The organism is Arenibacter aquaticus, assembly GCF_003957295.1.
Taxonomy (GTDB): domain Bacteria; phylum Bacteroidota; class Bacteroidia; order Flavobacteriales; family Flavobacteriaceae; genus Arenibacter; species Arenibacter aquaticus.
Map to the genome: position 1 here is coordinate 609,821 of NZ_RQPJ01000003.1, position 57,671 is coordinate 667,491.

Here is a 57,671-nt window from a genome sequence, read left to right on the forward strand (position 1 = left end):
AACTTATGTCCAACAAACCCAGTACCGCATGCTGGTATGCTGGGGCCATTAGGACAATCACCAAATTCAACAAGGGAAAAGACCTACGATTAAACCAGATAACCGTGACCTTTTTGACCAATTTCCAGATTTATCAGGAGGCGAAGGGCAACTCAAAAAACGGGGTAAGTTGCTATTTGAGAGCCATAAGGGCAGTATATAACAGCGCTATTAGAGAAGACCAATTTTACACGAAAAAAAACCCTTTTGACCATTTTAAAATACCTACCTCCAGACGAACCAAAAAAAAGGCCGTCGAAAAAGTCGATTTTATAAAAATCAGGGATGTACATTATGCCAAGGGCAGTCCCATATGGCATGCCAAAAATTATGCCCTGGTCATGTTCAACTGCAGGGGATGAATTTTGTTGATCTGGTAAAACTAAAGTTAAGTGACATATACCAAGACCGTATATTCTATGGTCGCAGTAAGACCGGTGACCAGTTATCCGTGCGGATAACCGAAGAGCTTTCGGAAATATTGGGCCATTATACCACGGGCAAAACAAAGGACGACTATTTGTTCCCTGCAAATTATGATGGAAGCACAAAGCATTATGAAAAATACAGGAGCCTTAGACGAAGGATGAACGGACATCTCAAGACCATTGCCAAAGATGCCGGTATAGAAGAGCACTTTACAACCTATACCATACGCCATTCCTGGGCCACCATTGCCAAATATATAGGAATACCTACGGAGGTCATCAGCGAAGGACTTGGCCACAATTCCCTTAAAACGACCCAGATCTATTTACGGAGTTTCACCAACGACGTTTTGGATGAGGCCAATGAGATGGTGGTTTGTTGAATTAACTAATTTAAAAGGACACTATCCCATAAAGTGTGTAAATTAAAAAACCGAGGGTTTGACTTTTTTAAAGCTGGACCCTTTTTCTAAATATAATAAGAAACCAGTTTAAAATTATTCCCTATTCCTTGATAGTTAAATGGCATGGTATAGACTTTTTTTTCTTATCTAATTCCTCATGCCAACTAAAATAATTATATTCCTCTTTTTCCCTAACTTATATAAAGCACCTACTTTAGTCCAAATTATTTATGGTTATTTAAATACTTCTGAACTTCCATATGCGCCTTGTCGGCTTCTTCCCTAGTTCTAGTAAGTGGACTTTTGTCCCCAGCTACCACTGGTATTTCCAATTCTTCCCATGGCAAAACATTTGATTTTAGTGCCCAAGTTTCATAAATTCTTTCCATTCTTTTTACTTTTTCTGGGTAGGTTTGAGCCAGATCGTTTGTTTCTGTTCTATCCTCTTTTAAGTTATAAAGTTCCCATTCACCTTTTTCCCAAATAGAGACCAGCTTCCAGTCACCCAATCGGATCGCTTTGTTACCTTGATGCTCCCAAAATAATGTATCCCTTATCTTCTCATCTTTATAGATAATCGGCAGTAAACTTTTACCATCCAATGGTCTAATTTTGTTATTATTGAACGATGTCGGATAGTTTGTTTCAGCCAATTCTAAACTTGTTGCCATGATATCAATAATATGTGCTGGCTGTTTTCTTAATTCGTTTTTACCAAGGATTCCTTTTGGCCAATGTACTATTAACGGTGTGGCTATACCTCCTTCATGCATGTAGGTTTTGAATTTTTTAAAAGGAGTATTACTTAGGTTAGCCCACTTTAAACCATATCCTCCATATGTATTTTCAGGCCCCAAGGCTACGCCGGGATAATCCCCAGACATAATAATTTCACCTCCCTCAGTATAAAGAGGAACATAATTCATTATACTCCATGGCTTGCCGGAGTTCCCTATCATCCCATTGATATGTTCCGTTTTATCACCTCCATTATCTGAAAGGAAAAATATAATAGTATTATCCAATTTATCTAGGTTTTTAAGTGCAGCTACCAAGGCCCCTACACCTTGATCCAAATGCTCGATAGTACCAGCATATGCCTCCATTCTTGATTGCTCCCAAAGTTTATGCTCCGCTTTTTCCCAAGCCACATTTTGTTCATCAATCTCTGGAAGTTTACATAAAGGATCGATTATTCCTTTGCTGATTAAATTTCTATATCGATCCTCTCTTAGTTTTTCCCAGCCCTTTTCAAATTTACCTTTATGCTTTGCAATAGCCTCCTTTCGAGCATGTAACGGCCAATGTGGCGCTGTATAGGCCATGTAAAGAAAAAAAGGCTTATCAGCATCATTAGAACTTATATATTCTATTGATTTTTTAGTTATGGCTTCAGTATAATAAAAATCATCATAGGGCTCAACATAGGAATTGTCTTCCACCAAAGTTAAAGGGTCCCAATAGCTACCTGCGGCAATAAGTGTCCCATAAAATTGATCAAACCCCCTTTGCAGAGGCCAGTTATGCTTGGATTCATTTGGTTTAAAGTTATGATTAAGATGCCATTTGCCAGCCATATAAGTTTTATATCCCGACTGTCTCAATACTTCTGCGATTGTTACACATTCGTTATTAAGATCGGCACGGTAGCCAGGTTTGCCATAATCTTGGGCTGTCATATAACCAAGCCCAGTTTTATGTGCATACAGCCCTGTCAGCAAACTGGCCCTACTTGGCACACATCTGCCGGCATTATAGAATTGCGTAAACCTTAATCCGTTGTTTGCCAAGTCATCAATATTCGGAGTGTCAATTTCTCCTCCATAAGAACTTAAATCGGAAAAACCCATATCATCCGCCATGATGACTATAATATTGGGCCTAACCTCTTTTTTAGCCTCAATTTTATCTTTACAAGCACTAAGCACTAGTGAAAGTGCAACAAGGGTCATGAATTTATTGATCATAGCTTTAATGTATTATGTTAAACATATAAAACTAGTTAAAAATTCCTGTATTGCAAATAAATTTTATTTTACAATACCCCAACACCATCCACCTGGGAATTATAATCGAGATGCAAAAAAAAATCAATGACCTAATTATATTTTCTTTCCAATATTTAGCGTCATGTCCTCCTTTAAACTCCTCATAATTATGGTTTATACCATATTCCCCCAAACTATTATGCAACTTTCTATTATGATGTATTAATGAATCATCAACACCACAGTCAAAGCGAAAAGAAGTCAGTTTATCCTTATATTTCAATAGGTAGTCAATTACAGCTTCATCCCTATTATTTTTATAATAAGGATTCACATCATCTATATATAATTTAAATCCTTCAAAATTTGTAATAGAGGAATGGCCAGAAAAGGCACTAAAAACATTAGAATACTTTGCGCCAATACGTAAGGCTCCATAGCCTCCCATCGATAGTCCTGAGATATACCATTTAGAATTGTCCCCGATTTGGGTTATTACTCGACTTACCGCTTCTATGACGTCCTCGGCTATCCATTTTTCAAAATCAAAACCAGAATGAGCAAGATAACCGCTCCCGTCCCCCCATAATCCATCTGAAGGCATTACAAGAACCATTGGAGGCAATTCTCCTTTCTCTATAAGATCAAGAGCAATATTATGGACATTCATATGTCTAGTCCATGCCCAATGGCTAGCATATACACCATGCAGCAATATTGCCACTGGCAAATCCGAAATTTGCTTATTTCCTGGCGGAACAAAGACAGTGATATCTGCCCTCCCTTTTAGATAAGAACTTTGAACCGTTAAATACCTTAAGTTCTCAACCTCGTGTTTAGGATCGGAAACACTTATTTCTCTAATAATCATATAGTATATTTTTCATTAAAATAAAATTACACCCTTGGCATTTTTATCTGAAAGCATATCACTAAAAGCATTTTCTAAATTATTAGGAGTATAGGTTTGTGTTATCATTTTATCCAGCAACAACGATCCCTTTTCATAATAATCCAAAAGCATAGGAAAATCTCTATTAGGTCTGCATTTACCATATAACGGATTAATATAGATTTTATCCCACTCAAACAAGTTCATATCAAATTTAATTTCCTCTTCGATCCCACTTACCTGTACAGCCATGCCTCCATTTCGAATCATAGCCAATGGTGCAGTACCCAAAGACGACACACCAGTACATTCAAAGGAATAGTCCGCTCCCCTATTTTCAGTTAGCTTCTTCACCTGAATGGCCGAATTCAACAATCCAACATCCATTTTTTCGGCTATAATAGTATGAGTGGCACCGTAAGCTTTACTCATTTTCAACCGCTCCTCATTAATATCAATTGCAATAATCTTCGCCGCTCCAGATATTCTTGCTCCTTGAATTACATATAAGCCTACACCCCCAGTTCCCAAGACCGCAACAGTTGAACCCTTTGTGACTTTGGCTACATTTATGACAGAACCAACACCGGTCATCACACCACAGCCCATTATACTAGCTACCTCAAAAGGGATTATATTAGGTGTTGGAAACACGGCCGCCTCTTTAACAATGGTGTGGGTGGACATTGTACCTAAGTTAAAAGAACTCTGAACTCCCTTGTTTTTATAAAGGGTACTTTCTAAAGACACGTGCCCCATATTAGGTTTACCTTGTCCTATAACTGGAGACTGTAACTCGCAAATACTTTCACTTCCATTCTTACATTGAAAACAACTCCCACAAGGAATCGCCCAATTTAAAATCACCTGATCTCCAGGTTTGGTGGTTTTTACATTATTTTCAACAGCCAAAACAACTCCGGCACCTTCGTGTCCCATGATCATTTGTTGTCCCCAATTGGTATAAGAATCGTAATCAGTATGGCATACTCCTGCAGCTTTTATCTCCACAAGGACTTCATCATTTTTCGGCAGTCTAACTTCAATATCCTCCAAGGAAAATGTTCCTTTGCCGTTAGCAATTATAGCTTTAGCTTTTATCATTGTCATGTTCTATTTTTTCTAATGTTTTCCAGCATTCAAATAGAGACCTAGGCAAGTGGTAGCAACCTTTAAAACTCCCTTTTAAGTCCAATAACACCTCACCCCTCCTATTTAAATAACCATACCATTCCCCAAATTCTGGATCCGGAAAATATTTCCAAGTGTAAGTATGTACTTTTTCAAACCAGAACCACACATCGGCTCTTTTTGTGTGGTGAAACGCTTTCAATAAAGCAATAAGGGCTTCGTTATGGACCCACCACAATTTTTGGTCCCAATCCAATTTCCATTGCATAGGCTTGTTTTTCCAGTCCATAAAATAGTAGATACCTCCAAATCGATCATCCCAGCTGTAGGATAGCATTTTAATGGTAATATCTGTAGCTTTTTCAATGGTATTAATATCATTTGTTTGAGCTGCCAAATCTATGACCATCCACATGGATTCGACAGCATGACCTGGTACGATCAATCTTCCATCTACTGTATCCGGATGACTCCCATCTGGTGCCACATTTTCAAAAAATAACTCTAATGTTTCATCATAATGATGCGTTAGCAAATTATGGATACTATTGCTTTTTAAACTGACGATCTTTTCATCATCCAAAACACCTTCCATTTCCAGTGCCATATTAGCGTCCAGCATAAGTTTCCCCATACAATTCATTGGACGGAAACCTGTTTCCTTATTAAAAACATGTTTTGGGTTACTCCATCTTTTTTCAATCCGGTCATAAACCTCTCTAGCCAAAGTTTTATACTTGGCATTTCTTGATGCTTTGTAATATTGAGAAAAACCCAAAGCGGCAAAACAATCCGAATAGATGTTAGATGGTTTTTTCAAGGCGTTCCCTTTTTGATCAAAGGAAAAATAAAATTTTCTATCCTCGTCCATGCCATTTTCTACTAAAAACTCAGCTCCAGACATGGCAATTTCCAACCACTCAGGTTTTTTTTCAACTTCGTTGTAGAGCTTGCTGTAAGTCCAGACTTGCCTTCCAATAGGCCAGGCATATTTATCAGTATCAAATACATTTCCTTTGCGATCTAATGATGTTAAATAGCCCCCATGAACTTTGTCTAACGAATATCTGGACCAGAACGGAATAACATCCTCGAGCAATCCGTTTTTATACTGGTTTATTAACTCTTTCATATGCTGTCATTTAAATTTTCAATTTCAAGGCCCCTTTGGGTTTACAACTACAGGGCAAGCATGTACCAGGGTCTGGCTGAATCATGGTTGCATGATTATAACTTACCTCCCCTGCTACAATTTCGGTTAAACATGTACCACAATCCCCGAAGAGACAACCAACGTCGATATCAATATCATGGGCCTCGGCCAACTCTTCAAGCGAATTATATTCAGGGCCCCATTCAACAGTTCTCCCAGAGACTGTAAATGTTACGACTATCGGCTTCTCTTTAGAGCCTTCATCCGATAAAGCCGAATATGAAACACTGGCGGGACCAAATGATTCTGTTTTAATACTATCATCAGATATCCCTTCTAATTGCAATGATGCGGTAATATAATCCATCATCATAGGCGGCCCACAAACGTAAAAATCAAAGGAAGTATGTCTAAGTTTGCTTTTTATAAAATCTATATCGACAAAACCAAAATAATCATAATCCAACCCCAATTGATCTGAGGGCAAGGGATTAGAATAACAAACAAAGATCTGAATATTACTGTTTTCTTTATTTAGGCTTTCTAAGTGGAACTTAAAGATATGATCGCTACTATTAGTGATGCCAAAAAAAAATATAACATTCTGCTTACTTTTAGATTCCACTATTGCATTGACCATACTGAGCAATGGGGTAATCCCAATACCACCAGCAATAAGTACAATTGGCTTTTGTTCATTGGAGTTCAAGAAAAAATCGCCCATTGGACCTTTTGCCTCCAAAATATCCCCTTCCCGAATGACCTCATGAAGTAATGTTGAAGCCTTACCTGAAGGTATCTTTTCCCTAGTATCGAGAGCCAATTCTTTTTTTACGGATATTCTATAGTAATCCTTTCCAGGCGCTTCAGAAAAGCTATAAAACCGTTGAATATAGTGTCTTTGACCCTCTGGTTTAATTTTAAACAAGAGATGTTGCCCGGGTTTAAAAGGGGCAAGGGGTTCATTCTTTTCCAAACGCAAGTACAACGAGGAGACAAGTTCGCTCTCATGAACCTTTTTAAATACTTTATATCTTTTTTGCATTGAACCTAATTGTTTTTAACCTTTTTTTGATCTGCACGGGCATCTTCATAACTCACATTGTATGCTAAAACTTTTGGATCGGGTACAACCCCCATTCTCTCACAGGTATCCGAGTATACTTTTGGCCACCAATTTTGGTGATCCGTCAGTCCCTCCTCTTTCCATTTCTCCCAATCTTCATAAGCCTTGTCCCAAGCTTGACTTCCAAATTCCATAGTCTGATTTTGCCCCCCGATTTCTGGAACTATCCAATCACGGCCTATTTTGGTGTGCAGTACTTCATCAGCCCAGTCATAATCCTGAATCAATTTTGCTAGATTACTTTCCGTTGCCAAAGCTACTTCCCATTCATACTGCTTACCGGTCTTGGCAGGCATTAATCCTTGTTCTATATAGAATAATATAGCATGTCTTTCTATGGGGCTGCACTTTGTATTTAGTTGATATGACCAATTCCAAGTGATAGGAATTTTAGTCCAATCGATTCCCATGGATATAAAACCAAGTTCCCCCATCATGGCATGTCTGGTCTCATCCCACAATTGACGAATCATATCTTTGTAATAATCCCATGGTTTATCCTTTGTTTCTTCTATAATACTCGCCATCATTTCTGGAACGTCTATCTCCCGCAGTCTCTTGAAATATAACATTATCAGTTTAGGAAAGGGTGGTTGTTCCTTATCCAACAAGAACGCTTCTGCGTTGACCCTCATGTTGTATCTATCCAAAAAGCGTTCATCACGTTGCGGAATTGGGTCGTATTTATATGGTATTTTAGAAAAATGAGGTATTATTTTTTGGCTCGATTGAGTTTTTGTCCCATCCAAGTCTCCACAATTTTCCAAACATTGATCTAAGAGTGTCATCCAAGTTGATAATTCATTTCGATGGATTTCGTTGACCAAACAACCTATTGCTTTTCTTCCGTAATGTTGAATATCCTTCATTTCTAAGAGAGCAAACCTTAAAACTCGATAAGTTGGATGTTCAAAAAGCGTGTTGATTTGTTCAAGACTGTTTTCTAGGCCTCTAACCAAGGCTGGTATTGCCTTCTCATATAACCCTACAATTAAAGATTCGGTTGATGGTGCACATTGAATTTCATCCAGAAATAAATCTAGATTTTCATCTGGTGCTATATCCAGTCCAAAAGGTGGCTCTCTCATTTCACGAACCCTCCCATGAATTGAATTAACGTGTTCAGCACATAAATGAGCGTGAAGACCAAATGCCATTTTTAACTCATAAACTGGCATTGCTGTAATTCTATTGGTGAATATAAGGGACAATCTTTTTAAGGTCCAATGATATCTTTTTAATTGATTAACACTTTTTTCCGCGGTTTGGCCTTTAACCATGGCATCGTCAACACTTAGCATATTAACAAAAGGAGGCAGACCTTTATACCCCACATAGGAATTAATGTCAGATTTATTCATAACTGTAAATTATAAAGATTATAGGGCCAAAGTTCTTTAATGGAAATCGGTTTTAGGTTTCCTATATTGGGTAATAATTCCACTATATTTCTAAAAATATAGCTTCATTCCAAAAACTTAGATATATTTGATGACTTTATGCGCTGTCTTAGCATAATCAAACTTTGAAAAATCATTAGTTTTTGGACGTTTCAAGCTTTAGCTTATATTATAATTTTCTTATACTATGAAGCCAGTATTTCAGAAATTGACCCCATCCCATGAGGTACCTTTTTTATTAAACAAATTAGAATTACCACGATTTGATTCATCATACCATTTCCACCCAGAGATTGAGCTCACCTATATTTTGGAGAGCAAGGGCAGACGTATGGTTGGCAACAGTATTAGCAGCTACAAAGCGGGAGATTTGATTTTATTGGGCAAAAACACACCTCACTCATGGTTCGATTCTCCAGAAAGCAAAGGAAAGAGAAGTGCAATTGTAATACAGTTCGACGAGAATTTTCTTGGCCCAACATTTTTCAATAGAACTGGGTTTACACATTTACTTACAATGATGAACGATGCGCAAAGAGGTATCGTTCTAAAGGGAGGCTCACGAAAACATATTGCCAAAAAGATAGAAGAACTTTTTGAGTTAAATTCCTTTGGAAGAGTACTCTCTCTACTTACCATTTTAGACCACATTGAAAGAACCAAAGAAAAAGAATTTCTAAATAAAGAAGGATATAAAGCTAATTTCAACAAAAAAGATTGCAACAGAATCAGTGCAATTTGCCAATTTGTGGCCCAGAACTATTCTAAAGAAATTAAACTAGAATATATAGCAAAAGAAATTGGAAAACTTACGGTTTCGGCATTTTGTAATTATTTTAAATCCAAAATGAACCGAACTTTTACCGAGTTTGTAAATGAAATAAGGATTGAAGAAGCGAAAAAAATGATTATTGAATCAAATAATGATATTTCTGAAATAGCTTATAGTTGTGGCTATCAGAGTAAATCTAATTTTTACAAACAATTTCTTAAATTTAACGGGATTTCACCACTCCACTACCGTAAAAAAATGAGATTAGACTAAAACCAAAAATCTCAATTTACTTACCATGAATCATATCCTTGTTACCTTATAATACTTTACACAGATTTATCCACAACGGATAACATTATATTACATATTTACGAGCCACATAATCTGTAGAAATAGAATATATATTTCCCAGCTACCTATCGATTACAATAAAGATTTGCGAAAAAACATGCTTTCATCCGAATTTTTATATATATTCGCATTATGTAATACATAATACTGTAATTTATATGAAAGGACTTATAGCAGCAACCTATGCTCCAATGCACCTAGATGGTTCGCTAAATTTGAAGATTATTCCCCAATATGCAAAATTCCTAATTACCAATAAGGTTAAAGGTGCATTTATTAATGGTTCCACAGGAGACTTTGCCTCCTTGTCGGTAGCCGAAAGAAAAAAGATTACAAGTGTTTGGGGTGAAAATAAATCCTCGGATTTTTTTGTAATTGATCATGTAGGACATACTAGCCTTAACGAGGCCAAGGAATTGGCCAGATTTGCAGCGGATAAGGTGGACGGAATTGCTGTCTTGGCCCCTTACTACTTCAGGCTGAACAATATTGATAAATTGGTAGAATACTGCAAGCAAGTAGCAGCATGCGCTCCAAATACGCCATTTTATTATTACCACATTCCTATACTTACAGGTGCCAATTTCAATATGGTAGAATTTCTTGAGCTAGCGACCGGACAAATTCCAAATTTAGCCGGAATAAAGTTTACCAATAACAATTTAATTGATTATAAGTATTCTAAGGAGTTTAATAATGGTTCTGCAAATATACTTTTCGGATTCGATGAAATTTTTCTAGCCAGTTTGCCATTTGGGGCAGATGGTTGGGTTGGAAGCACATACAATCATTTGGCTCCATTATATTCATCAATTATTAATGCATTTAACAACAATGAACACAAGCTGGCTGCAGAACTTCAGCAAAAATCCATGGAATTTGTGGATATCCTAAACAACAAAGGTGGATTTAACGGCACAGCAAAATCATTTATGAAGGTGTTGGGGTTAGATCTAGGTCCAAGTAGATTTCCTCACACTACACTAACAGATGCTCAAATAGAGGAGGCCAAAACCGAAATGAATGCATTGGGGATTACTTCTTATTTGAGCAAAATATAAAAAATTTAAGATTACCATAAATATGACATTCATTAGCCTCTAGAAGATAAAATATTTTAAATAGAATATGAGCAAAATAATTTATTTACTATCTCTTTTCTTTACTTTTTCTATTCAAGGACAAAGTATAAAAGTTGCCTGTGTAGGGAATAGTGTCACCTACGGTTCTCAGGTAAAGGAAAGGGAGTCCAACTCATATCCCGCTCAATTGCAAGAAATGTTGGGCAATGAGTATGAGGTAATTAATTTTGGATATCCAGGAGCAACAGTACTAAAAAACGGACATAAACCATATTGGAACAATTCTATATTCAAGAGATCCAAATCTTTTGAACCAAATCTAGTCATTATTCACCTAGGACTTAATGATCAAGGGAATAATAATTGGCCGGAGCATAAAGAAGACTTTATTTCGGATTATTTAGACTTGATTGAAAAGTATAGAAGCCTTTCCTCTTTGCCTGAAATAATTATCTGTAAATTATCACCTTCCTTTTCTGGTCATCATTGGTTTGAAGAGGGGATGCGGGAAAACTACAAAGAAATCCAAGCCAAAATTGATACAATAGGAGTGCTAGCAGGTGTTGATATCATTGATTTACAAAATCCCTTATACCATTTCCCAGAATTTTATGCAGATGACCTTCATCCCGCCAAGGAAGGCGCCACTGTTATCGCCAATAAAATATATCAATTTATAAGCGGAAATTATGGAGGCCTAAAGCTTCCCATGTTATATGGGGAGAACATGGTATTCCAAAGAAATGTACCCTTGATTATAAATGGCACAGCTAACGCTCTAGACGAAATAACAGTACGTTTTAATGGGGAGACCATACGAACAAAAGTATCAAAGCACGGGCAATGGAAGGTAACATATCCTGCGAAGGGGGCTGGCGGACCTTATAAACTTTCGATAAGGTCCACATACTCTGGAGACGTCAATATTACCAACGTCTATATAGGTGAGGTATGGCTTGCTTCCGGACAGTCCAATATGGACTTTAAGTTAAGTAAGTCACTTCATGGACGGTCAGTTATAAAAGACTCCTTAAACTCCAATATCTTTTTATTTTCAATGGATGGAAAAGCCCACCCGTCTAACCATGTGTTTTCTTTAGAAGACTTGACGAACTGTAATGCTTCGAATTATTTTCAACCTTCAGGATGGAGTAATAAGCCTGATGCAGTAATGAAAAACTTTTCAGCTATAGCATATTCTTTTGCTTATAATCTTCAGAAAGAATTAAAGGTCCCTGTTGGAATCGTATGTAATGCTGTAGGTGGATCTACTACCCAGAGTTGGATAAGTAGAGAAGCCATGGAAACAACACATCAAACTATAAGTCTACTAAATGACACGCATCTAAACCCCCTGGTACATCCCTGGGTTTCCAATCGAAAAGCTATAAATTTATCTAAAATGAGGGATTTTGGTGTAAAGGCCAGGCATCCATTTGATCCTACCATGTTGTTTGACGCAGGCATTGCTCCCATTAAAGACTTTCCTATAAAGGGAGTAATCTGGTATCAAGGAGAATCAAATGCGGAGAGGCATGAATTGCATTCAAAATTATTTAAAATGATGGTAACTGATTGGCGAGATAAATGGAATACCCCTCACCTGTCTTTCAACTATGTACAATTAAGCAGTATAAATAGACCAAATTGGGGCAAATTTAGAGATTCGCAACGGAAATTGTTATCCATTCCCAATACCGGAATGGCTGTATCTTTAGATGTGGGGCATCCTACTGATGTACATCCAAAAAAAAAGTGGATAGTAGGTAAACGTTTGTCCAGAATCGCCTTGGCAAAAGATTATGGTTTAAACACCCCCTATTCTGGACCTATGTTGGACTTTGTGAATGTGAGAAATAGCGTTTTGGAAATTCATTTTACCCACGCAAACGGTTTAACGACCAATGATGGAAAGGCTGTTCGAGATATAGAAATTGCTGGTGCCGACAAAGTGTTTGTAAAGGCTGAAAACCAAATTAACAATGATATTATAGAGGTGTGGAATAAGGTCGTTGAGAAACCAAGGTATGTTAGGTATGGCTATAGTTCCTATACTGATGGAAATTTGGTCAATAAAGATGGGTTCCCTGCGTCCACTTTCTCCAATTTGGTAGATTAGTAAAACGTATATAAAGGAGAATTGTAAAATCTCACTTTTACCAAAATGAGATATCAGATAAACAAATTTAAAGATAGCAAAATTGAATCTTAGGGCATTAATAATTTTTGGATTTTTATTTTTTTCATTTTCGGCCAATTGTCAAGAGTTTTCTGAGCATTATTATATACGCAAAGCAGAATTTGAAGCAGAACCCGATACACAAGAAGAAATAATCCTTCTTGGAAACAGTATTACCGAAGGTGGCAATTGGCGGACACTATTCCCTAATAAAAATATGGTAAACAGGGGGATCAGTGGCGATACCACAGCAGGAATCTTAAATAGACTATCCGAAATAACCTCCTCCCAACCACGAAAAATATTCCTTCTAGTTGGCACCAATGATCTTGCTAAAGGGAAAACTGAATCGTATGTACTGGATCACGTGGAAACCATATTGCGAAAAATAAAAAATGAATCGAGCAATACCAAATTGTACCTACAAAGTATTCTTCCTGTTAATCCTTATGTAGGAAACAAATTTTCAAAGCACAAGAAAAATCAAAAATTAATTGTCACCGTGAATCGAAAATTAAAGGAGCTTTCTGCAAAAATGAAGGTAAACTTTATAGATCTACATAAAAAGTTCAAAAACCATGAAGGGGTGTTAAACAAGAAATATACTTACGATGGTTTGCATTTGAATCAGAAGGGATATCACAAGTGGAAAAAAGAACTAAACCCATTCATCAGGAAAAAAACGTAACGTAACAAACTTATTAACAAAAAAATTAAACATAAATAACTTTATACACATGAAAAAACAAGTTAGTTTATTTACCGCCTATTGTATTATAGCAATAGTTTTATTGTCGTGTGCAGAAAAAAAAGACTCACAACAGGTTAATATTTCCTATGAGGCTAATCAACCCGTAAGACCTGTACTTACCCTAAAGGATAAGAACAAAGTTGTTCAAATTAAATTGAACGTTCCAAATGAAGCTTCAAACCTAACGGTAACCTCTATGGACTTTAGTTTAGAAGGAACAACTAACCTGAAAGATATTACAGATATAGAAATATTCTCTTCGTTTATGGAGCCTCGATTTGAGACAGGAACCAAATTTGGAACAAGTAAACAAATCTCATACAAGATTAAGATAGATGGACATCAACCATTACAAACCGGGGACAATTATTTCTGGTTGTCAATGGCATTACAGGATAGTGTTAATTTATCCAATAAAATTAGTGCAAAAAGCATATCTATTACTTTGGCCAACGGGCAAGTACTCAAACCTAATAAAGATAGACAACAAACTGCACAAAGAATAGGTGTCGCATTAAGACAACACAATCAGGATAACGTGGATACGTATCGAATTCCGGGCTTGGTAACTACTAACAAAGGAACTTTGATTGCAGTTTATGACAACCGATATAACGGAAGTGTTGACTTGCAGGCAGACGTAGACGTAGGTATGAGCCGCAGTACAGACGGAGGTACTACATGGGAACCAATGCAAGTAATTATGGATATGGGTGAATATGGGGGTAAACCGCAAGATGAAAATGGAATTGGTGATCCATCCATTCTTGTAGATAGAAATACCGGAACTATATGGGTGGCAGCAGTATGGGCCCATGGACATCCAGGAAAACGAAATTGGCATGCATCAAAACCAGGCATGACTCCAGAAGAAACCAGTCAATTTGTTTTGGTGAAAAGCGAAGATGACGGCCTTACATGGTCCCCCCCTATTAATATCACATCACAGATAAAAAAGCCAGAATGGCAACTATTATTGCAGGGGCCCGGTAAAGGAATAACTATGAAGGACGGGACCTTGGTATTTCCTGCTCAGTTTAAAGATAAAGATAGGATGCCACACTCTACAATAATCTATAGCAAAGACGCTGGTCGTTCATGGAAAATTGGCACAGGCGCAAGGTCCAATACTACAGAAGCTCAGGTGGTACAACTGGATGACGAAAGCTTAATGATAAATATGCGCGATAACCGTGGAGGATCCAGAGCTGTGGCTATAACAAAGGATTTAGGAAAAACCTGGGAAGACCATATTTCCTCTAGAAGTGCTCTTATTGAACCAGTATGCATGGCAAGCTTAATCAGTTTTAATCATTCTGATAAAGGAAAATTACTTTTCTTTTTCAATCCCAATAATAAGAGGTACAGAAAGAATATGACCTTAAAAACAAGTTTCGACCAGGGCATTACCTGGCCAGTGAACAATCAATTGGAACTATTTGAAGACTCTTGTTATGGATATTCCTGTATGACGGTAATTGACGATAATCACATCGGAATTTTATACGAAGGAAAAAAGGAATTATACTTTGAAAAGGTAAATTTAAACGAATTGTTTTAATATGCAGGTTCCACCAATTATTTCCATCATATTCATCCTATTATTAGTGTTGAATTCTTGTAACACCGATTCGGAAAATAATTCTAAACAAAAAAACGAGTCACCAAATATTATATTGATAATGGCGGATGATTTGGGTTGGGGAGATGTGGCATATAATGGCAACAAAATAGTAAAAACCCCTCATTTAGATCAAATGGCCTCGGAAGGATTAAAACTTAATAGGTTTTATGCGGCTGCTCCAGTATGTTCCCCTACACGGGCCAGTGCTCTTACAGGAAGGCATCCATACAGGGTAAAGATACCGTGGGCCGGAGATGGATTTATTCATCCAAATGAATTAACCATAGCAGAAATGCTTAAAACCAAAGGCTATGCCACAGGTCATTTTGGTAAATGGCATGTTGGAGGAATGAGCCAGAGTTTTAAACAAAGTTATTTCCCTGGCCCCTTAACAACCTACTCCCCTCCTTGGGAGAATGGTTTTGAAGTATCGTTTTCCACAGAATCTATGATGCCTACCTATAACCCCTATTACCATGTTGGTGGAGATTATGGCGCAGATGAATATAGAATGATTCAAACTGAAGCTGTAACTCATGGTCAAAATACCGGAGGACATAGGTGGAGGGATGTTTACTGGACAGGTCCAGGTCAATTTTTAGATAGCAATCCCGGCGGTGATGATGCCGAATTGGTAATGGACAAGGCGCTGGAATTCATTGAAGAAAAAACAGAATTAGATAAGCAATTCCTAGCTGTAATTTGGTTTCATAACGTTCATACTCCTGTAGTTTCAGGTAAAAAGCATCGAGAACTCTATAAAGGTTTGACCACAAAAGAACAACATTGGTATGGAGCAATATCAGCCATGGACGATCAAATAGGCAGGTTGAGGGCTGAATTGAAAAATATGAATATTAGCGAAAATACAATCGTATGGTTCTGTAGTGATAATGGCCCTTCCTATATTCACAATCTAAACTCTGCAGGACCTTATAGAGGCAAAAAAGCGGAACTACTTGAAGGCGGAATAATAGTTCCTTCTATTATAGAGTGGCCTGCAAAATTTACAGCTCCAGCCATTATAAATACTCCGATGGTTACTAGTGACTTCTTCCCAACTTTGTTAGAAATAAGTGGTGTTAAATGGCAAGGTCAAGTGCCAATTGACGGAGAAAATGTTTTTCCAATTTTAACGGGGGATACAATACACCGAAAACAACCCATTGGATTTAGGTCACCGTTGCCGGTTCGACTTAACCTAGAAAAAACACAAAATGCAGAACAATGGGCCTACATAGATCATCAATACAAACTTATTTCTATGGATAATGGTAAAACCTATCAATTATACGATCTATCCGCGGATGTACGGGAAAGTGTTGATCTTTCTGAACAATTACCGGATATCAAACAAAAGTTATTAGAGGGATTGTTAACGTGGTCTCGTTCGATTGACACCGAATTAGAGATGCAAAATAATACCTATGAAAAATAAGATAAGACCTTACATTTTAGCAGAAAACAATTGGAAATCGGTAAAGAAAACAAAGTACACCGTGGCGGTATTACCTTGGGGAGCTACTGAAGCGCACAACTACCATTTACCTTACGCTACAGACAACATTTTGTCTGAGAATGCAGCAATAGAAAGTGCAAAATTAGCTTGGGAAAACGGAGCAAAGGTTGTGGTGCTGCCCACTATTCCATTCGGCGTAAACACAGGGCAAATGGATGTAAAACTATGCATAAACATGAATCCGAGTACCCAATACGCTATTTTAAAGGATACCATTCAGGTATTGGACACGCACGGAATAAACAAATTAGTTATTGTAAATGGCCATGGGGGAAACGATTTTAAACAGATCATTAGAGAGTTAAGTTTAGAGTTCCCTAAGGTGTTTGTATGTGCACTAAATTGGTGGAGCAGTCTGGACTCCAAAGCTTTTTTTAGAGAACCAGGAGATCATGCTGGCGAATTAGAAACCTCAGCAATGATGCACTTGAACCCTGAATTGGTTTTACCACTATCTGAGGCGGGACTAGGATCAGCCAAATCCTTTAAAATAAATGGACTAAAACAAGGTTGGGTCAAGGCACAACGAAAATGGACCAAAGTAACCGAGGATACCGGAGTTGGCAACCCTAAACTCGCCGACAAAGAAAAGGGAAAGATGTTTTTTGAACAATCCGTAAAAAACATAGGTAGTTTTTTGGAAGATCTTCATCAAACTGATATAGATGATATTTATGAATAACAAAAAATTTGGAAATTAATCAATTAAATTTTAAAACATGAAAAAAACTATTATTGGACTATTATTAATTACAGGGTCTTTCGCAATGGCTCAAAAAAAGGTACATCAAATTGCCGAAGGCGTTAAGGTGCATCAAGACCTATTCAATTCAACAATGGCGGAAGGGGTCGCCTGCTACAGGATACCAGCAATTGTAACAGCCCCTAATGGAGATGTCATTGCGGCCATAGATGAAAGGGTTCCTTCTTGTGGTGATCTTAAATATAGTAAAGATATTAATATCGTGATCAGAAGAAGTAGTGATAACGGAAAAACATGGACGCCAATTGAAACAGTGGTGGATCTCCCATTCGGTAAATCGGTATCTGATCCTTCAATTATTGTAGACGAAGATACTAAAGAAATATTCATGTTTTACAATTATATGGATTTGGAAAACGAACGCGATATCTATTACTTCCATATGGTAAAAAGTTCTGACAACGGTAAGACTTGGAGCCAACCACAAGACATTACAAAACAGATTGCTAAAGAAGAATGGAAAAATGATTTTAAATTTATAACCTCTGGACGAGGAATTCAAACTAGCTCAGGAAAATTATTACATACTATGGTAAATCTAAATAATGGATTACATCTCTTTGCAAGTGATGACCATGGAAAATCATGGTATTTAATAGATACTCCAATTAAACCGGCAAATGAATCCAAAGTAGTGGAATTAGCCGATGGAAGATGGATGATCAACTCTAGAGTGAACAAAAGCGGGATGCGATATACCCATATCTCCAATGACGAAGGAAAAACATGGACAACTTCTCCAGAACCAGAACTAATAGATCCTGGCTGTAATGGCAGTATAATAAGGTACACCTCCATTGAGCAAGGGTTTAAAAAAAATAGATTACTCTTTTCAAATGCAAAAATGGAAAAAGGAAGAAAGAACATGACCGTTCGAATTAGCTATGATGAAGGTACAACTTGGTCAAAAGGTAAAACTATTTATACCGGGGGTTCGGCTTATTCTTCTTTGACCGTTTTAGAGAATGGGGATATCGGATTGTTCTTTGAAAAAGATGGCTATAAAGAGAATCCATTTGTAAGTTTCTCTTTAAAATGGCTGACCGATGGTGATGATAAATGGAGAAAACCCTCATCAAAACAAAAAGGACATTAGTAAAGTCTATCCTAATAAAATATTAAGAATATTAATTGGGCTTGTATGATGGCTAACAACCTGTACAAGCCTTTGAACTATTTCAATCAATCTAATCTTTTTAAGTACTCTCTTGGGCTACAGCCAATCACTAACTTAAACTGTTTATTAAAATTTGAGATACTCTGGAAACCACTCATGAAACCGACTTCGGCAATATTAAACTGCCCCTCACCCAAAAGCCTACAGGCATACCCTGTACGGTACTCGTTTAAATAAGCAAAGAATGTTCTTCTTGTAATTTTTTTAAAATATCTACAAAAGCCCTGATTGGTCATATTAACAAGGCTAGCCACTTCCGTCAACGATATAACTTTGTTAAAATTTAAATGAACGTAATTATAGATCAAATTTATTTTACGATAATCATTTTCCTTGTAGGCAGGTATGTAAGCAGGGCTTGTTATGTATTCATATGTTGGTTTTCTCCCCAAAATCTCAAATATAGATAATATATCAATAACGTTTTGCATAGGATTAGTACCCCTATACACTCTAAACATTTTGTCAGCAATGACTGAAATATCATTGCCGGTAAACTTCAACCCTCGTGAGGACTTATTAAAAAGTAATCGCAATTGATCGAGCTCCTGTCCTTCTAACCACTCCCCCTTCCATAATCCACTGTTCAATTGTATTACCAAGGATTGAGAATACTTATTAATAGCATAAGTACTTTCCCATGAATGAGGAAGATTAGGCCCTAATAAGAAAAGGTCTCCACTATTAAATGTAACTATTCGGTCACCAACAAAGCTTCTTCCACTTCCATTTTTTATATAGGTAAGCTCGTATTCCGGATGAAAATGAAACAATCCGTCAAATCGAGGAACTTCATTATTCTTTACAACAAAAAGACGTTCCTTATCTATTTCTATTTTTTGGTATAAAGGCTTCATTGTACTACAAAAATAACACAAGGAAATACTTAAACCTATTAGAAAAGTGAATATAGTAGCACAATACTATCATATTGATGTAGTATTATGTCTATAAACAGGCCAATTTTGTAGTTATAACTTCAAATAAAACTTTATGAAACACGTAGATGATTTAATGGACAAGACCTTTTGTAATAAGCTTAGACAAGATTTTTTAAAGGACGGATATATTTTATTCCCAAAATTTATTCAGAAGAATGAAATTGAGAAGATTAATCAGAGATTAGTGGAATTAATTAATACTAAAATAAACGACATGCCTGCTAAAGATGTGTATTACGAAGACATCAATAATAAGGACACATTAAAGCAATTACAGCGACTATTTGAGTACGATCCACTCTTTTACAATATGATGTTTGGTAGTAGGTTTCAGAAATTGGCATCCATACTTTTAGATGACAATGTGATAGGAAAAAACATTCAATACTTTAATAAACCTCCAAGAATAGGAAAACCCACTCCTCCGCATCAAGACGGTTATTATTTTATGTTAACACCAAATGAAGCCGTTACCATGTGGATGGCATTGGAGGATGTTAACAGTGAAAATGGATGCGTAAGGTATGTAAAAGGATCTCACAAATATGGAATACGTAGTCATGGAAGAACGGAAACCTTAGGCTTTTCCCAAGGAATAACAGATTATGGTTGCCCTAATGATCTTGAAAATGAGGTCTTTCATCCTACCCAGGCTGGTGATTTATTAGTACATCATTCATTAACCATACATAGGGCAGATGGAAATAAAAGTAATCGTTCTAGAAAAGCCATGGGGTTCATTTACTACGCTGAGAAGGCACAAGTGGACAAGACAGCTCATGAAGAATATGCAAAAAATTTAGCATCTGAATTATCCAAACAGAAGAAAATTTAAAAACCATTAAACTTTAATTTGATAAATATATGCAGTTTAGAACATTCGGTAGAACTGATTGGAAAGTAAGTGAAATAGGTTTTGGTGGTTGGCAATTGGGAGGCACTTGGGGCAAAGTAGACGATCAAAACTCCATAGAAACTCTTTTATATGCGTTCGAAAACGGGATTAACTTTGTAGATACGGCCTTTGCCTACGGAAATGGTCATAGTGAAAAGGTGATCGGAAGAGCACTGGACCAATGGAATTCTGGAAAGATATATGTAGCTACCAAAATTACCCCTATATTAAATATAAGAAAATCTTTAAGTATTGAAGATTTCCCTTCTATTGAAGACTGTTATCCAAATTGGCATATCCGAGAAATTGTTGATGGCAGTTTGCAAAGGTTAAGAACAGAACGGCTGGATTTAATTCAGCTTCACCTATGGCTTGAAGATGGCATTACAAACCTTGAATGGCTAGATACGCTAAAAACACTTAAAAAGGAAGGTAAAATAGATAAGATAGGGGTATCCCTAGCTGACATTAGGCCGGAACAAGGTTTGGAATTAGCTAAAAGTGGTTTAGTAGACAGCATACAAGTTCTATTTAATATGTTTGAACAAGAACCTGCTGACTCCCTGTTTCCCGAAAGCTCTAAAACGGGCACGGCTATCATCACTAGAGTACCATTAGATTCTGGTGCATTATCAGGATCTTGGACTGAAAAAACAATTTTGCAATGGTCAAAAAACGATAAACGTCATTCAATGTATAAAGGCAATAGATTTAAAGAAACTTTGAACAGAGTAGAAAAATTAAAACAAATATGCTCGCCTTATTATTCTACACTTGCCGAAGCCGCCTTAAGATACTCATTATACCCAAAAGAAGTATCAGTGGTTATTCCTGGTATGCGCAATAAACACGAAGTGGATCTTAATATAACCATTTCCGATGGAAATAAATTTAATGAAAAACTTGTTGAATTGTTGAAGCCTTATAGATGGAAACATGAATTTTATAATTAATAACTAATGACAGTAAAACCCCTAGAACATTTACAATTTGAACGATTAAACCCCCTTGAAATCGACCAAGTCTTACAGCAAAATTCCCTGGTTTACATACCGTTAGGGGCTTTTGAATGGCATGGCCTACATTTACCTGTTGGCCTGGATAGTCTAACATCACATGGAATTTGTTTACGTGCAGCGGACAAAACTGGAGGACTGGTCATGCCTCCTTTTTACTATGGCATGTCTGGCAGTATTTGGCATCACCCACATACTATACTTATCGAGGACGAAGAAATTTTCTTAAAAATTTTAAAAACCACCTTAACCCGGTTAGAAACAATCGGAATAAAAAAAGTTGTCATTTTTACCGGTCATTTTTCTTTAAAGCAGTTAGAAGCACTAATCACCTTAAAGAAAGACTGGCTCAGTATTCAAAACTCTCTGGAGTTGTCAATATTTTCTATTAGCGATTGTCCGACAGTAAAAATAGAAGCCGATCATGGAGCTATATTTGAGACCTCAGTCCTGGCTGAAATAGATCCTAATCTAGTAAAATTGGAAAATTTACCCCCAATAGACACTTACCCTGCTAATGATCCAGATGGCAATAGTAAAGGAGATCATAGGCGGGATCCGAATAATATTTTATTTGGCATTTTTGGGGATGACCCTAGACATTACGATAAATTAACCGGTAAAGTGATAGTGAATAAGATTGTAGATTGGTTAATCCAATCAATTTGAAATATTATATCTTTTTTTTATAAATTCTATCAAAATGTGGTTCAAGGTGCCTCCTCATAGCTGTTCGAAAAGTATCAGGTGTGCCCACTTTTAAATTATCCATCAGCATTCTATGCGTAACAAATTGCCCACTTGAATATTCATATTCTTCTAAAAGAAGATCGGAATGATTAACGTAAACATACTCAAAAACTGGAAGAAGTAAATCTTGAAACTTTTTCAAAGTATCATTATTGGACATTTCATATAGTTTGCCGTGAAAAGCGACTTCTTTGTCCAATGCAAAAACAGACGTTTTAGAAGAGCTTTCTTCTTCCAATTCAACAATTTTTTCCAACTCTAACATGTCTTTCTCTGTTTTATGCTCGAATAAGAAATCAGCCATGCCCATTTCCATTATAAGTCTGAGCTCAAATAAATTTTTAAGGGTATCAGACCCAAGAAGTGTAGGATCGAGGATACGTTGAAAGTTATTCATTATATCAGGATTGGTCAAAACCATCCCCCTATGCTTTTTGGACTCTATTATACCGAGTGTACGTAACCTTAATAGCGCCTCTCTGACAACGGTCCTACTAACACCAAATGATTTTGCAAAATCCAATTCTTTAGGAATGGCATCACCAGCTTTAAGCCTATTTTCTTTAATATATTCAAGCAAACCTAATTCCACCTTATCAACTAATGAAGAGGTCTCAATAGGCTTAATTTTCGATAGTTTTTTCATCTAATTCTCTATAGTTTGTTTATGACTAGAAAAAGTAATTCTACAAAATTACTATAGTTATCCATTATGTCACACATTTTTTTTTAATGAATAAGTTAATTATATAAAATTATCCTAATATAATAAAAATTTACTAAATTTGAATTATGTATAACATAATAATATGCGAATGGTTTATTCTGAGATATATAAAAATGCATTATTTAACGATATAATCCCGTTCTGGGAAAAGCATTCACTAGATAATAACAATGGAGGTTACTTCACATGTTTGGACCGCAATGGCGACGTTTACGATACAGATAAGTTTGTTTGGCTGCAAGGTAGGCAAGCCTGGACTTTTTCTATGCTCTACAACAATGTAGACAGAAAAGACAATTGGTTGAAAACTGCAAAATTGGGAATCGATTTTATCAGGAAATATGGTATGGACAAAGACGGAAATTTCTATTTTTCGCTCACAAAATCGGGTAAGCCACTAGTTCAACCCTATAATATATTTTCAGACTGCTTTGCTGCTATGGCCTTTAGCCAATATGCCAAAGCTACCGGAGACCAAGAAATAAAATCCTTAGCAAAACAAACCTATTTTAACATAATAAATAAAAAAGAAAACCCTAAAGGCGTATATGAAAAAAGTACCGACTATCGCCCCCTCAAAGGCTTTGCCTTGCCCATGATACTCTCAAATTTAGTTTTAGAATTAGAAGATGTTTTGGATTCAAAAGAAGTGGAGAAAACCATCAACTACAGTGTGAAGGAAGTAATGGAAGTGTTCTATCAAAAAGACTCAGGAATTATTTATGAATTTGTTACACCTGATGGAACTATTGAGGACAGTTTTAATGGTCGACTATTGAATCCAGGACATGGAATTGAAGCAATGTGGTTTATGATAGATATCGGGGTAAGAAGCAAAAATGAAGACTTGATAAAAAAAGCTACAAAGGTTATTCTCAACATATTGGAATACAGCTGGGATGAGCAATATGCTGGCATATTCTATTTTATGGATGCAAAGGGCAAACCTATGCAACAACTAGAATGGGATCAGAAGTTATGGTGGGTACATTTAGAAACATTGGTAGCCTTGTTAAAAGCCTATGAACATACCCAAAACGAAGAAGTATGGAAATGGTTTCTAAAGGTTCACCGATACTCCTGGAGCCACTTCCCTGATCCTGAAAATGGGGAATGGTTTGGGTACTTGAATAGGCAAGGGAAACCTTTGAATAGCCTGAAAGGTGGCAAATGGAAAGGATGTTTTCATGTGCCAAGGGCAATGTATCAGTGTTGGAAAAGCCTAGAACAAATTGAGTGTATCCAAAGTAGCAAGAAAGTCAAATAAGATTTCTGTAATGTCCATAAATTATATAAGTAAATTGAATTCATTCTCATATTATAATTCAGTTGCTTATTAATTAAGACAAATTGACATTTCCTAAAATTTACAATATGACACTTGTATATGTTAAAAGATAATATTTAGCACATAATTTATTCAATTACATTGTATTTATTAAAATCCAATTAAAAAACATTTCATGAAGGTATATAGATCAATTTTTTGCTCATTTTTCCTTTTACTCCTTTCCTCATTGCTGTTCTCGCAAAACTCCACAAGCATAGACCTTACTTACGAGCCCGCGCTACCTCCATTGGCCAATGACAATGTATCCTTGGGATACGCCGGTATGATGGGTGGTGTTCAGGATAACATTGTGATTGCGGCGGGTGGGGCCAATTTCCCAGCCGGGAAACCCTGGGAAGGGGGTACTAAAGAATGGTATGACTCTATATATTACCTTGAGAATGGAACTTGGACTCTATCAAAAAAAACTTTACCAATACCATTGGCATATGGGGCATCTGTTTCTGTCCCTGGAGGAATACTATTTATTGGTGGCAACAACAAAAACCACATCAGCAACGAGGTGTTTCAGGTCTCATTTAACAAAAGCAAAAAAGAAATAGAACTGGAATACTATCCTAATTTGCCCGAACCCTTGGCCTATACCAACGCAGTCTATACAGATGGTTATGTATATGTTGCTGGGGGAATGAATGAGGAGACAAGTTCAAATTCCTTCTATCGGATTAACCTAGAAAATAAAGATCACTGGGAAAAGCTTCAAGATTTTCCAGGAGAACCCCGGGCCGTGCATTCCATGGCGGTACAGGAAACTTCCACCTCCAAGAGCATTTTCTTAATAGGTGGAAGGAATCAAAAAAAAGACGAAGTATCTACCCATCTGACCAATTTTCTTTCCTATGATATCAAGAAAAGGCAATGGAAGAATGAAGGAGATTTGGTACTGAACGGCTCAAAAAAAGTAATCATGGGTGCCTCTGCAGAACCATCAGGATCCATGCATATCCTGGTCTATGGAGGGTCAGATAAAGTGTTGTTCGAGCAATTGGAATCATTGGCAATAGAGATTGAAACAGCAAAAAATGACAGTATTGCACAGTATTTAACAAAGAAAAAAAATCAAATTCTCATAAATCACCCAGGTTTTAGTAATGAAGTATTGGCTTATAATACTATGACTAACAAATGGTTTATTTTTGATACCTTAGACGTTAAACTTCCTGTTACCTCCCTAGGCATAAAAAAAGAGGACAGTTTCTTACTAGTTTCAGGAGAGGTCTCCCCGGGAATACGGACTCCGAAAATCTTTAAATTTCAAGATACCGAGGCAACCCACGTTTTTGGAGTTCTTAATTATGTAGTGTTAATTTTATACCTACTAATTTCCTTATTCATTGGGGTTTATTTCGCACGTAAACAAAAATCAACCGATGATTATTTTGTTGGCGGTGGTAGAATTCCATGGTGGGCTTCGGGATTAAGTGTCTTTGGCACACTTTTAAGCGCAATAACTTTTATGGCCATACCAGCGAAATCATTCACAACGGATTGGTCTTTCTTTATGCTGAATATTGCAGCTATTGCAATAACACCAATTATTGCCTTCATTTTTATTCCATTTTTTAATCAGTTACATATAGCAACGGCATACGAATATTTGGAGAAAAGATTCAACTATTTTGCCCGGGCATTTGGCAGTATTTCATTTATCATTTTCCAATTGGGAAGAATAGGAATAGTGCTTTTGTTACCTTCATTGGCCATCTCTATAGTTACAGGTATCTCCGTAGAAACCTGTATTTTATTAATGGGGATATTATGTGTTCTTTACACCACTTTTGGTGGTATAGAAGCAGTAATTTGGACCGATGTATTGCAAGTAATTGTACTTTTGGGTGGTAGTATTGTCGCTATAATCTGGATTCTAATGCATACAGATTCCTCCATAACTGAAATAATAGCCTATGCCTCCGAAAAGGAAAAGTTCAATATATTGAATTTCGACATCAATTTTACCGAATCCACATTTTGGGTAGTCTTTATAGGAGGATTAGCTTCTGCAATGGTCACACAAGGAACCGATCAAACTGTAGTTCAACGATTTTTAACCAGCAACAATATCAAGGACTCACAGAAGACATTATACACTAATGCATTTCTTACACTTCCCGCGACCATCATATTTTTTGGAATAGGCACATTATTATATATTTTTTACTCTGAAATGCCTGAGAAACTTTCTCCTGCAATTTCCAATAATGATTCGCTATTTCCTTGGTATATAGTAAAGGAGCTGCCTAAGGGCGTTTCGGGCTTACTAATTGCAGGTATCTTTTCGGCGGCAATGTCCAGTATCAGCAGCAGTTTAAATTCAGTTTCCACAGCATTTTGCAACGATTTGTTCAAACGGTACAATCCTAATATACCGGATATAAAACTACTTAAGGTCGCTAGGATCATAACCGTTATTATAGGAATATTAGGAGTTATATTGGCCTTATGGATGGCAAATTCGAATATTAAATCCTTATGGGACCAGTTTTATAGATTTCTAGGATTGTTTACTGGAGGATTGGGAGGTATGTTCTTATTAGGAATGCTTACCAAACGTGCCAATTCCACAGGTACAATAATAGGCTTGGTACTAAGTGCCTTATTATTATGGTATGTGAGTGTCTACACCCCAATAAATTTTCTTTTATACTCTTTAATAGGGGTCGGTTCTTGCTTTATTTTTGGCTATATTTTTAGTCTAATCTTTAAAGATAAGACAAGTAGATCAACCCGCACCTAAGAAAAGACATAAGCTCTGCACAGTATGAAATTCGAAAATAGAACCGAATCAGGTCCCAATAGAAAGCTACGACACTTATAAAATTTAATTATTGTGTCATAAAATGCAGTAAACAAAGGAATTGACAGTTACCATAATGGCAACAAAAATAATATTATATCGATTGCAATTGCAGCCAATTTTTTCCATTAAGAACCTTTGTAAGAAAGGTATTAAATAAAAAAATACTATAAAATAATCCCAAATAAAGAAAATTTAAACCAACATACAATTAGGATGAACACCTAAATAACCTCACAACCACCTGAACCCCTATCCAATATAGCCTCTATTTCAAATATAAACTAATACCGAAAATATCGTGAGTATCCAACATAGGACGTAAAGAACTAGAAATAGACACAAAAACAGGATGTTCTCAATACTGCATCTTTCTGTACTAGTGGTTTGATCGCTACCAACGGCGAAGTATCCAAATTAGGACACAATAACTAAAAATTTTGGAAATACGGTGAAAAAAAACAGCCCTTGGCGCTGGAAGCTGAATTTTGAGCAAAAAATAAAATGGATACAGTTCTTTAACCACATACTGAATTTGAACTTAACATACATATCTAAAGGAGAGGATATTTCTCGTGTAAGCGCTACTTACAGTACAAGAGTTCTTTAACTATTTTGTTGACCCGCTTGGATCAAAATGGCTGCGTAACGGGAAAAACTCTCATATCACTAATACCTTCTGGGAATTTCATTTTTATTTCAAATGGAAATAAGCCCTAGTCTAAACATGCAGTAAATTCAGAATTATCTGAAAATAATCATTATTAGTAGAAACAAAATAATAGAATAACAATTAAAGAATGTGACCCAACTGTTTGTTAGTGCTTGATCTCATGTTAAAGACAATTACTTTTTTCGTGGGAGACAAACCTCAATTTACCTCCTTCCCTTGAATTAGACAGCAATACAAGACTATATAATTGGCCTTTGGCCTGGAAACCAAATCCCATCATACAAATTAGAATATTCTCATAAATGTTCAATATCAATCAAATAACACAAACATCAAAATTTGCTCCTAGCTCAATTAGAATTGAAATACCCGGGATAGCGCCATTTGAAGTTTTTGTTACGACTATAGGAATGGTTTGGAAAATGCTTATTTATAGAGTCAATTTCCTTGTTAAACCTCTTAAATTTTAAAGGATCAGCCAAAGGATCCTTGGTTTCCTGCTGCCAGGTTTCTAAGGCGGACTTCATCCTGTATAAGATATCTTGAAACTCACTATCACCTGCTAGATTATAAAATTCGTAAGGATCACTTTGTAGATCGTATAATTCATATTTAGGTGGATTTCTCCATGTTCTATAGGCATTGATTACCTCTGGTGATGCACTCTTAATTTCCGCTACTTCCGTTCCTGCATCAAAATGCCCATTTATATGTGTCTCATAAAAGGCATAATGAGGATTTTCCTTTCCATGCAACATGTTCAATATCAACTTAAATCTGTCATCCCTTACGCTTCTTCTCGGATAATATAATAAACTTGTGGATCCGTTACCCCCTGCAAATATATACTTCCTGTTATTCTTCACATGAGCTCCTTTCAATAAAGGCAATATCGACATACCTGGAAGATTTTTCGGGAAATCCGCTTCTGCAATATCAAGGAAGGTCGGTAATAGATCGATCGTATTAACTAATTCCATTTGACGAACGTTCTTCGCCTCTAGGTTCGGATCTTTTATGATTAGTGGGACACGTAAACCCGCCTCATAGTTACTACATTTTCCTCTAGAGAATTGTGCTCCATGATCTCCCAAATATATAATAATAGTATTTTCCGCTTTCCCCGAAGCTTTGAGCTTTTGTAGGAGCATCCCTACGGATTCGTCCAATCTGTTGATGCTATTATAATAGTTAGCCGTATATTCCCTTAAGCGTTCACTATCAGCACCTATAAAGGGCAAGGAAGCATTCAAATCACTCCCATCCAAAGGATCTTTGGGCATCCCCTCAACTTGTTTTTGTAACGGGAAATGGGCATCGGGATAATTCACCATTAAAAAGAAGGGATTATCCGATCCCACAATGAAATCATATGCTTCCTCTGCATATTCTTTCAGATCCTTCTTTCCAAAATTACTACCGGGGATTGCACTAAAATCGAAAGGAATTTCCTTTTCTGGGTTTACATGAAGCTTTCCTATAATACCAGTGGAATATCCCGCTTCATTCAAATATTTTGGTAGAGTTTTTATGTTATCGTACATTTTAAACTTATGGGTAGCCAACCCTATCTGTCCATTTTGATGTGGATATAACCCTGTAAAAATCACCGCCCGGGAAGGACTACACACACTATAAGGAACGAATGCCCGTTCGAACAACACTCCTTCCTTAGCCAAACCATCCAAATTGGGCGTGCTTACCTCCTTAACACCATAACAACCAAGGTCTGGACCGTTGTCCTCGGACACAATCAATAAAATATTAGGTCTTTGCCTATTTATTTCCTCGGCTGATTTACAACCAGATATAAATAATGAAAAAAAGGATAAAATCAAAATAGTCATTACTGATGTATTCATAGGTCTATGTTTATTGTATTTTTATATAAGGAGCTTCTTCCATAACCTCCTTGTGATAAGAAATCAATGCTTTTTTTAATTTTTTAAATATCCTTGGTTCAGATTTTGAAATATCCATCACTTGATATTGATCATGTTTGATATTGTACAATCTAAAATCTGTAAGTCCTGTACTTTTAATAACACTTACCTCTTTTGGGTGGAACCTCCCACCTTTATGAAAGTCACCCGCATCCCATTGTGCCCCTATAACAAAATCACCTTCCCTTAATAAAGATTGTGGTCCTCCCCATGGATCATAGAAATGCCAATGCAAAGACTTATTTCTTTTTAATTTCTCATTATAAAAAATTGGACTTATATCCGTACCATCCAGAACGAGCTCTTTAGGCATTTCAATTCCTGCCAATTTGGAAAGTGTTGGAAAAATGTCAGTGTTAGAGATTGGTGTTGCGTTGATTTGTCCTGGCGCAATCTTCCCCTTCCACCTAAATATTCCTGGCACTCTTAGACCTCCCTCAAACATATGGCGCTTATAGCCCTTGAAAGGACCTGCAGAGCCATGAGACTTATTAAAATAGCCATCGGGAGTATATTGCGCTGGACCATTATCCGAAGTAAATATAATCAAGGTGCTTTCTGACAACCCCAATTCATCCAATTTGTTTAATATTCTTCCAACCGCTCTATCCAAGTTAGCCACATTCGCATAATACTCAGCTTTCTTCCCCTGATCCAAATATTGTTCTACAAGATCTACCGGAGACATTATTGGTTCGTGTGGCTCAAGAAAAGCTATATACTGAAAAAAAGGGCGATCTGGGTCCCTTTTTTGTTCCAGCCAGCCTATTGCTTCATTTGCAACAATATCGGCTGCATAGCCCATAGTTGTAACTGCTTTCCCATTTCTAAAGAATCCTTCTGGGTCAAGGTGCCCTAGACTATACTGGCAACCAAACCAGTAATCAAAACCATGATCATTCGGTTGTGGTTGATTAGGGACATTGAACTTCCCATTTAAATGCCACTTACCAATACTTGCTGTCTGGTATCCCTTTGTTTTCAAAATTGAAGCAATGGTCATTTCCTTTTTTGGCAAACACATAGTTGAGTCCGGGGCTATCCAATCATATACTCCGGTCCTATAAGGCACCCTTCCTGTTAGCAATCCTGCCCTAGAAGGAGAACACATTGGAGATGAGGCATAGCAGTCCGTGAATTTTATACCTTCTTCAGCCAATTTATCTAGATGGGGTGTCTTTATCATTGGGTGCCCGTAAATCCCAAGATCTCCGTACCCTAAATCATCAGCTAAAATAATCACAAAGTTTGGCAAATTGGGAGTTTGAGCTTGCACCATGAGACTAGACAAACAATATCCAAGAATACAGAATACTATTTTAGATCTTTTCATAAGTTACACAGAATTATAATTTTATATATCATAAAAGAGGAAGGCCAGAAGCCCTCCCCTTAAAACTAACTAACAACTAAACCAACTCAATATTTTCAACTAACTTCCTAATAGCCTGGATTTTGTTCAATTAATCCATTTAAATTGATCGTTCCCTGCGATATAGGGAACAACTTCTTGTGTTCCGACTCACCTACCAAGGTAGGCACCAATTCAAATGCTTTTTCGAATCTTAAAAGATCATACCATCTTTTTCCCTCAAAAGACAATTCAAATAAACGCTCTTGTAATATGGCATCATCATTCTCTTCCATTGTTCCATTAATGAATTCATGTCCAGGATAATTTGCCCCATAGGCCCTTTGCCTAATAAGATTCATTTCATCTGTCGGGTCTTGGTTCAAAGCATTTTTTGCTTCAGCAATCATCAATAAAACATCTGCATATCGGTACAGGATAACATCATCCATATACTTTCTAGTTCCGGCATCTACAAATCCTCTATACTTCAATACGGCAGAAGCATAGAATTGATCATAAACTCCGGCATTATCCGGGTTTTCAGTATTCATCAGAACAAAAGTTGCATTTTTCCGAGTATCATCATCAGCCCACTGATTTCTAAACAATTCCGATGGAGCCCACCTATTCAATCCTCCCCCTTCACCCAATAAAGCCTTGGCTGCAGGATCGCCATTGGCAGGGATTTGATCTCCTCGAATATACATGCCATCGTTAAAATTATTCCCAGATTCTAGGTCTTCGTAATGAATGGCCATTAAAATCTCCCTATTGCCTTTATTGCTATATCTAAATATCTCGTCGTAATTACTTAATAGCTCCACATCAGCAGAATGAACACTTTCTAAGGCAGTCAGGGCGGTAGTAATGTCTGATGTACCACCTCCCATTAGTTTTCCTGTCCATAAATAAACTTCACCCTTTAGGGCATTCACGGAAGGTTTAGACCATTGAGATCTCCCGTTGGAAAATGTATTATCAGGAAACAGCCCTAGTGCGGCATCAACATCTGATTTAACCAAATTCATAACCTCGGATACATTGTCACGTGCCTTAAAACTGTTTACTGGATCAAAACCTTCTGTTGGCTCAGTGTTCACAGGAGCATCACCCCATACCTTCGCTATGATGAAATAACAATAAGCCCTCATGGCATGTGCCTGAGCCAAAGCTATATTTTTATTTGCTTCCGAATCAAAATCGATAGAAGGAGCATATTTAATTATTAAATTTGCATCATGAATTACCGTATATAGATTCTTCCAGTCCGGGCCAGCTGCATCCCGATCTAACGTATTCTCAAAATACCGCTCCCTTCCCTCAGAGGCTTGTAGTCCATAACTCAGCACTTCTGATCGTGCTTCTCCCCAAAAAAACAGATTGTCATTCGCATCTGATCGCAAGCGCACATACATTCCATTGACATAAGATTCAACATCTCCTTGATTCTTCCAATAAGAATTAGCTCCAATAACACTTTCAGGAGTCAAGTTTAAATCTTTTTCACAAGAGGCAACCAACAAAAAGAGTGGCAGCATACTCATCATTATAATTTTATATGTTTTCATATTATCTGAATTTATATTTTTTTGGTTTCTTATTACAATGAAACATTTAAGCCTAGTAAAAAGGTTTGTGGGTTTGGATATCTACCGCTGTCAATTCCTCCATCCTCAGGTAACAATCCTCTATAATTAGTTAAATATCCCAAGTTGCTTCCCGTCGCATATAAACGGAGATTTGTAATCCCTATTTTTTTAACCCCTGAAGTAATTGGCAGGCTATAGCTAAGGGTTATTTCTCTTAAGGCCAAATAATCACCTTTCTCATAAAAATCCGAATTCATGGCTTTACTTTGCCCCCCGCCTGTCCGGAAGTTATTATTTTGAGCCAATTGATCCGCCCAATAGTATCTCGGAATATCGGTAACATCACCCTCATTTTCCCAAGACCTTAGTACTTCCTTAGTAATTCCTATATCACCTTGCCATTGCCCTAGATAAACCCCATGCATTTCATTTTTAATAGTATGCCCTACCGAAAAATCGGTGCGTATCGTAAGACTAAGGTTTTTATAATTGAATGTGTTTGTAAAACCACCAGTCCAGTCAGGATATTCGTTACCTACATATACCCTATCTAAAGTATTTATAACACCATCATTGTTGACATCTTTAAATATGACATCACCACCCTGCTTACTTTTATCTGACCCTGCAACCAACTCATCTATCGGCCCTGCCTGAGCTTCAGCTGTTGTAGAGTACACACCCAAAACCTCATAGGTATACAGATCTCCCATGGTATAACCTTCCTGCAAGCCAGCCACCCACCTGGTCCCTCCGTTTTCAGGATCCGCCACCTCATAGCCTCCTATTCTATTATTTTCATTTCCATTTTCAGGCAATTTTGTTATGGTATTTTTATTATGAGAAAGGTTTAAGGCGGAGGACCATCCAAAATTCTCATTTTCAATAACACTTGCTCTTAACTCAAACTCAACTCCTTCATTATTAAGATCCCCTAAATTGGTTAGGATACTTGAAAACCCAGTAACTTTCGGCAAAGTAAAACTGGTAATTAAATTATGAGTATCTCGATTATAATAATCAAATAACAAGGACACCCTTTTATTAAACAATCCTAAGTCAAATCCTATACCAACAGCTTCGGTTTGTTCCCACTGAAGAGCATCGTTGGACAGTGAGGAATTCAATACCGCAGCCTTTCCGTTATATTTACTTCCAACGCCATAAACCCCTTGATATTTATAATCTGATAGCTGACCGATGTTCCCTGTCACACCATAACTAGCTCTAAATTTTAAAGAACTAAAAGTAGTGGAGTTTTCATTCCAAAAATTTTCTCTATGAACATTCCAACCTGCGGAAATTCCTGGGAATGTCCCCCATTTATGATCCGCCCCCAAATTTGATGCACCGTCATGTCGAATACTAGCAGTCAAAAGATACTTTCTTTTGTAATCATAATTAACTCTTCCAAAGAACCCTATGATGTTCCTTGTAGAAAATGAACTTGTCACATTCGTAGGTTCCGCGGAAGCATTTAAAGTTGAAATTAGATCAGAAGATGCCCCACGACCGTCCGCTCCTAAAATATATGCCTCTCTTGCTACTCGTGAAAACCCAGCCTTGGCATTTATGGAATGATCATCCTTTAGATTTTTAGCGTATGTAAAAACACCTTCTATTTGAGTAGTTACATCCTGTGCAAAATCTGCGCTGGCGTTTCTCGAATCATTAAATGATGTCGCGGTATTGAAATACGATTTCTGAAAGGCATTATCCAAATCTTGTTCTTGAGAGTAAGAAAAAAATGGAGAAAATGTTAAATCCGAAAATATTTGGTAATCGGCACCTATAGAAAGTGCCAACCTATAATCTCTTCGTTCCTTATCAAACCTACCTAAATGATAAACTGGATTGCCTATACTCCTATTTTGACCGGGAGCCAGGGTGCCATCCTCAAACCTAAATTTGGCCGTTGGAGGCAATCCTAAAGACCTTTGAAATATTTGATTGGAGCTATATACTTGATTATTGTTTGAAGTACTGTAATTGACACGGCCCCAAACTTTGAAATTATCCCTAATATTAAATCCACCGTACATTTTGGCTGTATATCGCTCATAATCAGTTCTAAGAGCAACCCCTTCACTATTAAAATAACCAACACTAACATCATACTCAGCACCCTCGGTGCTACCCGAAAAAGAAAGATGATGGTTTGTAGTTATTCCCGTATTAAATAATTTTTCCTGCCAATCGGTGTCCTTAAAAATTATAGTCTTAGTTGGATCCAACGGATCGGGCATACTCTCCCACCCTTCATTCAACTTATGGTCATTTACTCCAGGTTGTAAGTATTGTGTTGTAAAACTGGTATTATTCGTTAAATCATTACCAATTCCAGCTCCTACAGGCAAATCCAATCTTGAAAGGCGCTCCGGATGCTTTTCCCCTGTCGCTGCCAACCCTAGTCTACCATAATAAATATAATCACGAGCTGAAACCAAATCATATGTTTTACCAATTTGAGACATACCCGTGGTCATACTATAATTTATTTTTGGCTTACCTTTTCCTGTTTTGGTAGTCACTATAATAACGCCATTAGATGCTCGAGACCCGTAAATAGAAGCAGCAGCAGCATCCTTCAAAACTTGAACAGATTCGATATCCGCCGGGTTCAAATCATCCATATTATTCCTAATGAGACCATCTATAATATAAAGTGGCCCAGCACCATCAGGGTTATTGATTGAAGTCCCTCCACGAATTATTATACGAGTACCTGCACCGGGCTGACCTGATGTCTGTTGTGCCCTGATACCAGAAACAGTACCTTGAAGAGCCTGTGTTGCATTAGCAAAGGGCACATTTTCCAAGACTTTAGTATCTACTTTTGAAATAGACGAAGTTAATGTTTCCCTGGATTGAGATCCATATCCCACAACCACAACTTCGTCCAGTTCAGATGCATCCTCAACCAGAGTAACATTAATTACAGATTGATTACCAACAAGGACTTCTTGTTGTGTAAAACCAAGGTAACTGAAGACCAATACATCCCCCAAGGCAGCGTTTATAGAATAATTCCCATCAAAATCACTCTGAACCCCGTTTGTGGTATTTTTCACAAGGACATTAGCACCGGGCAAAGGCTGCCCCGAATCATCTGAAATGGTTCCAGTTACAGTTTTTTCTTGCGCGTAAGCCCCCGTAATCAATAGAAGGGCCATAAAGGCGAGCAAAGAACTTAAAAATTTGTTTTTTCGTATCATACCAGTTAGTTATTATGTATTACATAAGTCAATATTATAAATAAAAATTCATTAAACCAAATAATGAGAGTAGTTTACAATTAAACTATTCAACCAAATTACTCCTCGATACTAATAGCTCTTATGGCCAAAAGATCAAGAAAATAATTCAATTTACTTTCAACACCAACAATATCAAAAACAGGGCAACGTCAACCCAAATAACTAATTAACAGCATTTTATAGGGATTTAGCGTTGTTACAAAGGTATGCAACAGCCATCTAAAAAATTCAAAAATGGAAATAACATCAACTCCAACTATTCAACTTTATCAGCAATAAATGGTATTTCAGATTTTTTTTGGAAATAACGATTCATTAGTGTAAAATTGCATTATGTATAACATTTTAAGTTGACAATATGCTATCATCCCTGAACATACATAAAGGAGACCTTAAAATGATCTGCTATGAATCGTAAAAAAAATAATATGAAAATTGCGATCTCACATATCGCCTACTTCTATGGTTCATAATATTAATTAAGAATGAATAATTAAAAATGTTTAAAGCAGTTTTGTATATATTTCTATTCCTTGTTTTTGGGGAATTAATAGTTTACTTACTACATATTCCAATAGCAGGTAATCTTGTTGGTATGATAACTATTTTCATCGCCCTAAAGTTGAAAGTCATAAAGTTGAAAGATGTTAAACCCGCATCTGATCAATTTATAAAATATATGGTCTTATTTTTCGTGCCCTATGGAGTGGGCTTGATGACCTTACATGATATTCTGAAGATTCATTGGCTAGCAATTGTTGTGAGTACAATTATAAGTACAGTTCTAACCTTATATATAACAGGTCTAATTCTACAAAAATTCAGAAAGGATGCGTGAGATCTATCAACAACCCCTATTTGGTATATTTATGACGCTGGTAGTTTTTTACTTGGCACAAATAATTAGTCGCAAATGGAAATTTGTACTATGTAATCCAGTTTTACTTTCGGTTGTTAGTATAATTTGCTTTTTAGTAGTTTTTAAAATTGATTTTGAAGATTATAATATTGGCGGCCAATATCTAGGTTTTTTATTAGGGCCTGTCGTCGTGTCCCTAGGGGTACTGTTCTATGAAAAATATGAACAGATAAAAGAAAACATAATACCCTTTACATCTGCCGTTTTTATCGGAGGGACTATGAGTATTCTTTCTGTTTGCAGTATAGCAGTAGTTTTAAATGCTTCGGAACCAGTTATAAGATCATTGGCACCCAAATCGGTCACCACCCCAATAGCACTGGAAATTGCCATATCCATTAACGGGATACCTTATATAGCTGCCGGTATGGTAATAGCCGTTGGAATATTTGGTAACGCCTTCGGACCAACCATTTTACGCAATCTAGGAATAAGGGACAAAAAAGCCATTGGTGCGGCCCTTGGAACCGCCGCTCATGGTATAGGCACGGCAAGAGCTCTTGAAGAAGGAAAGTTACCTGGGGCCTATGGAGGATTGGCAATGTGCATAAACGGGTTATTGACAGCCATTATTACACCCTACATAATAAAATTATTCTTTTAGTACACCAATTAATTTATATAAACATGAAAAATTACATTTTAAAAGGGGTTATTCTCTTTTTTTATATCACCACCACACATTTCTGGGGACAACAAAACACATCGGCAAAACAATCCCCGGTTTTTGGAATCAGTACGGTATTTGATCCACAGACCGATAATATGGGCTATCATAATTATCGTATCCCTTCCCTTTTGGTTACAAAAAAAGAGTCGGTCTTAGCTATTATGGAAGGCCGTAAAGATATGAACCACGATCATGCCAAGAACGATTTGGTTTTAAAACGAAGTATTGATAATGGAAAAACGTGGTCGTCTCCCAAAATAATTGTTTCAGCCGGGAACAATGTGGTAATGAATCCCGTCATGGTGCAATCGGATACGGGTACCATTATTTTAACCTACATCTATTTTCCTGAGAAAAGACATAGCAGCAACCGATCACATGGTGTAAAACAAGTGGAACCGGGATTGAAAGGCGACAACATAGAAAAAGTCTATATGACTAGAAGTGAGGATGATGGGGTAAGCTGGTCAACCCCAGAAGAAATTACACATATTGCAAAATCTAACAAATACAGTTTACACGCTATTAGTGGTCCTGGTGTGGGACTTTCTCTAAAAAATGGGAAGTTCAAAAGTCGAATTATAATACCAATGTCCGAAACATTTTTACGAAAAGGAGTGAAAACTTCAAATAACTACGCCCTTTATTCCGATGATAATGGAAATAGTTGGAAACACAGTAAATCGATACCAGCCTCCCTAAATGGAAAAACTGGGGGCAACGAAATACAAATGGTAGAGCTGGAAGATGGAGTGGTCATGGCTTCTATTAGAGATAAAGGTCATCGGCTGATATCCAAGAGTTATGATGGAGGAAAAACATGGAGTAGACTATCAGCACATCCTGACCTGATCGATACCGGCTGTATGTCACCCCTATTGCGATATCGATTTAAAAATGGTAACATTCCAGGAGTATTGATCCATGTAGGAGTTACAGGTCGGTTAGATGGCAATAAAAGAGGAAAATCTATAATTGCCTTGAGCTATGATGACGGAGAGACTTGGCCTGTTCAAAAGACACTGTACACAGGGAAATTTGACTATTCTTCCTTAGCCATTTTACCTGACGGAAAAATTGGTATGCTGGCAGAATATGATTTTGACGGGGATAGAGCCAAAATTAAATTGGCAAAATTCAATTTGGAATGGATCAAAGATCCTAATGCAATCACCCTGTCCTTAGAAAAAAAAATAATAAAACCTGATATCTATTTCAAAACGCATCCTGATCATGTGATTCCCGCAGCAATGGTAATTCAAAAGTTTCAAGTACAAATGGAAACTAAGAGCCATGGCTCGCAGGACGACCTTAGTTACCAATTCGAACTGATAGATGCCCAAGGCAATGCAAAATTAACAAACCATAAAAATTTAAATACATTCTCCTCTTCCAATAAGAATTTTTTTGTTGCAGATTGGTATGGTCCCAATGTGATAAAGGTGGCAGCAAAAAACAATAAAGGTGTGACGGTAGCTTCCATTTTGGATACGATTTTCGTTCATTTTTCACATAACCAGATGGCCGGGGGCGATATTAAAAAACTAAGCAAAAAGTACCAGGGCAAAGAATATATATCTGGAAAAATTATTAACGACTCCTTAGTTTATACGGGAATGCGCTTTTTCCCTTCTGACATTTCTAAGGGAGACCCTAGTTATGAAGGAACTAAATTTGGAGCCTACCAGACCAAAGAACCACGTGTACTCGCACTAGACAATGGAGTTTTGGTAGCTTCTTATCATTATCAAGTTAAGGGAGTCAATGATGCCCCTCCGGGCCTTACCCTAGTAATAACAAGAAGTTTGGACGGTGGCAAAACATGGATAGACGATCAGATCCTGATGCAAAATACTAATGGGGTAGTTGCCTATAGCTCCATGGTTCAATGGGGCAATGAAGTACATTGCTATTTTGCTGGCGGCCATAGTTCACATCCCCATGCAAATAAATACAAGGGCGTATATAGAACGGTAAGTAAAGATCAGGGCAAAACTTGGTCACAACCAGAAGCAATGAAGAAAATGACTAAATTACTTACCTCCAAAATAGATACTATAGCCCCAAACCAATCACCTACTACCAATGCGCTATCTATTCCTGATATGGAATGGAAGGGCAAAAAAGGAGATGCTTACATTGTTCCTTTTTATGTTGATCCGGTAAAATTTTTAATCACCTTAGACGGAGGGAAATCTTGGGATGTATTCTATGATGTATTAAATTACCCGGAATATGAGGGGGAGCTCAATGAAATTTCCTGGGTACTACTGGAAGATAGAACCATATATGTTGTTTCTAGGCGACAAAGCAAAACCGGCTATAAGAACGAAATGCTATTTGACCTCGAAGGTAATCCTACATTTATAGGTCAAACCCGCAAAAACCACAAAGCTAGAAGATGCCATCAAGGAGCCGTAAAAGTGCCAGAAGGACCGTTTAAAGGAAGGGTTGCCGTTGCCAGTAATTTTAGTGATGACCGAGAAGAAGCTACCATTGCAATTTCAGATACAGATATGGCTCAAAAATTCACAACCAAATTCCTTACTACCAACGCCGCTTGGGGATACTGCCATATCGACTGGAACCCAAAACTAAAAGGTTTTGTTCTAGTAGGAGAATCGGAGCCATTCGACAAAAATGAACAAGTAGTAAATATGGATGATGGACCAGATAGAAATGAACGATTTTCTTTAGAGTTTTTCGCTTTTAGTCCGGAGTTTTACGACACTTTAATTGAGGCTGATATTCATACAAATTACTAGCCTGCTATTCGTATTCAATTGAATTTAAACTAGTTTTATAAAACTAAAAGAAACTACTTTTAAAAAAATTAAAAAATATCGAGGGCGGACCCTCGATATTTTTTAATTTACACACTTAGTGAGATAGTCCCTATTAAACACTTTATAAGATTGTCCCTAGTTATCAACGACCTCTTTACGATTAACATACAACATAAAATATTCATAATTTTCATCCTATGGTATTTAGTTAATTTTTAAATCCAAAGTCAGCTCCATCAGTAAGCCAACCTAATGTAAACCGTCTAAACATAAGAGCGCTATTATTAAATCCACTGCTATTTGTACCCTCATAAATACAACCTAGAGAACCATCGGGCAACGTAAGCACTTGACTATATCCAAAATATACAGTATCATCAACTAGCTGCTTAGTTAGCCATGAACCCCCTTCATCATAACTAATACTTATATTACCGCCAAATCTATTATTACCAACATTTTTTGTCGATGAATAGATTAACCTGCTTGTTTGGTTTCCGTATTCACTAGAATATCTTCGCGCATTTTGATTACACCGTACATACGGAAACCGTGAGTTAGCCCACCCAAGACCCTCGTGGGAATTGTCATCTAAATCATAAACTAATTGTTGTTTAAATGATACTTCCTTGCTTGGCCTCGTAATTATCCTTATTTTGTTTCTGGAATCGCTCTCTAATTCTATTAGAGTAATTTCTTCAGGAATGTCCGGTCTTTGTTCCACATTCATAATGTCATGCTCTAACCAAGTATCCGTTGCAAAATCATAATGTAATATTACCATCCTAGTTTTTGTATTGTACCCCGTAATGCCACCTAAAATGAAATCCCCATTATAAAGGTTTTCTCCCATTATTTGTATCCCATTATTAGGGCGCATCCTAACATTAACACTTTCGGATGAATAAATTACCGGTCCAGATTGATGATGCTCAGACCAGGTAATTCCATCATCAAAGCTCTGCATTATAAGCATTCCATTTTGATGGGTTCCTAAAATTTGAATGCGTCCGTCATGTTTTTTATCCGCAACAATAGCAATGGCTCCAAAATCCGTATTATTATCTCCGTCATATATTACTTTAGTATCCCACGTTTCTCCAAAGTCTGTACTTCTGCTTATTAATACATGATCCCAATCTCTATCGGTCCCAGGTGGAACTGCTGGATTATCTCCCAACCGTCCTTCTGACACTACTATAATTGTTCCACTTTTCGTTACTTCAGCTACAGGAATTCGAACCCTATAATATTCCTTATCCACACTATATGAAGTTCTATTGCCTTGTACAATTCTAACCGCATCAAGGTTCCCATCTTTTTTGATTCCATAAGTTAAACTATCATCTAAGCCTTTCCAGGTATGTGTATCCCAGCTATACGAAATACCATCAGTATTAAAATCAATTTCGTCTGGGACTTCTGTATTGTCTCCCATAGAAGGCATTTCGTCTGACCTACTTGAACATTGGAGAAAAGCAGCAAATAATAACGGTAAAAACACCCTATTAATCCTTATAAATAACATATTAAATTTGTTTAAAAACCAATTATTAATCATAAAATAAGTAACATCTGAATTATATATTTACTAGTACCCATCTGTTTGATCTAAATTGGGGTTTCTGGTTAATGTGGACCTACTAAGCGGACTATACCAGGGCATTTTGCCATACAGATACTTATTAGAAGCCAAATCTTCCAAAATTAATCTTACAGTATCACCACCTCCAAATCTTAACATCTGAAACCAACGTTTTCCTTCTCCCATTGTTTCAAATAAGTATTCTTTAACAAGAGCTGCAGTAACCGTGGTTGGATCTAGAGTGATATTAGTACTAATACCAGCCCTGTCCCTTACTTCTTTAATTGCATCAATTGCATTTTGTAAATTCCCTAATAAAAGCTGAGCTTCTGCTTCCATTAATTTAAGTTCCCCAGCTCTATAAAGTATAATATCGCTAATATAATTTCTATTTCCAGAGCTTGCATCAAACTCCCCTCTATATTTATAGGCTATTCCTCCTAATTCAGTTCCATCAGAATCAAACAATAATTTAAATGTTTGTTCCGCTCGTGGATCAGCATCAGCTAATAATGCCTTGCAAACTTCTGGTTTATACGTAACATAATTAAAACTTACACTGTTATTTCCAGGATTTACATCATCTTGAGAAGATATAAGAACATAAGAACTTGTTTGTATTCTAATGTTGTCTAAAATATGGATCCTTACTCCTCCTGTTGAAAAGCGTATCCAAATTGGATTTCCCTGCCCCGCAATTGGGTTTGCAATGTTAATTTCATGAAGCTTTGTGTTTGCCGCATAACCTGCATCAATAACAATACTCCCAAACGGACTCCAGTTAGATCCTAAATTAGTTGACACTTCAAAATCTACTGTTCTTTCCACATCACTATAGCTACTAGTATTACCAGCAAGTTTAGCCAATAAGCCAACATATTTAATATCCTTCATATGTGAAGGAAGTTTTATTAAAACATTCTCAGAGGCGTTAACCCTGGCATAACCATTACCAACACTGTTAAAAGGTGAATTTAGTTCATTACCTTCTAATGAATTTCCTCCACCGTCATTATCCCAACCAAGCGCACCATTAGTTTCTGGACCTATCCAAGTACCATTCAATAAGGTTCCACCCGCCCATGCATTATAGGAGTTTCCTGTTTGATTTGCAGAATTAGTAAAACTACCTGTTTCGAAAGAAATATAAGTCTCTTCTTTGTTTCCTCCAGTTGTAACCGACTCTAATTGCTCATATCTATCTGCACTCACATACATTCTACTTGCCAAAGGTTTAGTAGTTAAACCCTCATCAAGATTATATGGCATAGCCCATACAATTTCTTGATTTTTTTTATTAGATGTATCAAATATGTCTTTAAAACTATTTATTAAGTTAACTTGTCCAGAGTCAAAGCATTCGTTTATGGCATCTAGTGCAACTTGTGCATTTTGAGAAATGTTTTCCCTTAGAAGTCCTGCTTTAGTTAATGCCACTTCAGCTTTCATCGCTAAAAGCGCTGGACGAGACATATAGTATTTATCTTGAATCTCATTTTTTGACATTAATGATAAACCAACCTCAATATCCCGATCAATTAAGGCATATACCTCGGATAAAGGAGAGCGGGCTATTTGCAATGCCGCCACATCAGAATAGTTCTGAATATGTTCATCAACAATTGGAGCATCACCCCAAGTACGGGCAATAAGAAAATAACAATATGCTCTTAAACCATATGCCATACCCAGTGTCATATTTTTCTCTTCTTCATTGGAAAAATCTATTGAGGGAACAAAATGTAAAATAGCATTAGCTTCAGATATGACTCTATAAATCGGATCCCATTGTGCGCCAGAGTTTTCTGAATTCAGTCGATTTTCAAAATAAAATTGATACCCATCACCATGCGTTACTTCAAAACCATAGTTATAAGCCTCTCCTCTCATGTCTCCCCATTGAAAATAATCAAATGGCATAATGTTTCGCAATCTATTATGCATGCCACCAAGTGCAGCTGTTGCATCATTTTCGTTTTTCCAAAATGAATTGTCAGTAACTCCATTAACAGGGGATTGATCTAAATCAGAAGTACACCCAACGAGCAATAGAATTATTACAAGTTGTACATAATTTATATATTTTTTCATTTTATTAATGTTTTTAAGAATTAGAATATTCTGCTATTTAAAATGTTAGATTCACACCCAATGTAAAAGTTCTTGGCAAGGGGTACTGGAAGCTATTTTGATCACTTGTCCCACCCTTTTCTGGTTGGTATCCAGGGTATGCTGTGAAATAATATAAATTTTGACCAGTTCCGTAAATTTCAACGCCAGTTATTGGAGTTTTATTCAACCACTTTTTTGGCATGGTATAGTTCAAGGTTACATCTCTAATACATAGATAATCTCCTTTATAATACATATCTGAACTTCCTCTATTCCAGTTACCCATAGGGTCTCCTTGATAATATTGCGCTATACTAGTTTTAGTGTTTGTAGGTGTCCACATATTATTCATACTCGGCATCATTGCAATGTTTGCAGTATATCTACCATTGCGGTATCTGGTCTCATAATCATAAACCATATGACCTAGAGCATAATCCATATTTAATCTAAGATTAAAATTTTTATACGTGAATGTATTTATTACCCCACCATAATGAGGTGCTCTAGAACGACCAATGTATATTCTATCTAAGGAATTAATTACCTTATCACCGTTAAGGTCTGCCCATCTAACATCTCCTCCTCCTTTATTTACTCTATCTGCAATTGTAACTACGTTATCTCCATTAGTATCTATAACTTGATAATCTGTACCCATTACAAATCTACCAGCTCCTCCATTTGCCCTTGTATCAATAATGCCATCATCAACTACCTCTTGCCAATTTTCATAAATTCCATCATGTTTGTAGGCATAGATCAACCCTAATTCTTGACCTTCTTGGTACCCACCTACCCAAATTGTGTTGTCTGTGTTATTTGGATCAACAACCTCTATACCTCCAATTCTATTGTTTTCAACCCCATTATCTGGAAGTTTCAGGACTGCGGTCTTGTTATAAGAATAGTTTGCTCCAAACTCCCAATTAAAGTTTTGTCCGTTAATAATGTGAACATTTACACCTAATTCAACCCCCTTATTTCCTAATTCAGCAAAGTTTGTCGTTATACTTGAATAACCTGTATTTGCAGGCAAGCTTAAACTTTGCAAAAGATCGGTAGTTTCTCGTTTGTAATAATCCGCCAATAATGTGATTCTGTTATCAAATAAACCAATATCCAACCCAGCGTCAAACGTTCTAGTTGTCTCCCATTTTAAACCACTGTTCGCCAATCCTGTCTTATAAACTACTCCTTGTCCCCCATAAACTCCTGCACCATAGCCACCTTGAAAAGTATACAAACCAAGATTATTGTTATTCCCTGTTTCTCCAAATGAGGCCCGAATTTTTAGAGTATTCAAAATGTTTGAAAAGAAAGATGAATTGAAGAAACCTTCATTATGAATATTCCAACCCGCTGACACACCTTTAAAAACCCCCCATTTATTATCGTCACCAAAACGAGAGGATCCATCTCTTCGTACACTTGCTTGGAATAAATAGCGTTTATCATAATCGTAAATTAACCTTGAAGCAAACCCAATTAAGACATCTTTTGTTGTTGTACTTGTTGGAACCTGAAATGCTTCTGCACCTCCATTTAATGTTTTTATTACATCGGTAGGAGATCCTTGTGACGCAGCATTGGAATAAAAATAATCTAACGAACGGTAAGACGCTAGAGCAGTTGCGGCAATATTGTGCTTTTCATTAAAAGTTTTATTATAAGACAAAACACCATCGAATTGTTTAATCCAATTTATTGCAGTAACTGTTCGCTTAATCCTATCAGAATTCAAAGTAGTTCCATTTAAATAGGCATCGTTAGATGAATTCTCTAATGTTTCAACATGATAAATAGATCCTTTAGGAGAAAAATTTAATTCTGGAGTTATATCCCAGTTAAATCCCAAAAGCGCTGTCCATCTAGTTTTACGCTGGTCTCGAATAAGATGCTCATTTACATAGTCCGGATTAGCCATAAGTTGATTTACCCCTGGTGCTAAAGAGCCATCCCCAAAAGTATATTTTGTACTTGGAGCAATATTTGGAGACCTTAAAATGGCATTGCGCAAATGTACGCCTGAACTATAATTACTCGAAGAGAAACCTGAGGGTTGGTCTTTCATTTCATGAGAAATATCAAACTTTCCAAAAACTTTAAAATGATCCGTGATTTTTCTGTCTGAATTTAAAACAGCTGTAAATAAATCATATTGTGTATTTACTAAAACACCTTTATCATTTAATAATCCAGCGTTTAAATAAAACGAGCCTTTTTCATCTGCACCAGAAAAGCTCAAATTATTTTCTTGTCTAATACCAACACTATAATTTATATCATACCAGTCCATATCCTTAAAAAGGATATCCCTACCTGTTACAGGATCAGCCATTTTAGACCACCCCTGCGACAATAAATATCTATTATCATCATTCAAAAGCATTGTTGTATATAAAGTATTGGAGCTTAAATTATTGCCGGTCCCATAACTATCAGCATTATCCAAGGAACTTAATGAAGCCGCTCTTGCATCACCTCCGAATGAGTTAATTACACTATTGCCTAATAAAATGCTGTTTAATTGACCGATTCGGGCTGTACGAATATAATCCTCACCACCTATAGGTCTAAATTTTTCATTCCTAAATGCTGAAAACCCTGACCTACTTCGAAATATTATTGAAGACTTCCCAACATCACCAGTCTTAGTTGTTATTATTATTACGCCATTAGACCCCCTTGCTCCATAAATAGCTGTAGAAGTAGCATCTTTCAATACCTGTATGGTTTTTATATTGTCTGAACGCAAACCATTTATTTCTCCTCTTTCAACTCCATCAACAATATAAAGTGGAGAACTTCCTCCTGAAATAGAGCTTCCTCCACGTAATACTATTTGTGGGCCAGAACCAGGCTGACCCGAAGTATTTATAACGGTTAAACCCGGCACCTTACCTTGGAGCGCTTGAGTTACATTAGCATATACGAGATTATTTATATCTTTAGTATTTACTTTTGATATTGAACTTGTAACCGTTTCCCGAGATTGGGTACCGTAACCCACAACTACAACTTCCTCCAGTCCTGCAGCACTTTCCTTTAAAACTATTTTAATATTGGATTGCTCAGTAATGGCAACCTCATTGGTTGCAAAACCAATATAGGAAACTACTAAAATAGCACTGTCATTGTCAACAGAAATTGAAAAATTTCCATCAAAATCCGCCTGAGTACCATTAGTCGTTCCTTTTTCAAGGATGTTTGCACCAGGTAATGGTTGACCGTCCATATCCAATACCGTTCCTGAAATAGTTAAGGTTTGCTGCTTTTTGAAGGACGGACCGGTGGCAATAATAACTATTTTATTACCTTTAAGATCTAACTTGAAGTCCTTTCCTGCAAAACAAGTTTCCAATAATCTATTCGCTCGAATGAAACCCTTTTTTAATTGAACTTTAGGTAGATTTTTAAATAAATCCTCTTGGTATATAAAAGTGTATTCGGTCTGTTCCCTTAACAAGTCAAAAACATCATCGATAGACACCATTTGATCTTTATCAATATGAATCTTGGTGCTTTGTGAGAAAATTTCACCCGTAGTGAACCCAAAGGTAGAAGTACAAAGTAAGAATATAAATACTCTCATGGAGAACAGTAGTAACCCTTTCCGCTGACGGAAAAGAATGTTAATAAATTTAATTTTCATAAATTTGAATTTTGGTTGGTTAAACATTAATGATCAATCGATTCATAAAGGGGATTAAAGCACAGTACTGTCCAGGTATAACTTAATTCCCTTTCTTTATTTTAGCATAATTCTTTTTTCTTTTATCTCATACGCTTTAATATAATTAGTGGTTAAAATATTGTTTAATATTTCCTCAATAGTTTCGTCCTTCCTTAATACGCCATTAAATTTCACAGCCTTAAGTTCAGGCCTTGAAAATAATATGTCTACATCATACCAACGGGAAAGCACCTTAGCAATCTCTTCTAAGGACTTACCCTTAAAACTAAAGAGACCCCTTCTCCAAGAAATTTCATCATTGATATTTACAGGTTTAACGATAATACTATTATTATTTATGTCCAAAGTAGACTGCTGGTTTGGCGCAAGTACTTTCTTATTTGTAGAGGTATTTATCACTACTTCACCTTCGACCAAGGTCGTATAAACATTGGTTTCATCTCTATATGCTTTTAGATTAAACTCTGTTCCCAGTACTTCTATCACCTGTGAAGTGTTCAATACCTCGAAAGTCGCCCCATCATGCAATGAACTTGGAGATACTTCAAAATACGCTTCACCATAGACCAGTTCTACTTCTCTTGTTTCCCCTTCTTTGAAAGCCACGGGATACTTCATACGACTTTCCGAATTAAGCCACACCAAAGTTCCATCTGACAATTTTATATGAAATTGACCTCCTCTAGGAATGGTTAAAAAATTATAAGCAACTTCGGCATTTTCTGATTGTGAAGTATCATATATCAATTCTTTCCCATTACTTTGTATTCTATTTGTACGAATTGTTTTTCCTTTTTCCAAATCAATATTTGATCCATCTTCTAAAGTTAGAATAGCCTTATCAGTTCCAACTTCAATTACATTATCAATGGTTAATGGGGCCTCTATATTTTTTTTTAATTCTTCAGATTTATTGTCAAGAATCCCATTTTCTAGAATATATCCACTAGCAACAAACACTAATATTACTGCAGCATATTTGACATAGTTTAGGGTTTTTCTCTTGATTCGGTCTTTCCTTTCCTGTTCTATAAATTTTAATAGCCGCTTTTTGGAATTATCAGTACCAAATCTTTTCATATTAACATTGATTGCATAATTGATTTTAACATATTTTACAAACTTCTCCTTATTAGAAGGATTTTCAATCCACCGTGAAAGCAAATCCAACTCAGAAAGGGATACTTGTCTAGTGAAGTATTTGGCAATCAGATTTTGTATTTTTTTAGACATCATATATTCAATTCCGTAATTAAAACGCTATTATTTTACACAACCCTTGCTTTTATGTTGATTATTTTTATTCTTTTGTCAAAAATTCTATGTTACAATTATAATTTTCAAATTATGAAAATCGACCATTTTAACGAAAAGACTTTGATCAATGGCTTAAAAAATGGGGAATCCTTGGCGTATACCCAATTGGTAGAAACCTACCATAATAGGTTATGTAATTATGCCAATGAACTTATAAGTGATACTGATCTATCGGAAGATATTGTTCAGAATGTATATATTAAAATATGGAAAAAGCGCAAAAACTTAAAGGATGATGTTGACCTCAAGAACTACCTATACAAATCTGTTTACAACGGGTTTATTGATTATTACAGAAGAAATAGACCTGTTTTTTCATTGGAAAAATTACATATAGACACCTTGGTCGCATTTGTTCAGGAAGAATCGGAAAATTCTGTGGAAAGACTTATTTCTCAGGTAAAAATTGAAATTGAAAACCTTCCACCAAAATGCAAACGGTCCTTTGTTTTGAGCAAGCAGGAAGGTCTTTCCAATATTGAAATTGCAGAACATTTAAATATTTCCACAAAAACTGTTGAAGGTCATATTACAAAAGCATTTTCCATTTTACGCAAGACCCTGGACGCTAAATTAAATGGAGTCTTCCTATTACTTTTTGGAATGGACTTAAAACAGAAGGCTTAACGATTATAGTATTTTCCACTTTAAAGCAATATTAAATTACCAGCCCCTTCTATAAATTAGTGTAAAAATTGTATTCAGCATTATGGCCCTTATGTAATAGGTAAGAAGAGTAAATAGTTATAGATGGAAAAAGACAGATTCTTTTCACTAAAAACTGGACAGAACATATCCTGGGACATGAATTTTCCCGGAATTTTTTTATGGCTTATTTTGGAAGCTAATTTTCGTCCGGGTTAAAAGGGATTTTGGCGTTTTAGTGAGGGTCGGGCATACCTTTCCCGTCGGAGTTTCGGTTCGATGGTCCCTAAGTCATCCTTTGCAAAGCAATGCCCGACTTCCGCCTACCGATCTCCAGGGCATTTGCCGTATGGGTGCCGAAGAAAACCCATCTATAAGATTTCGGTAGCTATGATCCGGACTCTAATCATTTCAAATTCTTTTAAATCAGCTCCTTACGATCTATAAAAAAAGGGATCAGACTTTAGATAAAAGTCCAACCCTAGTTATTTTTAACATACACAGTTTACGGGATAGTGTCTTTCCTTGTCTCTTAAAACCTTCTCCTAAAAAAATAATAGCTACAATTTTTGTTTGGCCTGCAACATCAATATTTGTGACTATTATAGTGATAAGTGTAGACCCTAGAAAAACAAAGGCATCCGTCCTAATAGCAACTTTAGTACCATAGTAATTTCTGTCCATCCCATTAAAAAACCTAATAAAACAGCTAAGTCAAACCTATGCAATAGCGTTAATTCAGTTTGTTTATCCATTTGTAAGTTAACGTTTAACGTGATTAAACCCCATTGCATTTTTCACAAATGCCTTTTACCGTAAGGTTCATATCTATTGATATATAACCTTTGGGAAGGTTGATTTGAGGGATTTTATAATCTGTCAAGCATACCGTTTCTTGGCATATGTTGCATCTAAAATGTAGGTGCAGGTCATTATTTTCCTCAGAAGTAGAATGATTTTCACAAATAGCGTATTTTATGATACCAGTGCCATCTTCTATCGAATGTACCAATCCGATTTCTTCAAATGTTTTTATAGTCCGATAGAGCGTACTTCGCCCCGAGGTTTTAAAGTCTTTTTCCAGTTCGCCTAAGCTTATGGCATTTTCTCTATTCACCAATAATTTATATACCAATAATCGCATTGCAGTAGGGCGAACCCCTTTATCTTCCAGTATTTTTACAATTTGTTCCATTTTATCAAGTGTTACCTGTAATGATTGATAATCCTTAGCATTTTATTTCATATTGCTAGTGAATTCATTTCTATCATTTTCCCTATTTCATGAATTGCTTTTTGAATGGGCCTGCCGTTTTATCCCGTTTTTGGAATAACATAGAACAGACCCTTATCAACCAATCAAAATCAATTATTATATTTTATTAATGACTATGTGATGTTTCGCTTTTTTGCATTTCAGATATCAGGTAGTAGGCATTGTTGAATACGACTTGGGCATCCTCGGCAAGCGGTTCCAATAGTTTTATTTCTACCCAACCATCTTCAGTTATTCCTTTACGGACTTCAATAGGTTTTAACTCCCATTCAACCTTACCATCTTCCAAATGTTCTTGTGCTATAAAAATGAACGGCTTTCCACCTTCTTCTATAATGGCATCTTCTGGTAAAGCCGTCACCGGTGCCTCACCAGTCCTTATTTTTCCATTGATATACATTCCCGGAATGAGGAAATCTTCTTTTTTATCGATTTCCGCGTGTATGTGTACGGCCTTGGGGTTCTGTTCAAACTGTTTTCCTACGGAATAAATTTCACCGGTAAGGTTGCTATTGGGAACCGACTCTAACGTAAAAGAAATTTTTTGTCCCTTTTTAACCTTATGGATGTCCTTTTCAAAAACCATTAGATCCGCATGAATATGCTCATTATCCACAATTTCAAACATAGGCGTTTGTGGTGCTACATATTGCCCCATTTGAACTTTTACTTTCTCTATATAACCAGCAATAGGGCTTGTTACAGGAACATATTCGTAAATTTCACCTCTCCTTATTTTTGAGGCACTAATATTCAATTGACGTAACTGCGATTCATAACCTTTTACCTCTGCTTTAATCGATTGGTATTCAGACTCCGTTTGTTGAAATATCTTTCCTGAGCCTACCTTTTCTTCATATAACCGTTTTTGGCGTTCGTATTCTTTTTCCAAAAACTGCATCCTGTTATAGGTTTTTATATAATTGGTCTGGACTTGGGACAGGTTTGGGTGGGAAAGGTATGCCAAGGTCTGTCCTTTACGCACTTTATCTCCTTCTATAACCTTGATGCTACTTACGTTACCACCCAAAATAGCAGTTACCGTAGCTTCATACTGAGGTGGCACCTCCAATTGTCCGTTAGCTTTAACAACACCTGAAAGCGATTTTGTTGGTAAAGCAGCTACTTTAATGCCCAAACTATTGAATTTTAGCTCGGATAAATGCGCTGCTTCGCCTTCTTCAAAAATCTCTTCGTTTTCTTCGTGTTCCTCTCCTTCTTTACGGTCATGGGTTTCTTCTGTTTTTGAGGCTTCCTCCCCTACCGCTTGTTCTGTTTCTTCCTTGCAGCCCATAATAAGGGCAAGCACTAGAGACAGCATTAAAATCATTATTATTTGCGTTTTCATCTTATTATTTGTCTTAATTTTTATTTGGATTCTTCAGGTAATATTCTAGTTGGTTACGACTGTCCAAGTAGCTGTTGAAAGCTTCCCAGGCACTTATTTCTATGCGGATAACATCTCTAATATTTTGTAAGAAAGCCACATAGTCGATAGCACCTTCCTTAAAGGCCAATATAGTACCTCTTCGCTGTTCTTTGGCCAATGGAAGTGCTTTGTTTTTATAATAATCCCACGAGTTTTGCCATTTTATAAAATCTTCACGCCTATTTTCATAGGCTGTTTTTAACTTTAGCTTTTCGGTGTGAAAATTCTCTTCTGCTATTTTCTTGTCAATTTTTGCCTTTTGCGCTCTTCCTAAATTGGCACCGAAAAGCAATGGAATTTGTATACCCATTTGATATTGATAAAATCCTGATTGACCGTTAATTTGCTGCCTGCCGTATTGTACCTGGAACTTTGGCAAAAATTCAGATTTTTGTACCCTGGTAACTGCCTTAGCTACCTGTATTTGTTGCCTTGAGGCTTGAAGTAGCGGATGGTTCTCCAAGGGTGTCGCGCTATAATCCAACGGAGCTTCTAAAGATTCCAATGAAGCATTTGGTACACCGTACAACGTATCACTGGCAAACCATTGGTTTAACTGTTGCAATGCTTTGTGGTATTCCCTAAAAGCCTGTTCTATTTGAATTTTGACCTCATTGGCTTGATTGGATGTTGCCAAATATTCCAAATTGGAAGTAGCTTCGGTTTTATACTTGATTCTGGCCGCTCTCTCAATATCCTGAAAAACGGAATCCATGTGTTTATATACCAAAAATGTTTTTCGTTTTGTGTACACATTTGCCCAAGCCCTGCTTACCTCTCGTTCCACTTCCAGGGCAGTTAGGTTGACAAGGTTTTCCGCCAAATGGATACGTTCCTTTTGCAACTTTAATTTGGGAACGATCCCAAACACATTGATTTCCTGCTGTTGCACCCCGATGGTATTGGACACACCATTTTCTCCATTGCCTACTTCTTCCTTTCCAGTAAATATTTGGGTACTTCCAAAATCAAAGGCAGTTTTTCGCATCGCTTTCTCTCCTTCAATTCCAAGCTTTGCGGCTTTTAAACTAGGGTAATTGGCAATGGCCATTTTCTTGGCTTTTTCCAGGCTTATCGTTGGCAAACTATCCTGTAGGATTACTTTGTTTTCCAATGTACCTTCTTGAGCAGAAGCTGGAATGGCAAAACCCAATATGCATCCTATGATTATAACGATAGCTATAGCACTTGGTTTTAACGAAGAAAGCTTCTTTTTACTTTTGTTTTCTTCCCGTTTTTCAATGAATGTATATAAAATTGGAAGTACAATCAGTGTTAGTAAAGTCGCCGTTAGCATACCTCCTATGACAACGGTTGCCAATGGTCGTTGTACTTCGGCACCGGCCGATGATGAAAATGCCATAGGCATAAAGCCTAAAATATCTGTAGTTGCTGTTAACATAATGGGGCGTATTCTTTCTTTTGTTCCTGTTAATATTCTTTCCCGTATGCTTGTTACACCTTCTTCCTTTAAGGAGTTAAATCGGTTTATAAGCACCAATCCGTTCAGAACGGCAACCCCAAACAACACTATAAACCCAACACCCGCAGAAATACTGAATGGCAAATCCCGTAACCATAGGGCAAATATGCCGCCGATGGCCGCCAATGGAATAGCGATGTATATCATTATGGATTGTGAAAACGATTTTAGGGCAAAATACAGGAGCACAAAGATCAAGAACAGTGCTATGGGCACTACGATGGTCAACCGTTCTTTGGCCCGTACCAGGTTTTCAAACTCACCGCCATAGGTAATATAATACCCCGGTGGCAGATCCAACTCGGCATCTAGTTTCTGTTGAATATCGGTTACCACGGATTCTACATCACGCCCTCTTGTATTTATGCCCACGTAGGTCCTACGAAAGGTATTGTCACGGGATATCTGCATAGGTCCCGGCACATAGCTTATGTCCGCCACTTCTTTGATGGGAACTTGGGTGCCATCGGGCAAATCGACATATAAAGCGCGTAAATTTTCGATGCTTTTACGGTGCTCCTCATCAAATCGGATAACCATATCAAAGCGTTTTTCCCCTTCAAAAATGACACCTGCATTACCACCGGCAAATGCGGCACTTATGTAACTGTTTACTTTCTCAATATCCAGCCCGTACTGTGCCATCTTTTTTCGATTGTACATTACGGTCATCTGTGGCAAGCCTGATGTTCGCTCTGGATTGACATCACCCACGCCTGGAACGGTTTGGATAATAGCCGCCATTTCTTCTGCCTTTTTGGAAAGGACTTCTAAATCTTCGCCATACAATTTTACGGCAACGTCTTCCCGAACTCCTGTTAGCAGCTCGTTAAAACGCAATTCCACAGGTTGGCTAAATACTAGGTTTACCCCTGTAAGTTCACTATCCAGTTTATCCTTGATTTTATCGGTGAGTTCTTCTTTTGATTTTGCCGAAGTCCATTTGTACATATCTTTTTCCAAGATGATGAACATATCGGCAATATCCATCGGCATCGGGTCGGTAGGGATATCGGCAACACCAATTCTGGCAACTGCTGTCTTTACTTCTGGAAAGTTCTTGAGAAGTACGCTTTCTATTTTGTTTGATACATCGATAGCTTCTGTTAATCCTGTTCCCGGCCTTAAGAGTGCTTGCATGGCAAGGTCTCCTTCGTCCAATTGAGGTACAAATTCGCCTCCCATTCTTGAGAACACAAATCCTGAAACAAGAAGTAAAACTACAGCTGCTCCTACAACTAAGGATTTTACTTTTAATGCTCCTTTTAAAAGCGGTAGATAGGCTTTTTGGATGCCCCCTATAATATTATCACTGATTTTTTCCAGCCAACTTTCGAATTTCCCGAACCAATTGTTTTTGTTTTTTACGGGTTTCATAAATAGAGCGGACATCATCGGAACATAGGTCAGGCAGAGGAAAATGGCACCTAGCATGGCAAACCCAAAGGTAAACGCCATAGGACGGAACATCTTTCCTTCAACTCCTGTTAAAAAAAGAATAGGAGCAAAAACGATTAGAATGATGATTTGCCCAAAAAAGGCAGAGCCCATCATGGTACTTCCTGCATCATAGGCGACTTTATCCATGACGCCTTGATTGAATTTTAGCTTTCCGGAACGTATTCGTTTTTGAATTTCATAAACCGTCCCTTCTATGATAATTACCGCTCCGTCTATAATAATTCCAAAATCGATAGCTCCCAAGCTCATTAGGTTGGCCCAAACACCAAATTGTTTCATCAAGATAAAAGCAAAGAGCAACGATAGGGGTATGGTTGTGGCGGTTATCAATCCGCCCCTTAAACTTCCCAATAAAAAGACCAATGCAAAAATGACAATAAGTGCGCCTTCCAAAAGGTTTTGTGTTACGGTACTGGTAGTTCGTTCTATGAGATTGCTTCTATCCAAAAAGGGTTTGATTTCCAACCCTTCAGGTAAAGACTTTTCAACGTTTTGCATTCTTTCCTGAACATTGGCAATCACTTTATTAGGATTGGCTTCTTTCATCATTAACACCATTCCGCCAACGGCTTCACGACCATCTTGGGTAAAGGCTCCGTAACGTACTTGGTTTCCAAATTGTACTTTTTCCGCAGCATCTCCTATTGTAATCGGGAGTCCATTTTCATTTTTTATGGAGATGGCCATGATATCACCCAAAGACCTTATGAGTCCTTCCCCTCGGATGAAGTTTGCCATTTTGTTTTTTTCAATATAGGCACCTCCTGTATTGACATTGTTCCTTTCTAAAGCGGCAAATACCTCGGATATGGAAACACCTATGGCATTTAGCTTTTCGGGGTTTATGGCTATTTCGTATTGTTTTATATGACCTCCAAATGAGTTGACTTCCACAACACCATCCAACAGGGTCATTTGGCGTTTTACGATCCAATCCTGGATGGTACGTAAATCGGTAGGGGAGTATTTGCTTTCAAAACCCTTTTTGGGTTTTATGGTATATTGGTATATTTCCCCTAACCCGGTAGTAATTGGTCCCATGGAAGGATTCCCGAATTTTTCTGGGATGCTTTCCCTAACCTCGTTCAGCTTCTCCTGTACCAATTGTCTGGGTTTGTAAATGCCCATGTCATCATCGAATACGATGGTCACTACGGAAAGTCCAAAACGGGAAATGGAACGGATTTCGGTTACATTGGGCAAGTTGCCCATGGCCAGTTCCACGGGATAGGTCACGAATTGTTCGATATCTTCGGTAGCGAGGTTTTCAGATACGGTGATGACCTGTACCTGGTTGTTTGTGATATCTGGCACCGACCCCAGATTTACGGTAGACATGGACCAAATACCGGTTATGATAAGAGCCAATGTCAGTAGTCCAACAATAAATTTATTATTGATGGAGAATACAATGATTTTATTTATCATGTAATAAAAAGATTAATTCAGTTAAACTTTTCGCCGAAGTTTGTATGGGACAAAATCAACGAAATGAAGATGATGACCTATCGGGATAGGTCAACAGAGGATATAGTTATCCTAAAAACTGAATTAAACCTGGGGTGGTTGTAGTAGGGAAAGGGTAAATTCTTTACTAACGTTATCGAAATGGATACAGGGCTCCAAAGAAATCTCAGGTGTTAAAGGTTTAAAATTTGGAATCCCAAAATCTATAGTATGCCCATGACAACAGTGGCATGTGCAAAATGGACTGCACAGGTCAGAACTATAATTTTCGGAATGGTCAGTATGACCATCCAAAACAATTTCCACTTGACTGTCATTGATAGGAAAACCCGTATCACTACAAGGTAGTACATTAAGTGCTAGAATATAAAATGATAATATTAGTGGTACTATTTTCACAATACAAAAATATAAAATTAACAATGCACAGCTTGTGCAAAGGGGTCCTATCAATTCAATACCATTTTGTTCTTTTCGCTAAATGTTCTTATAACTAAGCCTTAATTTCAAAGATTCATATCACTGATGTGCTCTCATGAATACGTTCAAAACTTCAAGCACCACCATCGCCAACCCAGTAACACTCTCCTTCCTCCTACTATGCTCCGCCTCTTCCCTGTTAGACAAAAAGCCGAGTTCCAATAGCACGGCCGAGCAAATATTTTTTGTTTCCCTAAGCACTTGAAAATTGGCATATTTTAATCCACGTATTTTGAAATCCAAGGAACCACGGAATTCCTTCAACATTCTTT

At 37.0% G+C, this 57,671-nt stretch carries 40 protein-coding genes (2 of these 40 running past the window's edge); 19 read left to right on the forward strand and 21 right to left on the reverse strand.

Features of this window, described 5'->3' with window-relative positions; genetic code table 11:
- A protein-coding gene (locus EHW67_RS09135; protein ID WP_126162067.1) for a phage integrase SAM-like domain-containing protein crosses the window boundary here: on the forward strand, nucleotides 1–401 show its end. It extends 406 nt beyond the left edge of the window; the window shows 401 of its 807 coding nt (coding positions 407–807); its start codon lies off the left edge, out of view; it ends in the stop codon at nucleotides 399–401.
- Nucleotides 398–850: a tyrosine-type recombinase/integrase gene (locus EHW67_RS09140; RefSeq protein WP_158285110.1), complete on the forward strand. Its 453-nt coding sequence runs from the start codon at nucleotides 398–400 to the stop codon at nucleotides 848–850. Before EHW67_RS09135 ends, EHW67_RS09140 begins: the two co-directional genes overlap by 4 nt.
- A gap of 245 nt (nucleotides 851–1,095) precedes the next feature.
- On the opposite strand, the gene EHW67_RS09145 is transcribed toward EHW67_RS09140, so the two are convergent.
- From EHW67_RS09145 to EHW67_RS09170, 6 genes are read right to left on the reverse strand one after another with little or no spacing between them, the layout of a single operon-like run.
- On the reverse strand, nucleotides 1,096–2,838 hold the full coding sequence (locus tag EHW67_RS09145; protein WP_126162069.1) for an arylsulfatase: 1,743 nt from the start codon (nucleotides 2,836–2,838) through the stop codon (nucleotides 1,096–1,098).
- A 31-nt stretch (nucleotides 2,839–2,869) separates the two neighbouring features.
- A complete protein-coding gene (locus tag EHW67_RS09150) occupies nucleotides 2,870–3,730 on the reverse strand; it encodes an alpha/beta hydrolase (RefSeq protein ID WP_126162070.1) in 861 nt (286 codons plus the stop codon).
- A 15-nt stretch (nucleotides 3,731–3,745) separates the two neighbouring features.
- Entirely contained in the window at nucleotides 3,746–4,855 is a 1,110-nt protein-coding gene (locus tag EHW67_RS09155; RefSeq protein ID WP_202911942.1) for an alcohol dehydrogenase catalytic domain-containing protein, read from the reverse strand.
- Nucleotides 4,842–6,014, reverse strand: a complete 1,173-nt coding sequence (locus tag EHW67_RS09160; protein ID WP_126162071.1) for an AGE family epimerase/isomerase — start codon at nucleotides 6,012–6,014, stop codon at nucleotides 4,842–4,844. The genes EHW67_RS09155 and EHW67_RS09160 overlap by 14 nt, the downstream gene beginning before the upstream one ends.
- A gap of 10 nt (nucleotides 6,015–6,024) precedes the next feature.
- Complete coding sequence (locus EHW67_RS09165) at nucleotides 6,025–7,080, reverse strand: 2Fe-2S iron-sulfur cluster-binding protein (RefSeq protein WP_126162072.1); 1,056 nt, start codon at nucleotides 7,078–7,080, stop codon at nucleotides 6,025–6,027.
- Nucleotides 7,081–7,085: 5 nt separating this feature from the next.
- Complete coding sequence (locus EHW67_RS09170; RefSeq protein WP_126162073.1) at nucleotides 7,086–8,522, reverse strand: hypothetical protein; 1,437 nt, start codon at nucleotides 8,520–8,522, stop codon at nucleotides 7,086–7,088.
- 226 nt (nucleotides 8,523–8,748) lie between these two features.
- Between EHW67_RS09170 and EHW67_RS09175 the strand changes: the two genes are divergently transcribed.
- From EHW67_RS09175 to EHW67_RS09210, 8 genes are all read left to right on the forward strand, one after another.
- Nucleotides 8,749–9,606, forward strand: a complete 858-nt coding sequence (locus EHW67_RS09175; protein WP_126162074.1) for an AraC family transcriptional regulator — start codon at nucleotides 8,749–8,751, stop codon at nucleotides 9,604–9,606.
- A 239-nt stretch (nucleotides 9,607–9,845) separates the two neighbouring features.
- Entirely contained in the window at nucleotides 9,846–10,748 is a 903-nt protein-coding gene (locus EHW67_RS09180; RefSeq protein ID WP_126162075.1) for a dihydrodipicolinate synthase family protein, read from the forward strand.
- A gap of 67 nt (nucleotides 10,749–10,815) precedes the next feature.
- Nucleotides 10,816–12,888, forward strand: coding sequence for a GDSL-type esterase/lipase family protein (locus EHW67_RS09185; protein ID WP_126162076.1), 2,073 nt, complete (start codon nucleotides 10,816–10,818; stop codon nucleotides 12,886–12,888).
- 82 nt (nucleotides 12,889–12,970) lie between these two features.
- Nucleotides 12,971–13,636: a GDSL-type esterase/lipase family protein gene (locus EHW67_RS09190; protein ID WP_158285111.1), complete on the forward strand. Its 666-nt coding sequence runs from the start codon at nucleotides 12,971–12,973 to the stop codon at nucleotides 13,634–13,636.
- Nucleotides 13,637–13,685: 49 nt separating this feature from the next.
- Complete coding sequence (locus EHW67_RS09195) at nucleotides 13,686–15,260, forward strand: sialidase family protein (protein ID WP_126162078.1); 1,575 nt, start codon at nucleotides 13,686–13,688, stop codon at nucleotides 15,258–15,260.
- Nucleotide 15,261: 1 nt separating this feature from the next.
- Nucleotides 15,262–16,761, forward strand: a complete 1,500-nt coding sequence (locus tag EHW67_RS09200; RefSeq protein ID WP_126162079.1) for a sulfatase-like hydrolase/transferase — start codon at nucleotides 15,262–15,264, stop codon at nucleotides 16,759–16,761.
- Entirely contained in the window at nucleotides 16,751–17,524 is a 774-nt protein-coding gene (locus EHW67_RS09205) for a creatininase family protein (RefSeq protein WP_126162080.1), read from the forward strand. The genes EHW67_RS09200 and EHW67_RS09205 overlap by 11 nt, the downstream gene beginning before the upstream one ends.
- A 37-nt stretch (nucleotides 17,525–17,561) precedes the next feature.
- Nucleotides 17,562–18,701, forward strand: coding sequence for a sialidase family protein (locus EHW67_RS09210; protein WP_126162081.1), 1,140 nt, complete (start codon nucleotides 17,562–17,564; stop codon nucleotides 18,699–18,701).
- An 86-nt stretch (nucleotides 18,702–18,787) separates the two neighbouring features.
- Here EHW67_RS09210 and EHW67_RS09215 read toward each other — a convergent pair whose 3' ends face one another.
- A complete protein-coding gene (locus EHW67_RS09215) occupies nucleotides 18,788–19,639 on the reverse strand; it encodes an AraC family transcriptional regulator (RefSeq protein WP_126162082.1) in 852 nt (283 codons plus the stop codon).
- A gap of 136 nt (nucleotides 19,640–19,775) precedes the next feature.
- On the opposite strand from EHW67_RS09215, the gene EHW67_RS09220 reads away from it, so the two are divergent.
- From EHW67_RS09220 to EHW67_RS09230, 3 genes are read left to right on the forward strand one after another with little or no spacing between them, the layout of a single operon-like run.
- Nucleotides 19,776–20,558, forward strand: a complete 783-nt coding sequence (locus tag EHW67_RS09220; protein WP_202911943.1) for a phytanoyl-CoA dioxygenase family protein — start codon at nucleotides 19,776–19,778, stop codon at nucleotides 20,556–20,558.
- Between the two features lie 29 nt (nucleotides 20,559–20,587).
- The gene (locus EHW67_RS09225) at nucleotides 20,588–21,571 is read left to right on the forward strand and encodes an aldo/keto reductase (protein WP_126162083.1); all 984 of its coding nucleotides are present in this window, start codon (nucleotides 20,588–20,590) and stop codon (nucleotides 21,569–21,571) included.
- Between the two features lie 6 nt (nucleotides 21,572–21,577).
- Complete coding sequence (locus tag EHW67_RS09230) at nucleotides 21,578–22,303, forward strand: creatininase family protein (RefSeq protein ID WP_126162084.1); 726 nt, start codon at nucleotides 21,578–21,580, stop codon at nucleotides 22,301–22,303.
- A gap of 4 nt (nucleotides 22,304–22,307) precedes the next feature.
- On the opposite strand, the gene EHW67_RS09235 is transcribed toward EHW67_RS09230, so the two are convergent.
- Nucleotides 22,308–23,030, reverse strand: a complete 723-nt coding sequence (locus tag EHW67_RS09235) for a FadR/GntR family transcriptional regulator (protein ID WP_126162085.1) — start codon at nucleotides 23,028–23,030, stop codon at nucleotides 22,308–22,310.
- Nucleotides 23,031–23,199: 169 nt separating this feature from the next.
- On the opposite strand from EHW67_RS09235, the gene EHW67_RS09240 reads away from it, so the two are divergent.
- Nucleotides 23,200–24,378, forward strand: a complete 1,179-nt coding sequence (locus tag EHW67_RS09240) for an AGE family epimerase/isomerase (protein ID WP_126162159.1) — start codon at nucleotides 23,200–23,202, stop codon at nucleotides 24,376–24,378.
- Nucleotides 24,379–24,574: 196 nt separating this feature from the next.
- A complete protein-coding gene (locus tag EHW67_RS09245; protein ID WP_126162086.1) occupies nucleotides 24,575–27,196 on the forward strand; it encodes a sodium:solute symporter family transporter in 2,622 nt (873 codons plus the stop codon).
- A 1,083-nt stretch (nucleotides 27,197–28,279) separates the two neighbouring features.
- Here EHW67_RS09245 and EHW67_RS09250 read toward each other — a convergent pair.
- The 4 genes from EHW67_RS09250 to EHW67_RS09265 form a co-directional block, all read right to left on the reverse strand.
- The gene (locus tag EHW67_RS09250; RefSeq protein WP_126162087.1) at nucleotides 28,280–29,791 is read right to left on the reverse strand and encodes a sulfatase family protein; all 1,512 of its coding nucleotides are present in this window, start codon (nucleotides 29,789–29,791) and stop codon (nucleotides 28,280–28,282) included.
- Between the two features lie 10 nt (nucleotides 29,792–29,801).
- On the reverse strand, nucleotides 29,802–31,205 hold the full coding sequence (locus tag EHW67_RS09255) for a sulfatase-like hydrolase/transferase (RefSeq protein WP_126162088.1): 1,404 nt from the start codon (nucleotides 31,203–31,205) through the stop codon (nucleotides 29,802–29,804).
- A 107-nt stretch (nucleotides 31,206–31,312) separates the two neighbouring features.
- On the reverse strand, nucleotides 31,313–32,794 hold the full coding sequence (locus EHW67_RS09260; protein ID WP_126162089.1) for a RagB/SusD family nutrient uptake outer membrane protein: 1,482 nt from the start codon (nucleotides 32,792–32,794) through the stop codon (nucleotides 31,313–31,315).
- A 32-nt stretch (nucleotides 32,795–32,826) separates the two neighbouring features.
- Entirely contained in the window at nucleotides 32,827–36,030 is a 3,204-nt protein-coding gene (locus EHW67_RS09265) for a SusC/RagA family TonB-linked outer membrane protein (RefSeq protein ID WP_126162090.1), read from the reverse strand.
- Between the two features lie 541 nt (nucleotides 36,031–36,571).
- Here EHW67_RS09265 and EHW67_RS09270 point away from each other — a divergent pair.
- The 3 genes from EHW67_RS09270 to EHW67_RS09280 are packed head-to-tail and all read left to right on the forward strand — an operon-like array spanning nucleotide 36,572 to nucleotide 40,426.
- On the forward strand, nucleotides 36,572–36,910 hold the full coding sequence (locus tag EHW67_RS09270) for a CidA/LrgA family protein (RefSeq protein ID WP_126162091.1): 339 nt from the start codon (nucleotides 36,572–36,574) through the stop codon (nucleotides 36,908–36,910).
- Nucleotides 36,903–37,595, forward strand: a complete 693-nt coding sequence (locus EHW67_RS09275) for an LrgB family protein (protein WP_126162092.1) — start codon at nucleotides 36,903–36,905, stop codon at nucleotides 37,593–37,595. Before EHW67_RS09270 ends, EHW67_RS09275 begins: the two co-directional genes overlap by 8 nt.
- A 23-nt stretch (nucleotides 37,596–37,618) precedes the next feature.
- Nucleotides 37,619–40,426, forward strand: a complete 2,808-nt coding sequence (locus EHW67_RS09280; RefSeq protein ID WP_126162093.1) for a sialidase family protein — start codon at nucleotides 37,619–37,621, stop codon at nucleotides 40,424–40,426.
- 229 nt (nucleotides 40,427–40,655) lie between these two features.
- Here the strand turns inward: EHW67_RS09280 and EHW67_RS09285 are convergent, their stop codons facing one another.
- From EHW67_RS09285 to EHW67_RS09300, 4 genes are all read right to left on the reverse strand, one after another.
- Nucleotides 40,656–42,008: a sialidase family protein gene (locus EHW67_RS09285; RefSeq protein ID WP_126162094.1), complete on the reverse strand. Its 1,353-nt coding sequence runs from the start codon at nucleotides 42,006–42,008 to the stop codon at nucleotides 40,656–40,658.
- A 30-nt stretch (nucleotides 42,009–42,038) separates the two neighbouring features.
- Entirely contained in the window at nucleotides 42,039–44,123 is a 2,085-nt protein-coding gene (locus EHW67_RS09290) for a RagB/SusD family nutrient uptake outer membrane protein (protein ID WP_126162095.1), read from the reverse strand.
- Between the two features lie 37 nt (nucleotides 44,124–44,160).
- Nucleotides 44,161–47,799: a SusC/RagA family TonB-linked outer membrane protein gene (locus EHW67_RS09295; RefSeq protein WP_158285112.1), complete on the reverse strand. Its 3,639-nt coding sequence runs from the start codon at nucleotides 47,797–47,799 to the stop codon at nucleotides 44,161–44,163.
- A gap of 96 nt (nucleotides 47,800–47,895) precedes the next feature.
- A complete protein-coding gene (locus EHW67_RS09300; RefSeq protein WP_126162097.1) occupies nucleotides 47,896–49,077 on the reverse strand; it encodes a FecR family protein in 1,182 nt (393 codons plus the stop codon).
- A gap of 111 nt (nucleotides 49,078–49,188) precedes the next feature.
- Here EHW67_RS09300 and EHW67_RS09305 point away from each other — a divergent pair, with 111 nt between their 5' ends.
- Nucleotides 49,189–49,785 carry an RNA polymerase sigma factor gene (locus EHW67_RS09305; protein WP_126162098.1) on the forward strand — a complete coding sequence of 199 codons (597 nt, stop codon included), beginning with the start codon at nucleotides 49,189–49,191 and terminating at the stop codon, nucleotides 49,783–49,785.
- A 796-nt stretch (nucleotides 49,786–50,581) separates the two neighbouring features.
- Here the strand turns inward: EHW67_RS09305 and EHW67_RS09310 are convergent.
- The 5 genes from EHW67_RS09310 to EHW67_RS09330 form a co-directional block, all read right to left on the reverse strand.
- A complete protein-coding gene (locus tag EHW67_RS09310; RefSeq protein ID WP_126162099.1) occupies nucleotides 50,582–50,998 on the reverse strand; it encodes a Fur family transcriptional regulator in 417 nt (138 codons plus the stop codon).
- 187 nt (nucleotides 50,999–51,185) lie between these two features.
- Entirely contained in the window at nucleotides 51,186–52,427 is a 1,242-nt protein-coding gene (locus EHW67_RS09315) for an efflux RND transporter periplasmic adaptor subunit (RefSeq protein ID WP_238389879.1), read from the reverse strand.
- Nucleotides 52,428–52,440: 13 nt separating this feature from the next.
- Complete coding sequence (locus tag EHW67_RS09320; protein WP_126162100.1) at nucleotides 52,441–56,880, reverse strand: CusA/CzcA family heavy metal efflux RND transporter; 4,440 nt, start codon at nucleotides 56,878–56,880, stop codon at nucleotides 52,441–52,443.
- Between the two features lie 123 nt (nucleotides 56,881–57,003).
- A complete protein-coding gene (locus tag EHW67_RS20895; RefSeq protein ID WP_126162101.1) occupies nucleotides 57,004–57,318 on the reverse strand; it encodes a DUF6660 family protein in 315 nt (104 codons plus the stop codon).
- Nucleotides 57,319–57,438: 120 nt separating this feature from the next.
- Nucleotides 57,439–57,671, reverse strand: the 3' portion of a protein-coding gene (locus tag EHW67_RS09330) for an N-acetylmuramoyl-L-alanine amidase family protein (RefSeq protein ID WP_126162102.1). The gene runs 427 nt beyond the window's last position; 233 of the gene's 660 nt are visible here — the last part of the coding sequence; its start codon lies beyond the right edge, outside the window; the stop codon is at nucleotides 57,439–57,441.

Bases quoted from the DNA above. Each gene is read 5' to 3' on its own strand.
- EHW67_RS09315 (WP_238389879.1), bottom strand. From the start codon at position 52,427: ATGAAAACGCAAATAATAATGATTTTAATGCTGTCTCTAGTGCTTGCC.
- EHW67_RS09270 (WP_126162091.1), top strand. From the start codon at position 36,572: ATGTTTAAAGCAGTTTTGTATATATTTCTATTCCTTGTTTTTGGGGAA.
- EHW67_RS09275 (WP_126162092.1), top strand. From the start codon at position 36,903: ATGCGTGAGATCTATCAACAACCCCTATTTGGTATATTTATGACGCTG.
- EHW67_RS09165 (WP_126162072.1), bottom strand. From the start codon at position 7,080: ATGCAAAAAAGATATAAAGTATTTAAAAAGGTTCATGAGAGCGAACTT.
- EHW67_RS09290 (WP_126162095.1), bottom strand. From the start codon at position 44,123: ATGAAAAAATATATAAATTATGTACAACTTGTAATAATTCTATTGCTC.
- EHW67_RS09245 (WP_126162086.1), top strand. From the start codon at position 24,575: ATGAAGGTATATAGATCAATTTTTTGCTCATTTTTCCTTTTACTCCTT.
- EHW67_RS09150 (WP_126162070.1), bottom strand. From the start codon at position 3,730: ATGATTATTAGAGAAATAAGTGTTTCCGATCCTAAACACGAGGTTGAG.
- EHW67_RS09250 (WP_126162087.1), bottom strand. From the start codon at position 29,791: ATGAATACATCAGTAATGACTATTTTGATTTTATCCTTTTTTTCATTA.
- EHW67_RS09240 (WP_126162159.1), top strand. From the start codon at position 23,200: ATGGTTTATTCTGAGATATATAAAAATGCATTATTTAACGATATAATC.
- EHW67_RS09170 (WP_126162073.1), bottom strand. From the start codon at position 8,522: ATGAATAAATCTGACATTAATTCCTATGTGGGGTATAAAGGTCTGCCT.
- EHW67_RS09155 (WP_202911942.1), bottom strand. From the start codon at position 4,855: ATGATAAAAGCTAAAGCTATAATTGCTAACGGCAAAGGAACATTTTCC.
- EHW67_RS09305 (WP_126162098.1), top strand. From the start codon at position 49,189: ATGAAAATCGACCATTTTAACGAAAAGACTTTGATCAATGGCTTAAAA.
- EHW67_RS09300 (WP_126162097.1), bottom strand. From the start codon at position 49,077: ATGATGTCTAAAAAAATACAAAATCTGATTGCCAAATACTTCACTAGA.
- EHW67_RS09210 (WP_126162081.1), top strand. From the start codon at position 17,562: ATGAAAAAAACTATTATTGGACTATTATTAATTACAGGGTCTTTCGCA.
- EHW67_RS09265 (WP_126162090.1), bottom strand. From the start codon at position 36,030: ATGATACGAAAAAACAAATTTTTAAGTTCTTTGCTCGCCTTTATGGCC.
- EHW67_RS09320 (WP_126162100.1), bottom strand. From the start codon at position 56,880: ATGATAAATAAAATCATTGTATTCTCCATCAATAATAAATTTATTGTT.
- EHW67_RS09255 (WP_126162088.1), bottom strand. From the start codon at position 31,205: ATGAAAAGATCTAAAATAGTATTCTGTATTCTTGGATATTGTTTGTCT.
- EHW67_RS09180 (WP_126162075.1), top strand. From the start codon at position 9,846: ATGAAAGGACTTATAGCAGCAACCTATGCTCCAATGCACCTAGATGGT.
- EHW67_RS09285 (WP_126162094.1), bottom strand. From the start codon at position 42,008: ATGATTAATAATTGGTTTTTAAACAAATTTAATATGTTATTTATAAGG.
- EHW67_RS09220 (WP_202911943.1), top strand. From the start codon at position 19,776: ATGAAACACGTAGATGATTTAATGGACAAGACCTTTTGTAATAAGCTT.
- EHW67_RS09175 (WP_126162074.1), top strand. From the start codon at position 8,749: ATGAAGCCAGTATTTCAGAAATTGACCCCATCCCATGAGGTACCTTTT.
- EHW67_RS09215 (WP_126162082.1), bottom strand. From the start codon at position 19,639: ATGAAGCCTTTATACCAAAAAATAGAAATAGATAAGGAACGTCTTTTT.
- EHW67_RS09185 (WP_126162076.1), top strand. From the start codon at position 10,816: ATGAGCAAAATAATTTATTTACTATCTCTTTTCTTTACTTTTTCTATT.
- EHW67_RS09160 (WP_126162071.1), bottom strand. From the start codon at position 6,014: ATGAAAGAGTTAATAAACCAGTATAAAAACGGATTGCTCGAGGATGTT.
- EHW67_RS09200 (WP_126162079.1), top strand. From the start codon at position 15,262: ATGCAGGTTCCACCAATTATTTCCATCATATTCATCCTATTATTAGTG.
- EHW67_RS09260 (WP_126162089.1), bottom strand. From the start codon at position 32,794: ATGAAAACATATAAAATTATAATGATGAGTATGCTGCCACTCTTTTTG.
- EHW67_RS09205 (WP_126162080.1), top strand. From the start codon at position 16,751: ATGAAAAATAAGATAAGACCTTACATTTTAGCAGAAAACAATTGGAAA.
- EHW67_RS09295 (WP_158285112.1), bottom strand. From the start codon at position 47,799: ATGAAAATTAAATTTATTAACATTCTTTTCCGTCAGCGGAAAGGGTTA.
- EHW67_RS09140 (WP_158285110.1), top strand. From the start codon at position 398: ATGAATTTTGTTGATCTGGTAAAACTAAAGTTAAGTGACATATACCAA.
- EHW67_RS09195 (WP_126162078.1), top strand. From the start codon at position 13,686: ATGAAAAAACAAGTTAGTTTATTTACCGCCTATTGTATTATAGCAATA.
- EHW67_RS09280 (WP_126162093.1), top strand. From the start codon at position 37,619: ATGAAAAATTACATTTTAAAAGGGGTTATTCTCTTTTTTTATATCACC.
- EHW67_RS09145 (WP_126162069.1), bottom strand. From the start codon at position 2,838: ATGATCAATAAATTCATGACCCTTGTTGCACTTTCACTAGTGCTTAGT.
- EHW67_RS09225 (WP_126162083.1), top strand. From the start codon at position 20,588: ATGCAGTTTAGAACATTCGGTAGAACTGATTGGAAAGTAAGTGAAATA.
- EHW67_RS09310 (WP_126162099.1), bottom strand. From the start codon at position 50,998: ATGGAACAAATTGTAAAAATACTGGAAGATAAAGGGGTTCGCCCTACT.
- EHW67_RS09230 (WP_126162084.1), top strand. From the start codon at position 21,578: ATGACAGTAAAACCCCTAGAACATTTACAATTTGAACGATTAAACCCC.
- EHW67_RS09235 (WP_126162085.1), bottom strand. From the start codon at position 23,030: ATGAAAAAACTATCGAAAATTAAGCCTATTGAGACCTCTTCATTAGTT.